The 57,671-nt window shown below is 39.7% G+C and carries 56 protein-coding genes, 1 tRNA gene, 2 pseudogenes and 1 riboswitch (2 of these 60 cut by a window edge); of the genes and pseudogenes, 11 read left to right on the top strand and 48 right to left on the bottom strand.

Going from position 1 to position 57,671, the window contains the following annotated elements; genetic code table 11:
- Positions 1-923: pseudogene (locus tag ACUW6H_RS02075) on the top strand (hypothetical protein) (it extends 96 nt beyond the left edge of the window).
- Between the two features lie 33 nt (positions 924-956).
- On the opposite strand, the gene ACUW6H_RS02070 reads toward ACUW6H_RS02075, so the two are convergent.
- The 20 genes and pseudogenes from ACUW6H_RS02070 to ACUW6H_RS01975 form a co-directional block, all read right to left on the bottom strand.
- Positions 957-1,763, bottom strand: a complete 807-nt coding sequence (locus ACUW6H_RS02070; protein ID WP_454360573.1) for a hypothetical protein — start codon at positions 1,761-1,763, stop codon at positions 957-959.
- 33 nt (positions 1,764-1,796) lie between these two features.
- On the bottom strand, positions 1,797-2,108 hold the full coding sequence (locus ACUW6H_RS02065) for a hypothetical protein (protein ID WP_454360571.1): 312 nt from the start codon (positions 2,106-2,108) through the stop codon (positions 1,797-1,799).
- A gap of 4 nt (positions 2,109-2,112) precedes the next feature.
- Positions 2,113-2,289 (bottom strand): hypothetical protein, encoded by a 177-nt coding sequence (locus tag ACUW6H_RS02060; protein WP_454360569.1) that lies wholly within the window; start codon positions 2,287-2,289, stop codon positions 2,113-2,115.
- A 19-nt stretch (positions 2,290-2,308) separates the two neighbouring features.
- Complete coding sequence (locus tag ACUW6H_RS02055; protein WP_454360567.1) at positions 2,309-3,184, bottom strand: DUF4300 family protein; 876 nt, start codon at positions 3,182-3,184, stop codon at positions 2,309-2,311.
- 156 nt (positions 3,185-3,340) lie between these two features.
- Complete coding sequence (locus ACUW6H_RS02050) at positions 3,341-5,080, bottom strand: glycoside hydrolase family 13 protein (protein ID WP_454360565.1); 1,740 nt, start codon at positions 5,078-5,080, stop codon at positions 3,341-3,343.
- A gap of 176 nt (positions 5,081-5,256) precedes the next feature.
- On the bottom strand, positions 5,257-5,748 hold the full coding sequence (locus tag ACUW6H_RS02045; RefSeq protein WP_454360563.1) for a phosphoribosylanthranilate isomerase: 492 nt from the start codon (positions 5,746-5,748) through the stop codon (positions 5,257-5,259).
- A gap of 63 nt (positions 5,749-5,811) precedes the next feature.
- Positions 5,812-6,693: a diacylglycerol/lipid kinase family protein gene (locus ACUW6H_RS02040; protein ID WP_268705273.1), complete on the bottom strand. Its 882-nt coding sequence runs from the start codon at positions 6,691-6,693 to the stop codon at positions 5,812-5,814.
- 113 nt (positions 6,694-6,806) lie between these two features.
- Positions 6,807-6,912, bottom strand: a pseudogene (locus ACUW6H_RS02035) (hydrolase); the annotation flags it as partial.
- Between the two features lie 17 nt (positions 6,913-6,929).
- The gene (locus ACUW6H_RS02030) at positions 6,930-7,547 is read right to left on the bottom strand and encodes an SAP domain-containing protein (RefSeq protein WP_454360561.1); all 618 of its coding nucleotides are present in this window, start codon (positions 7,545-7,547) and stop codon (positions 6,930-6,932) included.
- A 312-nt stretch (positions 7,548-7,859) separates the two neighbouring features.
- Positions 7,860-8,603 carry a CPBP family intramembrane glutamic endopeptidase gene (locus tag ACUW6H_RS02025; protein WP_454360559.1) on the bottom strand — a complete coding sequence of 248 codons (744 nt, stop codon included), beginning with the start codon at positions 8,601-8,603 and terminating at the stop codon, positions 7,860-7,862.
- A 348-nt stretch (positions 8,604-8,951) separates the two neighbouring features.
- The gene (rlmD, locus tag ACUW6H_RS02020; RefSeq protein WP_454360557.1) at positions 8,952-10,310 is read right to left on the bottom strand and encodes a 23S rRNA (uracil(1939)-C(5))-methyltransferase RlmD; all 1,359 of its coding nucleotides are present in this window, start codon (positions 10,308-10,310) and stop codon (positions 8,952-8,954) included.
- Positions 10,311-10,384: 74 nt separating this feature from the next.
- Entirely contained in the window at positions 10,385-11,359 is a 975-nt protein-coding gene (locus tag ACUW6H_RS02015; RefSeq protein WP_454360555.1) for a DUF1002 domain-containing protein, read from the bottom strand.
- An 86-nt stretch (positions 11,360-11,445) separates the two neighbouring features.
- Positions 11,446-12,048: a lysozyme family protein gene (locus tag ACUW6H_RS02010; protein WP_454360553.1), complete on the bottom strand. Its 603-nt coding sequence runs from the start codon at positions 12,046-12,048 to the stop codon at positions 11,446-11,448.
- Entirely contained in the window at positions 12,048-13,022 is a 975-nt protein-coding gene (locus ACUW6H_RS02005) for a nucleoid-associated protein (protein ID WP_454360551.1), read from the bottom strand. The genes ACUW6H_RS02010 and ACUW6H_RS02005 overlap by 1 nt, the downstream gene beginning before the upstream one ends.
- 7 nt (positions 13,023-13,029) lie before the next feature.
- Positions 13,030-14,286 (bottom strand): serine hydroxymethyltransferase, encoded by a 1,257-nt coding sequence (gene glyA, locus ACUW6H_RS02000; RefSeq protein ID WP_454360549.1) that lies wholly within the window; start codon positions 14,284-14,286, stop codon positions 13,030-13,032.
- A 61-nt stretch (positions 14,287-14,347) separates the two neighbouring features.
- Positions 14,348-14,779: a GNAT family N-acetyltransferase gene (locus ACUW6H_RS01995; protein WP_454360547.1), complete on the bottom strand. Its 432-nt coding sequence runs from the start codon at positions 14,777-14,779 to the stop codon at positions 14,348-14,350.
- A 1-nt stretch (position 14,780) separates the two neighbouring features.
- Positions 14,781-15,383: an L-threonylcarbamoyladenylate synthase gene (locus ACUW6H_RS01990; RefSeq protein WP_454360545.1), complete on the bottom strand. Its 603-nt coding sequence runs from the start codon at positions 15,381-15,383 to the stop codon at positions 14,781-14,783.
- Positions 15,367-16,203, bottom strand: coding sequence for a peptide chain release factor N(5)-glutamine methyltransferase (gene prmC, locus ACUW6H_RS01985; RefSeq protein WP_454360543.1), 837 nt, complete (start codon positions 16,201-16,203; stop codon positions 15,367-15,369). Before prmC ends, ACUW6H_RS01990 begins: the two co-directional genes overlap by 17 nt.
- Positions 16,203-17,282 carry a peptide chain release factor 1 gene (prfA, locus tag ACUW6H_RS01980; RefSeq protein WP_001028815.1) on the bottom strand — a complete coding sequence of 360 codons (1,080 nt, stop codon included), beginning with the start codon at positions 17,280-17,282 and terminating at the stop codon, positions 16,203-16,205. Before prfA ends, prmC begins: the two co-directional genes overlap by 1 nt.
- Positions 17,279-17,869, bottom strand: coding sequence for a thymidine kinase (locus ACUW6H_RS01975; protein WP_125391051.1), 591 nt, complete (start codon positions 17,867-17,869; stop codon positions 17,279-17,281). The genes prfA and ACUW6H_RS01975 overlap by 4 nt, the downstream gene beginning before the upstream one ends.
- Before the next feature lie 122 nt (positions 17,870-17,991).
- Here ACUW6H_RS01975 and ACUW6H_RS01970 point away from each other — a divergent pair, with 122 nt between their 5' ends.
- Together ACUW6H_RS01970 and mnmE are read left to right on the top strand one after the other, a co-directional pair.
- Entirely contained in the window at positions 17,992-18,174 is a 183-nt protein-coding gene (locus ACUW6H_RS01970; RefSeq protein ID WP_001117401.1) for a 4-oxalocrotonate tautomerase, read from the top strand.
- 131 nt (positions 18,175-18,305) lie between these two features.
- Positions 18,306-19,679, top strand: a complete 1,374-nt coding sequence (gene mnmE, locus ACUW6H_RS01965; protein WP_454360427.1) for a tRNA uridine-5-carboxymethylaminomethyl(34) synthesis GTPase MnmE — start codon at positions 18,306-18,308, stop codon at positions 19,677-19,679.
- Between the two features lie 46 nt (positions 19,680-19,725).
- Here mnmE and dapA read toward each other — a convergent pair whose 3' ends face one another.
- The 4 genes from dapA to ACUW6H_RS01945 form a co-directional block, all read right to left on the bottom strand.
- Entirely contained in the window at positions 19,726-20,661 is a 936-nt protein-coding gene (dapA, locus tag ACUW6H_RS01960; protein ID WP_454360425.1) for a 4-hydroxy-tetrahydrodipicolinate synthase, read from the bottom strand.
- A gap of 51 nt (positions 20,662-20,712) precedes the next feature.
- Positions 20,713-21,789 carry an aspartate-semialdehyde dehydrogenase gene (locus tag ACUW6H_RS01955; protein WP_454360423.1) on the bottom strand — a complete coding sequence of 359 codons (1,077 nt, stop codon included), beginning with the start codon at positions 21,787-21,789 and terminating at the stop codon, positions 20,713-20,715.
- Positions 21,790-22,128: 339 nt separating this feature from the next.
- Positions 22,129-22,201, bottom strand: a tRNA-Thr gene (locus ACUW6H_RS01950).
- A 105-nt stretch (positions 22,202-22,306) separates the two neighbouring features.
- Positions 22,307-22,816: a QueT transporter family protein gene (locus ACUW6H_RS01945; protein WP_268705287.1), complete on the bottom strand. Its 510-nt coding sequence runs from the start codon at positions 22,814-22,816 to the stop codon at positions 22,307-22,309.
- Positions 22,814-22,910: riboswitch (PreQ1 riboswitch) on the bottom strand. (Overlaps the previous gene by 3 nt.)
- A 28-nt stretch (positions 22,911-22,938) precedes the next feature.
- On the opposite strand from ACUW6H_RS01945, the gene ACUW6H_RS01940 reads away from it, so the two are divergent.
- Entirely contained in the window at positions 22,939-23,391 is a 453-nt protein-coding gene (locus tag ACUW6H_RS01940) for a GtrA family protein (RefSeq protein ID WP_454360420.1), read from the top strand.
- Between the two features lie 64 nt (positions 23,392-23,455).
- Positions 23,456-23,836 carry a large conductance mechanosensitive channel protein MscL gene (gene mscL / locus ACUW6H_RS01935; RefSeq protein ID WP_084911142.1) on the top strand — a complete coding sequence of 127 codons (381 nt, stop codon included), beginning with the start codon at positions 23,456-23,458 and terminating at the stop codon, positions 23,834-23,836.
- A 41-nt stretch (positions 23,837-23,877) separates the two neighbouring features.
- Here the strand turns inward: mscL and hemH are convergent, their stop codons facing one another.
- The 6 genes from hemH to pitA all read right to left on the bottom strand — a co-directional run bounded on the left by hemH (position 23,878) and on the right by pitA (position 31,423).
- Complete coding sequence (hemH, locus tag ACUW6H_RS01930) at positions 23,878-24,972, bottom strand: ferrochelatase (protein ID WP_454360418.1); 1,095 nt, start codon at positions 24,970-24,972, stop codon at positions 23,878-23,880.
- 77 nt (positions 24,973-25,049) lie between these two features.
- On the bottom strand, positions 25,050-25,916 hold the full coding sequence (gene srtB, locus ACUW6H_RS01925) for a class B sortase (RefSeq protein ID WP_454361267.1): 867 nt from the start codon (positions 25,914-25,916) through the stop codon (positions 25,050-25,052).
- An 81-nt stretch (positions 25,917-25,997) separates the two neighbouring features.
- Complete coding sequence (srtB, locus tag ACUW6H_RS01920; protein WP_454360416.1) at positions 25,998-26,996, bottom strand: class B sortase; 999 nt, start codon at positions 26,994-26,996, stop codon at positions 25,998-26,000.
- Positions 26,997-27,012: 16 nt separating this feature from the next.
- On the bottom strand, positions 27,013-28,278 hold the full coding sequence (locus tag ACUW6H_RS01915) for a DUF7601 domain-containing protein (protein ID WP_002882385.1): 1,266 nt from the start codon (positions 28,276-28,278) through the stop codon (positions 27,013-27,015).
- Positions 28,278-28,829 (bottom strand): PI-2 pilus system signal peptidase SipA, encoded by a 552-nt coding sequence (gene sipA / locus ACUW6H_RS01910; protein ID WP_033605637.1) that lies wholly within the window; start codon positions 28,827-28,829, stop codon positions 28,278-28,280. Before sipA ends, ACUW6H_RS01915 begins: the two co-directional genes overlap by 1 nt.
- Positions 28,829-31,423: a PI-2 pilus tip adhesin PitA gene (gene pitA / locus ACUW6H_RS01905; protein WP_454360413.1), complete on the bottom strand. Its 2,595-nt coding sequence runs from the start codon at positions 31,421-31,423 to the stop codon at positions 28,829-28,831. Before pitA ends, sipA begins: the two co-directional genes overlap by 1 nt.
- A 355-nt stretch (positions 31,424-31,778) precedes the next feature.
- On the opposite strand from pitA, the gene pepT reads away from it, so the two are divergent.
- A complete protein-coding gene (gene pepT, locus ACUW6H_RS01900) occupies positions 31,779-33,002 on the top strand; it encodes a peptidase T (RefSeq protein ID WP_454360411.1) in 1,224 nt (407 codons plus the stop codon).
- A gap of 36 nt (positions 33,003-33,038) precedes the next feature.
- Here pepT and ACUW6H_RS01895 read toward each other — a convergent pair whose 3' ends face one another.
- The 5 genes from ACUW6H_RS01895 to ACUW6H_RS01875 all read right to left on the bottom strand — a co-directional run bounded on the left by ACUW6H_RS01895 (position 33,039) and on the right by ACUW6H_RS01875 (position 41,997).
- Positions 33,039-36,086 carry a pneumococcal-type histidine triad protein gene (locus tag ACUW6H_RS01895; RefSeq protein ID WP_454360409.1) on the bottom strand — a complete coding sequence of 1,016 codons (3,048 nt, stop codon included), beginning with the start codon at positions 36,084-36,086 and terminating at the stop codon, positions 33,039-33,041.
- Positions 36,087-36,099: 13 nt separating this feature from the next.
- Positions 36,100-37,017, bottom strand: a complete 918-nt coding sequence (locus ACUW6H_RS01890; RefSeq protein ID WP_454360407.1) for a metal ABC transporter solute-binding protein, Zn/Mn family — start codon at positions 37,015-37,017, stop codon at positions 36,100-36,102.
- Positions 37,018-37,213: 196 nt separating this feature from the next.
- Positions 37,214-39,736: a pneumococcal-type histidine triad protein gene (locus ACUW6H_RS01885; protein WP_454360405.1), complete on the bottom strand. Its 2,523-nt coding sequence runs from the start codon at positions 39,734-39,736 to the stop codon at positions 37,214-37,216.
- 258 nt (positions 39,737-39,994) lie between these two features.
- Positions 39,995-41,728 carry a phosphoenolpyruvate--protein phosphotransferase gene (gene ptsP / locus ACUW6H_RS01880; protein WP_454360403.1) on the bottom strand — a complete coding sequence of 578 codons (1,734 nt, stop codon included), beginning with the start codon at positions 41,726-41,728 and terminating at the stop codon, positions 39,995-39,997.
- A gap of 5 nt (positions 41,729-41,733) precedes the next feature.
- Entirely contained in the window at positions 41,734-41,997 is a 264-nt protein-coding gene (locus tag ACUW6H_RS01875; protein WP_000146948.1) for a phosphocarrier protein HPr, read from the bottom strand.
- A 362-nt stretch (positions 41,998-42,359) separates the two neighbouring features.
- On the opposite strand from ACUW6H_RS01875, the gene nrdH reads away from it, so the two are divergent.
- From nrdH to ACUW6H_RS01850, 5 genes are all read left to right on the top strand, one after another.
- Positions 42,360-42,578 carry a glutaredoxin-like protein NrdH gene (nrdH, locus tag ACUW6H_RS01870; protein WP_000259240.1) on the top strand — a complete coding sequence of 73 codons (219 nt, stop codon included), beginning with the start codon at positions 42,360-42,362 and terminating at the stop codon, positions 42,576-42,578.
- A gap of 80 nt (positions 42,579-42,658) precedes the next feature.
- Positions 42,659-44,818, top strand: a complete 2,160-nt coding sequence (gene nrdE, locus ACUW6H_RS01865; protein ID WP_454360396.1) for a class 1b ribonucleoside-diphosphate reductase subunit alpha — start codon at positions 42,659-42,661, stop codon at positions 44,816-44,818.
- A gap of 24 nt (positions 44,819-44,842) precedes the next feature.
- Entirely contained in the window at positions 44,843-45,247 is a 405-nt protein-coding gene (locus ACUW6H_RS01860) for a hypothetical protein (RefSeq protein WP_125391039.1), read from the top strand.
- A gap of 26 nt (positions 45,248-45,273) precedes the next feature.
- Positions 45,274-46,236: a class 1b ribonucleoside-diphosphate reductase subunit beta gene (gene nrdF, locus ACUW6H_RS01855; protein ID WP_000451379.1), complete on the top strand. Its 963-nt coding sequence runs from the start codon at positions 45,274-45,276 to the stop codon at positions 46,234-46,236.
- 140 nt (positions 46,237-46,376) lie between these two features.
- Entirely contained in the window at positions 46,377-47,144 is a 768-nt protein-coding gene (locus ACUW6H_RS01850; RefSeq protein ID WP_454360393.1) for a DeoR/GlpR family DNA-binding transcription regulator, read from the top strand.
- A gap of 64 nt (positions 47,145-47,208) precedes the next feature.
- Here ACUW6H_RS01850 and lacD read toward each other — a convergent pair whose 3' ends face one another.
- The 13 genes from lacD to ACUW6H_RS01785 form a co-directional block, all read right to left on the bottom strand.
- Positions 47,209-48,189, bottom strand: coding sequence for a tagatose-bisphosphate aldolase (gene lacD, locus ACUW6H_RS01845; RefSeq protein WP_454360391.1), 981 nt, complete (start codon positions 48,187-48,189; stop codon positions 47,209-47,211).
- 1 nt (position 48,190) lies between these two features.
- Positions 48,191-49,120 carry a tagatose-6-phosphate kinase gene (locus tag ACUW6H_RS01840; protein ID WP_042768441.1) on the bottom strand — a complete coding sequence of 310 codons (930 nt, stop codon included), beginning with the start codon at positions 49,118-49,120 and terminating at the stop codon, positions 48,191-48,193.
- 10 nt (positions 49,121-49,130) lie between these two features.
- Positions 49,131-49,646 carry a galactose-6-phosphate isomerase subunit LacB gene (gene lacB, locus ACUW6H_RS01835; protein WP_045591451.1) on the bottom strand — a complete coding sequence of 172 codons (516 nt, stop codon included), beginning with the start codon at positions 49,644-49,646 and terminating at the stop codon, positions 49,131-49,133.
- A gap of 30 nt (positions 49,647-49,676) precedes the next feature.
- Positions 49,677-50,102 (bottom strand): galactose-6-phosphate isomerase subunit LacA, encoded by a 426-nt coding sequence (gene lacA, locus ACUW6H_RS01830; RefSeq protein ID WP_454360388.1) that lies wholly within the window; start codon positions 50,100-50,102, stop codon positions 49,677-49,679.
- Between the two features lie 292 nt (positions 50,103-50,394).
- Positions 50,395-51,291, bottom strand: a complete 897-nt coding sequence (locus tag ACUW6H_RS01825; protein WP_454361265.1) for an aldose 1-epimerase family protein — start codon at positions 51,289-51,291, stop codon at positions 50,395-50,397.
- A gap of 107 nt (positions 51,292-51,398) precedes the next feature.
- Entirely contained in the window at positions 51,399-52,874 is a 1,476-nt protein-coding gene (locus ACUW6H_RS01820; protein ID WP_000382522.1) for a PTS galactitol transporter subunit IIC, read from the bottom strand.
- Positions 52,875-52,929: 55 nt separating this feature from the next.
- Positions 52,930-53,235, bottom strand: a complete 306-nt coding sequence (locus ACUW6H_RS01815; protein WP_000590577.1) for a PTS sugar transporter subunit IIB — start codon at positions 53,233-53,235, stop codon at positions 52,930-52,932.
- A gap of 37 nt (positions 53,236-53,272) precedes the next feature.
- The gene (locus ACUW6H_RS01810; RefSeq protein WP_454360386.1) at positions 53,273-53,749 is read right to left on the bottom strand and encodes a PTS sugar transporter subunit IIA; all 477 of its coding nucleotides are present in this window, start codon (positions 53,747-53,749) and stop codon (positions 53,273-53,275) included.
- 192 nt (positions 53,750-53,941) lie between these two features.
- Positions 53,942-54,631 (bottom strand): sugar phosphate nucleotidyltransferase, encoded by a 690-nt coding sequence (locus tag ACUW6H_RS01805; protein ID WP_096407346.1) that lies wholly within the window; start codon positions 54,629-54,631, stop codon positions 53,942-53,944.
- Positions 54,632-54,642: 11 nt separating this feature from the next.
- Complete coding sequence (locus ACUW6H_RS01800) at positions 54,643-55,521, bottom strand: DMT family transporter (RefSeq protein WP_096407348.1); 879 nt, start codon at positions 55,519-55,521, stop codon at positions 54,643-54,645.
- A gap of 1 nt (position 55,522) precedes the next feature.
- Positions 55,523-56,380 (bottom strand): phosphotransferase family protein, encoded by an 858-nt coding sequence (locus ACUW6H_RS01795; RefSeq protein ID WP_096407351.1) that lies wholly within the window; start codon positions 56,378-56,380, stop codon positions 55,523-55,525.
- A 16-nt stretch (positions 56,381-56,396) separates the two neighbouring features.
- Entirely contained in the window at positions 56,397-57,419 is a 1,023-nt protein-coding gene (locus ACUW6H_RS01790; protein ID WP_096407353.1) for a ribitol-5-phosphate dehydrogenase, read from the bottom strand.
- Positions 57,420-57,423: 4 nt separating this feature from the next.
- Positions 57,424-57,671, bottom strand: the final stretch of a protein-coding gene (locus ACUW6H_RS01785) for an IspD/TarI family cytidylyltransferase (RefSeq protein WP_000638514.1). The gene runs 460 nt beyond the window's last position; the window shows 248 of its 708 coding nt (coding positions 461-708); the start codon falls outside the window, past its right edge — the gene reads right to left on this strand; its stop codon occupies positions 57,424-57,426.

Below are 57,671 nucleotides of genomic sequence, written 5' to 3'. Positions count from 1 at the left end.
AAAGGCAAAGACATTCCCAAATGGATTTATAAACTTGGCCATGCTGTTCAAGGAAGAATTCACGTTGACTATGAAGAAATAACTGATGCTAATGCCCTTAAAGAGATTCATTGGTTCTTGCTAATCTATTTAACCGTAAATCTACTCGTATTGGCTGTCTTCTACCATTGTGGTAATAGCTTTCCTCAAGCCATTTATGAATGTTTGAAAAACAATTTTTTATCGTACTTGTTAGTATGGTTTTAAAAAGTATTGGCAAATTTGTTGTACTGGCTATAAGAAAAAACTTTCATAACAGTCATGTCTATGCATCAACCAACGCTTTTATCGGGACAGCTTTTTTAACGAGTTATGTTTTTATGTTTTGCATGATGATGAGTGGCATTCCGGCTCAACCTGTTCCAGTAACCATTCAAGATACTACAGTAATTATCGGTGAGAGCAAGGCTTCCGAGCTTTTGGACCAAGGTTTTAACTTCGAAGATAAAAGTCCAGATAGTTCCATCACCAATCCCAAAAACGACCACTTCTACTACGGTCAGCTTCTCGAAGTCAAGCGAGATGAGCAGTCCTACGGCTTTATGATCCTTACTTCTACAGGAAGAGATACTGATCAGCTCAAAAACTGTGTCATCACCTATTACAGAACGCCTAAGGATAACAATCAACTAGAAAAAATTTCCATCAATCATGTCAAGCTAGCAAATCTCAAGCTCCAAGACTTTCAAACACGAAAATTAATCAATATCTTTGAAGTCAATCCAGCTGATTATAAAGTCTCTGATAAAGATACCAACTTTATCCTAACCATCCAAACAGCAGATTACGACCTCTGGAAAAGGTACCGGATTGAAGCAAAGTTCAATTCAGATGGTTCGATTAATAGCTATGGAGTCAGGGCCCAGCATAGCATGTGGGAATGACTCACCCCTTATTGTCCTCTTATCAGATAGACATTAGACTGAAAAAATATCATCGACAAGTTTATAGGTTTCGATGAACCGAAGGCCAGAAGAACCTTTATCTCTAGTGATTTCTTCATAAATATCTTCTAAATTTTGGGCAGGTGCCAGCATCCAAAGACTAAAAGGTTTAAGCTTCACCTGTCCAATTTTTTCAATATTATCTAATAATTGGCCTAAATCTTTGTGATTGAACCAGCAATCTGTATCCAGAGCAAACTTGGTATTGTCCATCTTACAGGAGATTTGACTGGTCAAAAAATCATCGATGGTGGGCTTTTTTGTTTGTAAGAGGCGCGTGCAAGCTAGATGGTACTCAAGCTTTCTAGGACTCTGCTCAACCATAGATACAAAGACAAGACCATACTCATCTTCGAACTTAACAGCAAGGATATCTCCTTCTTCAAAGTAAGGTTTGCGTTTGGTTTTGGCTTTAGGGACCTTTAGAGGCCTAGGATTTTCAGTTAGCAACTGAACTGCAAGTTTTTCCAAGACCTTTTGCCTTTGCTTCAAAGCCTTTGAGTCTATTTCCAACCAAAATGGATCGGGACCTTTTTTGATAAGCTCCAAGGTTTTATCTCTGATATCGTCTGTCAGGTGACCAATCTTCCACAGTGAGTAGGCAAGAGCAGTCCAATAAATTTCTGAAAAAAAGTCTATTTGACAGTAATCTTTCTCCGCATCGAGGATATCCTTTATAATGTTCACCACCTGTTCACCGTCTCTATAGCGACCGACTACTTCATTGTAAATATCATAACCTTGATCACTGTCAATGATTTTAACGCCATCAATAGCCATACTCAACTCCTATATCTTATTAAATCTCAAAGCTTATTTAATCTTATGCTTATTCATTTTCTCTTGGAAAATATTTGTAAGAATTTGTCGTAATTCTTGAGCTTCCTTTTCTGGAAGTTGCCCTTCTTGTTCAGCTATAGCGTATAACTCTGGATACTCGAACGAGATTCTCTTAATCGTACGTGTAATCGCATGTTTTCTAACAAAAAATGGAATACGCTTAATGTATTCTTGAGGGATCAGCGCGATAATCTTGTCAGCAGTTTCTTTATCACTCAGTTTAGAAAAAGTTAATCCCTTTTTAATCATTTCTTGTTCTTGTTTCGTAAAATCTTGTAATTCCATATGTCTACTCCTCATCTTCCGTCACTTCCCAGACTTCTGACTGGTAGCCCTCACCATCTATATCATAGCGCTGCATATAGCCTATAAATTTTTCCTTTTTATTTGCCTTACGAGGCTTGAGAATGTTTACAGCCCAGAATCCGATAAGAATGACAACTAAAAGCGCCATTACTGTTTCCATCTCATCACCTTTGCCTACCTTAATACCCTTCAACCCACTTTTCATTGTCCATGATGAAAGGCTTAGCTAGTCCGTCACCTGTGTAATCCGCATATTTGGTGGATAGATACTTGTAACAGTCTTCCTTGGTCGCAAATTTGATGGCTTGATAAGGCTCTTCAAAAGTCAGTTTTTCAACAAATAAGAAACCATCATCAGCTGGCACTAAAATACCAACATGCCCGACAAAAAGAAACTCTCCATCCAAATTATCATGCAAGACTACAGACAGCATTCGAGCCTTGTCATTAAATTGAAACTGGGAGAAGAATTTCTCCATCTTCTGCGCGTGAACTTTTACATCCGTTGTCGCTTCTGTCTCCACCCTAGAAAATAGAATATCAAACTCTTCCTTGTCTTTCGCATCAAACACCTTTCCCTTATCAATAGCGTCATTATCCACAAAAAGCAGCTGATCATTCTTTTCAAGTTTTGGAATTGTGACTGAATTTTTCAAGAGCGCATAGCTATTGATACGGCAGTTGGTCCCGACAAAGTCACCCTTTTTTTGATTCCAGAGATTGCTGATTTTCTCTACGTCGTATTCTGTTTTTGTAAAGGAGACAAAATCACCACTTAAGCCAGTAGAGCCGACAGTCGCATTATAGTCTGTGACAAGATTGAAAAATGCCTCAACACTATTTGGATCCAAGTGCGCTGATAAGAGAGATTTGACCTCTTCGGAACTTACCTGACTGTTTAGATTGGTATATGAAGCCGTCCAAGGAACTTTATCTGAACTGGTCTGTGCCTGATTTGCAGCTTCAGTGCTCGTATTATTTTGCTGACAAGCAGCAAATCCAAGTAATAAGGGTAAACACAGTCCCAAGGCTACTACTTTTCTCGTTCGTTTCATGCAATTCTCCTTCTAGACTACAAGTCTCTTTTTCATTTTAAATAGCATTCACTAATCGTTCATCTAGAAATCGTTGACTTAGCTATATTATACTACATAAGTCAAAAAAAGACTGCACGAATCACCCATTCATTACAGTCTTTTTAAACCTATTATTTATTGAATGACGAAACCTTTAGGCAAAATCACCAGTTGCTGGTCCAATTCTTGGCAATGACTGGCCAGCGCTATAGTATCACGACCTACAAGATAGTTTTCACTTGATTGGTTAAAAATAGCTTGGATTTTTTGCCCATCATAATCCCATGCCAGAGATACCACATCTGTCTTGATTTCTTGCAGACTATAGGTTCCATGTTGGATTATATCTGAGACACTCTTGCGAAGCTGAATCAATTTCTTCATGAAATGAAGCATCTCATTACTGTCGGATACACGTTCCCAAGGCATGACACGACGACAATCTGGATCTGGTCCTCCATCTAACTCCAACTCAGTTCCATAGTAGAAACACGGTGTTCCCCTTTGCAAAAAGAGGCAAGCAAGGGCAGACTTCACAAGTTGAACATCTCCCTTGGCAGTAGTCAAAATGCGCTCCGTATCATGCGAATCCAAAAGATTGAACATCACTTCCGAAATCTGCTGTCTATAGTACATGGACTGGCTATTGATTTCATTGATAAATTGATGAGGTTTCTTAGTCCCACGTAAGAAATAATCCTTGATGCTATCAGATAGTGGATAGTTCATGACTGCGTGAAATTCATCGCCATTTAGCCAAGGCTGTGAAGTATGCCAGACTTCTCCAAGAATATAAAGTTCAGGCTTTTTAGCCAAGACAGCCTTCCGGAAATCTCTCCAAAATTGGTGGACCACTTCATTAGCCACATCCAAACGCCAAGCATCGATATCAAACTCTTCAATCCAGTAGGTCGCAACGCTCAACAAATAGTCCTTCACTTGAGGATTGGCCGTATTGAGCTTGGGCATATAGCTGGCAAAGGCAAAGGTATGATAAGGGAGCTTTCTTGGATTCCCCAGCTTATCCTTGGTCACTGGGAACTCTTGAACATGGAACCAATCTTTGTAAACGGAATCTTCACCATGTTTGAGAACATCCTGCCATTGTGGAGATTTGTCCCCAATATGGTTGAAAACAGCGTCCAGCATGATCTTCATGCCTCTCTGATGAGCTTCTTTCACCAGTTGACGGAAGGTCTCCTTGTCTCCAAAATGACGGTCGATTTCGAAATAATCTGTCGTATTGTACTTGTGATTGCTTGGGGATTCAAAAATCGGACAGAGATAAAGTCCTGTAATCCCCAAATCTTGCAAGTAATCCAGATGGTCAATAACACCTTGTAAATCACCTCCAAAGAAATCGCTCGTCTTTGGTTTGATAGAGGAATCCCAAGCTAGTGAACCTTCAGGTGAAATCTCAGGGTTCCCATTAGCAAAACGTTCTGGAAAAATCTGATACCAAACTGTATCGGCCACCCAGTCAGGAACATGGCAAGCATCAATCTCATGAATATAAGGAATTTTAAATCCATTTCCTTCATAATGAAGATTTTCTAGTGTGTTTTCAACACAGCCCTTATCGCCATACAAAATACTCTGACCTTGCTTATCTTTAAGTTCAAAAAGATACTGGAGTCGGGCATAGCCAACCGTAACTTCCGCTTGCCAGTAATCAAACAAAGCATCAGAAGTTACTTTACTCATCTCCTTACTATCTTCATAACGGTCCTCTATAAAAATAAAAGGATCTCCATAATGTAAGTTGATGCTTTCAATATCATCTTTCTTGATCCGGATGCGAATGTGCATTGTCTTGTCTTTATAAAGATAAGCATACTCCGACTCTGGTCTGTGGTGAATGGCTGTTAATTCCATTGTTCTGTCTCCTAGTTTACTTTTATTCATCTTGTTGCGCAAACGTTTTCATAATTGTGATTCTAGTATACTACTTTCGTATTTTATTTGCAAGGTTTGTCCGTAGTTTGAAGTGGTTTGTTGCTAGAAATAAAAAAGCAGCCAGTCTTACAACTAGCTACTTTTCAAATGATGATTTACAACTGTCTTTCCAGCCATTCTATCTTTTTAAAATCCTTATTGTTATTGTGGTCATTTCTATAAGAATCTTGGGAAGAAGTCTTGTAAATACTTAAAAACTGTTCCAAACTTGGAACGCGAAACGTGATGTCCTCGAGATGAATCAACTCTATATCTGATTCCGAAACCCCTGCAAAATCTGGTAAAGAATCAATACTTCCAAACTCAACACTCAGACCATCTTTTTGGAATTCATGCTCATGAATATCTATTAAGACATAGCCTAAGCCTTTCATCACTTTCATTATCTTGTCCCAGTCATAAATTCTGAGATGATCAGGTGCTTCCCATCCTCTAGGATCTCCAGGAACATGAATGTCAATGTCGGACGGCTGCCATTCTTCATTTGAACGGTATTCAAAACCCAAAGACCCCATGAGCGTAGGAGTGATTCCGACTTGGTTTAAATGAGAACAAATTGTTCGAAATTCATCAAATAGAGAATTCATTCCTCCTCCAATCGTTGATATGAAACTTTATTTCTCTGTGAGAGATAAACTAATTTTTACCTTCTACTCTTTCGGTTTTGAAAATACTTCTACTCGCTGAGCTAGGACTTTGATTTCAACAGGTAGGTTATCCGATTTATCGCCGTCAACATCTGACTCCAATTCACTATCTGAAGAGATCTTAATATTACGCGCTCTGATATACTCAATATTATCATTGCCGACAACATCTCCTTTTAGTAAATCAGGAATGACGGATAATTTAGAGAATATAGAAGCATCTTTTAGAATCAAAATATTGGCATAGCCATCTTTGTCTTCTTCAAAGATTTTCTTATCAGCGAAGTAATTTGTCAAGAGAACCAAAACATGACTAGCTTCACCAACATAATTTCCATTTTCTGTCTCAATCTTAATGTTAAAGACCTGATCCGTCATGACAGACTTCATTGTATTTACAGCATAGGCAAGGATACCAAATTTTGTCTTGTCCTCGATTTCAACATTGTGAATCGCCTCAGGCAGAGAACCGATACTAAAGATATAACCAAAATAGTTATCATTCGCTTTACCAATATCAATCTTGTTGGTTAAGTTAAAATCGAGTTCATCTATCGCGCCATCGATGTCTTGATTGATTTCCAAAAGTTTCGTAATGAGGTTACCAGTACCGCCAGGGATAATCCCTAACTTAGGAATGTAGTCTCTCTCAGCAATACCTGAAATAACTTCATTGACAGTCCCGTCTCCACCAAAAACAACCACTGCATCGTACTCCTCACGAGACGCTTCCTCAGCAAAGTGTGTTGCGTCTAAGGCTTTTTCGGTAATTTTGGTTTCCACCTGCTCAAAATAATCTTTGGCTTTACTCTCCAGCTTTTCTTTATAATCCAAAGCCTTCTCCCCACCAGAGGTAGGGTTGATAATTAACATTGCTTTTTTCATTGATAATACTCCTTAATTTTTAAATAGAAATGTTAGTGTAACTACATCAGCCATTACATATAATGCTATTATATAATGAAACCTCAAAAAATAGAAATCAGACGTACCGGAGATTAATATAATTTTATTCTATTTTCCCATCACCTTTAAGGATTCATCCAAATCAGAATAAGTTTTATCCTTTATCCAATAAGGAATACCATAAGCTGCCTCTGCCACCAAGTGAGATGGCGTTTCTACTTACAATAGTCTTTTATTTTATCAGCATATTCAGTCAAAAGATTCTTTGAATAAATTTTTTCATTACTTGAATTTCTAACTTCTTTCCAAAGAATAGAAGCTACTTTTAACTTGTTTGAGTAGTTACGACTATTTTCGTCTGCACTGAAATCCTTTAGAAATTGATTCCATTGACACACCGAATGGTCATACTTTGCATAATCTGAATCTCCATAATAAACTTTTAGCATATCTTGGATTGTAAAACTCAAATCATTGTCGCTTTTTACTTTTCTCCAAGCAGTTGCCATATCAGCAGTAAATTTAAAGGGCGAAACACCTGTTAAAGTTGAGAAATATTCTCTAAAGTGTACATTAAAGGAGAATCCACATTCAAGTAAGGGCGTATTTAAGTTAACAACTTCTACTCGTTTCTTATTTCTTTTTGTTGATGATTTTTTAATCAAATTACCCTTAAAGTACTGCTCAATAATATCATTAAGTTCCTGTTTGGTCCCTCTATATTCAAGCCCTAATGACTTGCATATCTGTGAAAGTTCATCACGATACCAGTAGTATTTATTAAACTCATCAAAGGATGTGATTTTATCAAACTCAGGTCTGCTTTCTATCAATATAACACCTCCTTAAAAACAGTTTAGGTTTTCATCTTAAAATAATGGAGTTTAGTTTCTTTATTCTGAGGATTAGCTACGTTTCTCTAATAAATTTACACACTCCACGTGTGGTAATATTCTTCTTTTATACTAATAAACGAAAGGCAGTAAAAATCATTTTAGAATGATACGGTGGAACGGAAAGATTTTCGCCACTTCAAAAGAAACGACATTCATCACTCCACTTTAAATTATAATAGATAATTCTCTAACATAGATCATCTAATTAGCAAATCGTTACTTTCAATAATGGATATCCTGATCTAAATTTTAAAATGTTGTTCCCTTACTAATTCTATTACTCGCCAATATAGTATAAATCAAATAACCAATAAAAATGATAATAAAAATAAGATTAATTTTTAACACAAAATAGAGATTTAAAAAATTTGCGAACGCATGAAATAATATACAGTATCCCACAGATTTCGTTTGACGGTAAAGAAGCCCTAAAACAAAACTTAAAAATAATGTATATATAAAAAATAAAATAAAAGGAAATCCTTGATGATTTTCTCCAACTATAAACCATAAAGGCAGATGCCAAATCCCCCAAATTGATCCTACAATCAAATTAGATCGCCAATAAGTATATTTTTTATCAAGTAAGGGTTGTAGTATGCCTCTCCATCCTAATTCTTCGTGACCGCCACCAAAAAAAATTAATTGAATAAAGAATAGTGGCATCAGATAAATGGATACTCCGTTTAATTCTAAGGAAGATACAGAAAATAGTATCAAAATTGCTAACAAATGAATAATGAAATAAATACTACTACTTTTTCTTTTAGTAAATACAAAATGTTTAAATTTTATATTATTCCTTTTCAAATAAAAGCCACTTGCAATAGCTGGTCCAAGTGCACCAACTATATGTAATATTCTTCCTATAAATGTCTCTAATCCCAAAATATAAGATTGTGTAAATATGGCAAGAAGCCCCCAAGATATATAAGTAATTCCAAATGTAAAACAAAGATAATTTTTTAAATTCTTTTTGTCAATTTCTGTCATTTTATCGCCCTTATCTTAATTATTTTATGAATAATATTATTACTACTTCTTAGTTGCTCTCGATTATAACTACCTATATTCTATCATAAAAACACAAAAAAGCCTTACAATCAAGGCTTTTCATAATTGATTCATACCAAGATTTCTAGGCTTTTACGAGAAAAGCTACACAATCATCGGTTCGCAGTTACCGTATCATTTAGTCGTAAACTCCTTACTCTACGACGTCTATCCCATGGGCAGAACATCTGCTTCTACTTCGCTGATGCCTCAGCTCGTACAAGCAGTGATACCGCCTCAACATGATGCGTTTGTGGAACTCAAAAGGTTTGGGGAACCTTTTGAGGATTAACTACGTTTCTCTAAATAACTCACACACTCAACATGATGCGTCTGCGGAAATAAATCCACCGGCTGGACTTTCCTCAACTCATATCCCAATTCTTGATAGAGTTTGATATCACGCGCCATGGTTGCGACATTACATGAAATATAAGCGATGCGGTCTGCTCCTGTTTGGGCGCTTGCTTTGATAAAGCTCTCGGTCAAGCCCTTGCGTGGTGGGTCCACTAGGATAACACTTGGTTGAATACCTTCCTTGAGCCAATTCTTCATGGCATTTTCAGCTGTGTCACAGACATAGTGAGCATTTGTAATATTGTTTAATGCAGCATTCTTCTTGCTATTCTCGACTGCTTCTGGAATCACTTCAACACCGTAGACTTCTTTGACATGCTTGGCGACTGATAAACCAATGGTTCCAATACCCGAATAGGCATCGATCACCACATCATCTGCTTTTAACTCCGCAAAGTCAATGGCCGTTTGATAAAGTTTCTCAGCCATTTGAGTATTGACCTGGTAAAAGGCTGGGCCAGCGATTTGGAAGTCATTGCCCAACATCTGATCGGTAATATAGTCTTGACCATAAAGAGTGCGCCATTCTTTCCCAAAAATCGCATTGGTATTCTGGTCGTTGATATTTTGCATGACAGACACAATCTCTGGGAACTGCTTGATAACTTGTTCAATCAATTGCTCCACTCGGAAAATTTTAGGACGTGTAGTCACTAAGATAACCATGATTTGTCCTGAATGATGCCCACGACGCACAACGAGGTTCCGAATCAAGCCAGACTGTTCCTTTTCGTCATAAGGTTTTAAATCATACCGACGAAGTAAGTCACGTAGGACTACTACAACTTGATCGATCACTGGATCTTGGATAAAGAAATCTTCGAGTGGCATAAGGTCATGCGAATTCTTACGGAAAAAGCCAGTTTCCAAGACACCATTCACTCGACGAACGGGCACCTGCGCCTTATTGCGATATTTGACTGGATGTTCCATACCTAGTGTCTCAGCGACCTCTACATTTCTAATGCCAGCAATTTTGTAGAGACTATCCTTGACTTGCTTGGTTTTAAACTTGAGCTGCTCTGGATAGGCAAGATGCCCCAAATCAGCGATACCTGAACGCAGATAAGCCAGGTCAAGGTCTAGATTACGATGAGGTGACTGAACAAGGTATTCTTCAACCTTCCCAAAGCCAATCTTTTTATTGACTTTAAGGACACGCATGAGGATTTTCTCAGTTGGTAGAGCATTCTCTACAAAGAAAACCAAACCTTCTACCTTGGCCACCCCAGCACCTTCATGGGTCAAATCGACAATTTCAACTTCTACAGTATCATTTTTCTTTAACATATTTTTCACTTTCTATCAGCCGACAAAAAAAGACGGCAACATTTCTGTTACCATCTATTATATCATGAAATGACCTAAGCACCAAAACTCTTGAAGAAGTTGACAATGGCTTGCCAAAGGGAGCTAAAGAAGTTGCCCCCGTCTTCTAGCGCTTTATTGGCATCAAAGTTGAGGTTGATATTTTTAAAACTATCTCCAGCTTGAGATACAATACTTTCCTTGAGGTCATTTAGGGTTTTAGTGAAATCAGCATTGTTTAAAATGTCACTCTTTGAGAGATTAAGCGCAAAATTGATGATGATATTGACCTGGTTTCCTGTTATAACCTGATCGAGTTTGTAGTTTTTTAGCGTGTCTTCAACGATTTTGCGGACATCTTCTTCTGTCAGATTGCCTTTGGCTTCTTTTGCCTTTGCGATTCCAGCCTTGATATCTGCCAAAGCGACATTGAGTTTATTGGCATCGTAGCCTGATTTGTCCTTGTTTTCAGCATTGATATCTGATAAGGCTTTTAGCTCCTCTTGAGCCAAGTCTTTATTGGCTTGCGGTACTTTAGCACCATTGGCCTCTAACGAGTAGTAAATCCCTGCTAGGGCGCTCTCTCCTGTAACTGGAATGGGTGCTGCAACTGTGATTTTGGCATGCTCCACTCCCAGCGTCACTGCTGCGTTACGGTACATATCCTGCGTCACCTTGGTGATATTTTCAGGCGTTTCAATCTTGACTTCTAGAGGTGATTTGTCACCCAGCTTTTGAATTTTAGCCGACGAATAGAGCTGTAGACTAGCATCATTAGCCACATTCATAATTTTCGAATAGATATCAGGTGTCATGGTTTTTATATCTTTGGTATCTTTCGATACGTCATAGCCAAGTTTGCTAAGAGTTTGATTCTTCTGGTCTTCAGTTAGCGAAGAGCCAAGAACATATTCAGGTTGTACATAGGTTTCATCGATTACTTTTTGAACATCGGTTGCTGCGTGGACACTCGTCATAGCTGTTGCAGCCCACAATACTGCAGCACTTGTTAGAAAGAATTTCTTTCTCATGGGATATTCCCTCCTTTACCTTTCTAGGGTAATAAAACAATCTTAAAGAAAGCTTATAGCGAAAAACATCTGGTCAAACCAGATGCTTAAAAGAAATTAAAGAATTTCGTGATATACAGGTTAAAGCGTACCTGTCTCGAGTAGTAATAATTTCCACCATTTTCATAGAGTTCTGCACCATGAAAGATAGAAATTGGGTTGATGTAGGTGTAGGTCTTCCCAGTGGTATTTCCAAGGATAGGAGCGACCGTTTCTCGGGAATAGCGTTTGGCTAATGCTAGTGTATTTTCCTTGCCATTCTGAGCGATAAAGTCTATATAGGCAGGTCCAAAATTATAGGCTTGAACGGCTGTCCAGACATCTACTCCTTTGTTTTGTGCAAGATAAAGGTTATCTGTTAGAGTTTGAATTCCTTGTCGAATACTAGCGGCATCATCATTAATGGTATTGGTTGTACCACTAGCGGACTCACTAGACTGCATAACGTCCCGCTCTTTTCCTTTCGTTTCGGTATAAATCATGGCGAGCACCAACTCTTCATTGGCTGGAGTATCTCTTTCACTAAGGATTTCCCGAACCATAGGTTGGTAGGTCATGACTTGCTTTACATCCTGACGAATGTGATAGGCTTTGTATCCAGCAAAAAGAAGGACTGCTAGCATTAGCATTCTTCTTATAAATTTAAACATTATTTACTTTGAATATCCTCGATATTTTTGATTAAGATAGAATAGGTTCCATTGTCATTTTGGATAAACTCAACAGACTCTGCGTCTTGGTAAACATTATTGGGAACGATGAGTTCGATTCCGTTTGACAAGGAAAGTTTTTGGTTTTCAAATTTCTTGAGCTGACGACTGGCATCAATTTCATCAAATTGAACTGGTTCGGGCACAGCTTCCTTGACTTGGTCGATAAAGCTTAGACGAGCTGTCAGGTTGTTATCAAAAAGGTCATTAGCCAATTTTTCAGGTGACAATTCATTGCTTTCTTCAAGATTGTTGAAAATAGCTGATTTGACCTTGGATTGAAACTGAAAATCATCTGTGTTAAAGGACTCTGCAATTCTCTGGGCTGTTTTTTCCAGTTCCTTGATAGATTTCTTTGGTGAAATCTTAGGAGCGACAGCTAGGAGATTTTCTGAAAAGTAGTTCAAAAAAGTCCCATTGTACTTGATGCGTTTCTCGATCAGGTGATACTTGCGACTTTGAAGATTGACGACCAAGGCCTCATCAGCCCCCGTTCCAAATCCCGGCAGGTTATTCTGAGTCAGCTTGATTGGATTATCAACTTCTCCTCCAAGGTGGGTCAAGGTTTCCCGTAGAGCAATTCGCAAGAAAGCGAAATGCTCTACACCTTCTTTAGAAAACTGAACAAAAACCAAGTCATTGGTCTTGAGATTTTCTGAAATGCTGAACTCCTCTTTCCAGAGATTAGCCAGGGTTACTGATGTCTCCAACAAATCGTCTGCGATGTGATTGAAGAAGGGATTTTCTTCCTCGAAAATCCCAGTCTTGGCTTCATCCGAATACACGCGTTCAATTTTTTTGCGCAAGTATTCCTCGATTTTTGGAGTAATATTGAGAAACTTATCCGCTAGGAACAACTCCGTATCATCTGGGCTGAACTGATGGATAATAGCTTTCTTAATATAAATGTCCATAAAAGTATTAGTCCTCGTATAATGGGAAGGCATCTGTCAACGCTTTGACTTCACTTCTCACTTCTTCTAATACAGCTTCATTTTCTGCTTTCTTAAGAGTTTTAATGATGAGTTCAGCCACTTTACGGCATTCTTCTTCACCAAATCCACGTGCAGTAATGGCTGCTGCTCCGATACGAATCCCACTTGTCTTGAATGGTGACAAAGTTTCGTAAGGGATTGAGTTTTTATTTAGGGTAATATTAACCTCATCCAGCAAGTTTTGAGCCACTTTTCCGTTTTCAACAACCTTAGTAACATCGACTAGGAAGAGGTGGTTTTCAGTCCCGCCAGAAATGATACGGAAGTCAGGGTCTTGCAAGAAGACAGCTGCCATAGCCTTGCTGTTTTTGATGACATTAGCAGCATATTCCTTGAAGGCTGGATCTAAAACTTCTTTGAATGACACAGCCTTGGCAGCAATAACATGCTCCAAAGGTCCACCTTGGATGCCAGGGAAAATAGCTGAATTGATTTTCTTCGCTAGGTCCTCATCATTGGTCAAAATCAAACCACCACGAGGCCCACGAAGGGTTTTGTGGGTCGTTGTCGTTGTGATATGAGCGTATGGAACTGGGCTTGGGTGAAGACCAGCTGCAACCAAACCAGCGATATGAGCCATATCGACCATAAGCTTAGCCCCGACAGCGTCTGCGATTTCACGGAATTTTGAGAAGTCGATAATTTGAGAATAGGCTGAAGCACCCGCTACGATTAGTTTTGGTTTTACTTCTTGGGCTTGTTTCAAGATAGCATCAAAGTCCAAGAGTTCTGTTTCAGGATCCACGCTATAAGAAACAAAGTTGTAGGTTTGACCAGAGAAGCTAACAGGAGCTCCGTGGGTCAAGTGCCCGCCAGCAGCCAAATCCATTCCCATAACCGTATCACCAGGCTCAATCAAGGCCATGTAAGCCGCACAGTTGGCTTGGCTTCCTGAGTGAGGTTGGACATTGGCGAATTTAGCACCGAAAATTTCTTTTGCACGTTCAATAGCTAGAGTTTCTACCACGTCTACTACATCCGTTCCACCATAATAACGGCGTCCTGGGTAACCTTCAGCGTATTTATTCGTCAAGATAGACCCTTGAGCTGCCATAACAGCCTTGGAAACCACGTTTTCCGAAGCAATCAACTCAATGTTGTTTTGTTGGCGTTCTTCTTCTTTGGCAATAGCATTCCAGAGATCAGCATCGTATGCTTTAAAATCGTCTTTATCAAAAATCATAGGTCTTCTCCTTTTTAGTGTGACTGGTCCTTTAGTTTGTTTTTACAAGAAAGAAAATAAACTAAAGAATGCGAATAAACCGTTTCTGCACTTTATCACAAGTATAACCAACTTTTTCATAAAATGCATGAGCACCCTGACGGTGATCGGCAGAATTTAAGCGGATAAACTCATAACCCCGTCTTTTTGCTTCTTGATCCAACCCTTGCAACAAGGATTTACCGATACCTAGCCCTTGTGCTTGAGGTGAAACCGCTAAGCCTAAGATATTAAATCCTGCTTTGGAATAAAGGGATTCATAAGCTTCAGCATGGACATATCCAAGTAGGACATGGCTGGCTGCATCCTCATAGCCAAGTAGGAAATGATGGGAATCCTGAGATAGTCTAGCTAGTTGACTAGCTGTGTCCTCCGGACTAAAAGAATAGCCCAAAGCCTCTTGGTTAATCTCACATATAGCATTCACATCTGTTTCTTGCAAATCTCTTAGCATCTCATTCCTCCTCAAAAGAAATCTCTGGCAACTGAGCAAGAATATCTTCTCGTTTAATGGTCCCCTGGCGTAAGATTTTCACCTTGTCTCCAGACAAATCCAAAATCGTCGAATCCTGTCCAGTTAGAAAAGCGTCGTCCTCCAGACCCAGAACCTCTTGGTCAAAATCCTCTAGAATTTGAGTAAAGGTCACTCCACTTGCCTGACCTGAAATATTGGCAGACGGCCCAATCAAAGGACCTGTCTCTCGAATCAAATCAAGTGTAATAGGGTGACTCGGCATCCGAAATCCAACAGTTGCAAGACCAGAATTGACCCAAAAGGGAACTCGGTCATTGGCTTCGAGGATAATGGTCAAGGGACCTGGTAAAAAGGTTTCTACAAGTTTTTGTAGATAAGTTGGCTGATTCTTAGAAAAGTGCAGGATATCCTCTAGAGAGGCGATATTGAGGTTAAGTGCCTTGTCTCTGGGACGACGTTTGAGTTCGTAAACATGGTCGACAGCTTTTTCATCTAAGGCCTTAGCAAATAGGCCGTAAACCGTCTCTGTAGGCAAAACAACAGCTCCGCCCTTTTCCAACTCTTGTCTAATCCTGTCCATCATCAACTACAACCATCCTATCTTGACCAAATTGGTCCTTGAGTGTTCGTACTCGTTTTTTAGGAAGATGTTTCCTAAAAAGCGCAGGAACACCTTGACCTTGCTTGTATCCAATTTCAAGGTAAATCTTACCACCATCTGTGAGATAGTCTTTTGCATCTTCCGCAATTCTACGGTAAATAGCTAGGCCATCCTCATCTGCAAAGAGAGCTAGATGAGGTTCCGAATGCAAAACATTCAAACCGACCTCTGACTCATCTTCACGAGAGATATAGGGTGGATTGGATACAATTATATCATATTTTTCAGAAATTTCTGCAAAACAATCAGATTTTTTAAAAAATATATTAAGATTTTGATTTTTAGCATTGTCCATTGCTAATTCTAGTGCATCTTGTGAAATATCTGCTGCAGTCACTGACCAATCTGGTCTGTTTTTAACTAATGCAAGAGCTATGGCGCCACTTCCAGTCCCAATATCTAGGACATTAAGATTTTCCTCAGGATTTTCTGTGAGGATGAGTTCCACCAACTCTTCTGTTTCTGGACGAGGAATCAAAACCCGCTCATCCACTTTTAACTGCATTCCAAAGAAATCTGCCTGTCCGATGATATACTGAGCTGGTTTATGGGACGCTAACTGCTGGTAAACTTCTTCTACAAATTGTTTTTCTTCCTCTGTTGCTTCTTGCTGGAGGGCAAAGACGAAATCTGTAAAAGAGAGTTTTTTCAGGCTACGATAGACAAAAGAGAGGCTTTCAGCTTCCTCTCCTTGTCTTATCAATTCTTCTTCAAAATCTGAAAATAATTGAGCTAATTTCATTATTTGTTTAATTCTTCTAATTTCTGTGTTTGATCGTAAAGGACCAAAGCGTCCACAACTTCATCTAATTTACCAGACAAAATCGTATCTAGTTTTTGGAGGGTCAAGCCAATACGGTGGTCTGTGACACGGTTTTGTGGAAAATTATAAGTACGGATGCGCTCTGAACGGTCACCAGTACCGATAGTAGACTTACGCTCTGCGTCTTGCTCATCTTGGGCAATCTGTGCAAAATGGTCAGCAACACGCGCACGAATAATCTTCATAGCCTTCTCACGGTTCTTCTGCTGGGTACGTTCTTCCTGCATCTCAACCTTGATATTAGTTGGCAAGTGAACGATACGAACGGCAGTCGCAACCTTGTTGACGTTCTGACCACCAGCACCAGATGCGTGGTAAATATCAACTCGAAGGTCTTTTGGATCAATATCGTACTCTACTTCTTCGACCTCTGGCATGACAAGGACAGTCGCTGTAGAGGTGTGAACACGACCCTGACTTTCTGTCACTGGGACACGTTGTACACGGTGGGCACCAGACTCATACTTAAGTTTAGAGTAAACGGATTGACCAGAAACCATAGCAACCACTTCTTTGAATCCACCGACACCGTTCATAGAGGCTTCCATGACTTCAAAGCGCCAACCTTGGGCTTCCGCATACTTTTGGTACATAGTTAGAAGATCTCCAGCGAAAAGTGCTGCTTCATCACCGCCAGCCGCTCCACGAATTTCAAGGATGATGTTCTTGTCATCGTTTGGATCCTTTGGAAGGAGCAAGATTTTCAGTTTTTCTTCGTACTCTTCTTTTTCAGCCTTAGCATCTTTGAGTTCTTGCTTGGCCATTTCCTCCAAGTCCGCATCTCCACCTGATTCCTTAATCATCTCTTCGGCGTCAACGATGTTTTGAAGGACTTGTTTGTACTCACGGTAGGCCGTTACTGTATCACGAGTTGAAGCCTCTTCTTTGGACAATTCCATGAAACGTTTGGTATCAGATACCACATCAGGGTCGCTGAGCAATTCTCCTAATTCTTCATAACGGTCTTCTACAGCTTGTAGTTGATCATAGATGTTCATTTTTCTTTATTCTCCTTATTGATTTCAGGGGCAAAATAATGTTTACGGCAAACCGAGATATAGGTTTCATTGCCACCGATCTGGATTTGTTCGCCATCATAGACTGGCACACCATCTTGAGTTCGTAGAACCATGGTCGCCTTTTTCTTACAATACTGGCAAATGGTCTTAATCTCGTCAATCTTATCTGCTAAGAGTAAGAGATGTTTGGAACCTTCGAAGAGTTCATTGCGAAAGTCATTCTTCAAACCAAATGCCATGACAGGGATGTCTAACTCATCGACAACACGAGCTAGGTCGTAAACATGGTGACGCTTGAGAAACTGGGCCTCATCGACCAAGACACAGTAGGGTTTTACTTCCAAATCTCGGATTAAGCCATAGATATCTGTATCATCTTCAATCGCAAGAGCTGGTCGTTTCATACCAATCCGACTAGATACATAACCAACACCATCACGTGTATCAAGAGCAGAAGTCATGATGACAACACCTTTTCCTTGCTCCTCATAGTTATAGGCTACCTTAAGAATCTCAATCGTTTTACCTGAGTTCATAGTCCCATAACGATAATACAACTGTGCCATGCTTCTATTTCACGTCCATTTCTAAATTTTTGCTACATTCTAGTATATCATAATTTTCTGAAGCTTTAAACGGCAAAATGTGGTAAAATAGAAGAAATCAAAAACTAGTGGAGGAAGCTATTATGCCATTTGTTCGCATCGATTTGTTTGAAGGACGTACGCTCGAGCAAAAGAAAGCTCTTGCTAAGGAGGTTACTGAAGCAGTTGTCCGCAACACAGGAGCACCTCAGTCTGCTGTTCATGTCATTATCAACGACATGCCTGAAGGAACATATTTTCCTCAAGGTGAAATGCGTACCAAATAAGCAAGCTTAAGCAAATTTGCTTAGGCTTTTTCAATCTCTAAGTACATCCATTGAAGAAATGGTTTAAATTTGTTACAATTTGAAAAGAGGCTTGGAGATATTTCCAAGAAAAGTGTTTTAAAGGAAGAAATATGATTACACGTGAATTTGATACCATTGCTGCTATCTCTACTCCTCTTGGAGAAGGAGCCATTGGTATTGTCCGCTTGAGCGGAACAGATAGTTTTGCTATTGCCCAAAAGATTTTTAGAGGAAAAGACCTGAATAAGGTTGCTAGCCACACGCTTAATTACGGGCATATCGTTGACCCTCAAACTGGCAAAGTTATGGACGAGGTTATGGTTGGAGCCATGAAGTCTCCAAGAACCTTCACTCGTGAAGATATTATCGAAATTAACACCCATGGTGGGATTGCAGTGACCAATGAAATTCTCCAGCTAGCTATCCGTGAAGGAGCTCGGTTAGCAGAGCCTGGTGAATTTACCAAGCGCGCCTTCCTCAATGGTCGTGTGGACCTGACTCAGGCTGAGGCGGTGATGGACATCATCCGTGCCAAGACAGACAAGGCTATGAACATTGCTGTCAAACAACTAGATGGTTCCCTTTCTGATCTCATAAACAATACTCGCCAAGAAATCCTCAATACGCTTGCCCAAGTTGAGGTCAATATTGACTATCCTGAGTACGACGATGTTGAGGAAGCTACTACTGCAGTTGTCCGTGAGAAAACTATGGAGTTTGAACAACTCTTGACCAATCTCCTTAAAACAGCTCGTCGTGGTAAAATCCTTCGTGAGGGAATTTCAACAGCTATCATCGGCCGTCCCAATGTTGGGAAATCCAGTCTTCTCAACAATCTCCTTCGTGAAGACAAGGCTATCGTGACTGATATCGCTGGTACAACGCGTGATGTCATTGAAGAATACATCAATATCAATGGTGTTCCTCTCAAATTGATTGATACAGCTGGTATCCGTGAAACAGATGACATCGTCGAACAAATCGGTGTTGAGCGTTCCAAAAAAGCCCTCAAGGAAGCTGACTTGGTTCTACTAGTGCTCAATGCCAGTGAACCGCTAACCGCCCAAGATTGCCAACTTCTAGAAATCAGTCAAGACACTAATCGCATTATTCTTCTTAACAAGACTGATCTGCCTGAAGCGATTGAAACTTCTGAGCTTCCTGAAGATGTTATTCGTATTTCAGTTCTTAAAAATCAAAATATCGATAAGATTGAAGATAGAATCAACAACCTTTTCTTTGAGAATGCTGGTTTGGTTGAGCAAGACGCCACTTACTTGTCAAATGCCCGCCACATTTCCTTGATTGAAAAAGCTGTTGAAAGCTTGCAAGCAGTTAATGAAGGACTAGAACTTGGGATGCCAGTCGACCTTCTCCAAGTTGACTTGACCCGTACTTGGGAAATTCTCGGAGAAATCACTGGAGATGCTGCACCTGATGAACTCATTACCCAACTCTTTAGCCAATTCTGTTTAGGAAAATAAGAAAAATCCATGATCGCTCTTGCGTTCATGGATTTTATTGTCTTTATTAGTAATCTGGTCTAAGGACACCTGTTACAGTTGCCTTAGTTGCTTCGTAGTCGCCATCTACGACAACTTTGATAATGCGTTTAGCATCTTCTTCTGGTGCTGGAACTAGAGGTAATCGAGTTGGTCCAGCTTCAAATCCCATATAGTTCAAAACAGCCTTAACTGGAGCAGGACTTGGATAAGAGAAGAGGGCGTTGACCTTAGGGATGAATTTGCGTTGAATAGCTGCTGCTTTTTTCATATCGCTTTCTGCAATGGCAGTGAGCATCTCGTGCATCTCATCTCCATTTGTATGAGAGGCAACAGAAATAACCCCGTCCGCACCAAGATTCATAGCATGAAAAGCATCACCATCTTCACCAGTATAAATCAAAAATTCCTCTGGCTTGTGCTCAATCAAGTAAGCCATATTAGCCAAGCTAGTACATTCTTTAACACCGATGATATTTGGGTGGTCAGCCAAACGAAGCATAGTCTCAGGAGTCAATTCGACAACCACACGCCCTGGAATGTTATAAATGATAATCGGCAAATCTGAGGCATCAGCAATCGCCTTGAAATGCTGATACATCCCTTCTTGAGAAGGTTTGTTATAGTAAGGTACGATTGCAAGCCCAGCTGCAAAACCACCAAATTCTGCAACTTCTTTGACAAACTCGATAGAGTCACGTGTGTCATTGGTACCTATACCCGCAATCAAAGGAACACGTCCGTTGACAACCTTTTGTACAGCAGCAAAGAGTTCCAACTCTTCATCGTGGGTCAAGGTTGGACTTTCAGCAGTCGTTCCAGCCAGCAAAATCCCATCTGTATGGTGATCCAACAAATGCTCTATAAGGGCTGGAATGGCATCAAAGTTGATGGAGCCATCTTCATGGAAAGGAGTGATGAAGGCAGTAATGATTTTACATTCTTTTAGATCTTGGTAAGACATGAGAAACACCTCTCTATTTCAAAGAAGGAGTTCATTCGAACTCCTAAACCATTATTTCAATTCAAATTTCAGCTCAGCTGTTGGACGGACCAAACCACGCTCATGAAGCGTTTCTGCGATCTGTACAGAGTTCCAAGCAGCACCTTTGAGGAGGTTATCTGAAACAACCCACATGTGAATTCCTTTTTCAGCATCCAAGTCCTTACGGATACGACCGACAAAGGTATCTCTTGAGCCAACAGCATTGATGGCTTGTGGGTAAACTTGGTTAGCCACATCATCCTCCAAAACTGCACCTGGGAAGGATGAGATAGCTGCTTTCACTTCTTCGATTGGCGCAACTTCTTTTGTTTCGATGTAAACAGACTCAGAGTGAGCTGACAAAACCGGAATACGCACACATGTAGCAGACACAGCAATGCTATCATCTTCCATAATTTTCTTAGTTTCTTTAGTCATCTTCATCTCTTCGTAAGTGTAATCATTGTCTGTGAACAAGTCGATCTGAGGAAGAGCATTGAAGGCGATTGGATAGTGTTTCTTATCACCACCTGAAGGCAAGATTTCCGCTTGCAAATCACGTGGATTCACACCGTCATTCAAGACTTCACGAAGTTCACGTTGTGTTTCAAGAATCGCTCCCATACCAGCACCTGAAACCGCTTGGTAAGTTGAAACGATGATACGGTCCAAGCCCCATTTTTGACGAACAGGCTCAAGAGCCACCATCATTTGGATTGTTGAACAGTTCGGGCAGGCAATGATTCCATTGTGGGCATCCAAGGCATGAGCATTTACTTCTGGGACAACCAATGGTACATCTGGGTTTTGACGGAAGTAAGATGTGTTATCAACCACTACAGCACCAGCCTTAACTGCGTAGGGAGCATACTTAGCAGATGTCGAACCACCAGCTGAGAAGAGAGCAATATCAACACCCTCAAAGGCTGTTTCAGTTGTTTCCTCAATCGTAATCTCCTGATCTTTAAATTTCAAAGTCTTACCAGCTGAACGTGCAGAAGCAAGGTAACGAATTTTATCAATAGGAAGTGATGATTCTTCCAACATTTTTATCATCTGAGCTCCGACAGCACCTGTCGCGCCGACTACAGCAACTGTATATCCCATAAATAACCTCTTTCGGAATTTTCTAAAAATTTCTATAATAGATGTATTATACTACTTTTTCTAAAAATTGAAAAGCATTTTTGGGTTATATTTTCTGAAAATAAAAAATCCCTAGCCATTGACTAGGGACTAAGAGGCATCTTCATGTGATGAGCAGGTTCACACAACTCATCAAGGTCCGCTCCTGCGTTATGACCTCCTTATGCTCAATAGCAGTCCGAAGACTACCTATCGACTCATCGCAGGTTTTATTCTACTATGCTTTGCTGACTTTGTCAAGGCTAATGCGGGGGAAATATAAAAAACTCTCGAATATCAAGAGTTTTCTTGTCTATCTAATGCTAATTGCCGGGATTGAACCGGCGACCTCATCCTTACCATGGATGTGCTCTGCCAACTGAGCTAAATCAGCTTACCTAAAAAGTATACTATAGTTCTATGCTCTTGTCAAGCGCTCTCTTTTAATTTTCTGGAATGAAAAAAGCTAGATCTAGCAAGAATCTAGCTTATAAACTTCTTATTTTGTAAGGTCGATTCGCTGTCCTAGTTTTCCGATTAGGATTGCACCAACGATAAGGGATGCAAACTCTCCAATCCCTGTAGAAAACCAAGTGAAAAAGAATGGAGCTTCAGCAACGATATGAAGTTCTGCTGCAATGGTAATCATTGAAATAGAGAATAGGATTGAAAATAAGAAATGATCTTTTCGAATCAAACCATTGAACAAATAGTCTTTCTTATACTTGCTAAAGAGCCAAACACCTAGACTAAGGAAAACTAGAGTAGATCCCCCGCCGACAAAGACATCAATTAGGCCAAAGCTAAAGAAATTAGCAATCATACAACCAATCGTCACACCGATGATATATTTAGGGTTGTAAAAAGCCAAAAAATTCATCATCTCAGAAATACGGAACTGGTAAGCACCGAAGCTAATAGCATTTAGTGGTGGGGTAATGGTCAAAACCACATAGATAGCAGCAACAATAGCAATATCTGCCATGTCACGAACAGTTAATTTTTTCATGTTTTCTCCTTTGGCGGTTTCCCGCGTAAAATATGCTTGGTGAAAGAAGCTAAGCACCAAGGGTTGAGTGAATCAACCTTACCAGTATAGCACAATATATGACTTTATGCTATACTAAAATCATGAAAAAACTAATAAAAACTTTTTTTGATAGCGAAATCCTCTCTTATCTATTTTTTGGTGGTGCTACTACTTTAGTATCTATTTTATCACGTTTAGCTATCTATCATATCAGCCATCAGGAAATTCTAGCAACTGCACTGGCAAATATTATCGGTATTCTTTTTGCCTTTATCACAAATGATACATTTGTTTTTAAACAAGAGAGGAAGAATTGGACAATTCGACTAGTTAAATTTTTCTTAGCCCGTCTCTCTACTCTTGGCCTGGATCTTCTTTTAACTTATATCTTTGTTACAACCTTTCCTGATGTTATTGGCCAGTTTGTTAAATATAATATAGATAAAGTTAATACTATCGAGACCATATTAGCACAGATATTGATCATTATTTTAAACTATATTCTCAGTAAAATCTATATTTTTAAAAAGGGCAATTCATCTCAAAAACATTAAACTTGCATTTCGTTCGGTTTTAAGTTATAATAAGAATGAAATTTTTGGAAAGGAATTTATGAAAATGTTAAAGGATCTTAAAGCATTTTTGCTTCGTGGTAATGTCGTTGACCTCGCTGTCGGTGTGATCATTGCCTCTGCATTTGGTGCTATCGTTACTTCATTTGTTAATGATATCATCACTCCACTTCTCTTGAACCCAGCTTTGAAAGCTGCGAACGTTGAACGTATCGCTGAACTTTCATGGAATGGTGTTGGTTATGGTAGCTTCTTGAGCGCTGTTATCAACTTCCTCGTTGTGGGTACAGTTCTCTTCTTTGTTATCAAAGGTATTGAAAAAGCTCAAAATCTTCGTAAGAAAGAGGAAGTGGTTGAGGAAGCTCCTGCTGCTCCAACTGAACTCGAAGTTCTTCAAGAAATCAAAGCTCTTCTTGAGAAAAAATAAGACAAATAAAGGATCTAGATTAAAGCTAAATCCTTTTTTCTTTACTCTTTTGGTAACTTCCCAGCCTTTTCGAGCATTTTCTTAATCAAGTAAGGCATCTTCACATTTTCACGGCCTTTTTTCTCAATGAGCTTTTTCACAAATTCTGGCATCTGAAGGTCGTTTGTCTCCTCCATGATGTCCTTGGTAGTTGCTGAAGGAGCTAACTCATCAAAGGTTTCTTCTTCTGGGAGAAAAGCTTTGAATTCTTTGTGTTCATTGGCTCTTACAGTAGCAACTAAAGCGTCAATTAAACGGCTATCCGTATTGGGCATAGGTGGGCGATGGTAGGTGACACCTAATTCTTGACACAACTCATAACATTCAACATCGTTGTCAAACAAGACTTCGATGTGCTCACTGATAAAACTAATCGGGACAAAAATATAATGCTCGGGATGTTGCTTTTGTTCTCGTAAATATTCTAAGACATCTGGCTTGATCCAAGGGATTCCAATATCGCTTTCGCTCTGCCAAGTATTGGTATACTGGTCGGCTGTTAGGTCGAGTTGTTCAGCGATTAGCTTGCTATTATCGAAAATCTGATCGATATATGGATCTCCATAGTCTAAAGCAAAAATGGGAACACTGTGGGCTGAAAAGATTACCTTGAAGGACTCTTCTCCCACCTCATTTCGTAAAATTTTTCTAATCTCATCTGTCCAGAAGTCCAGCAAAGGCTGTTGTTGATACCAGTCCTTAATTACTAAAAATCGGATCTGCTGGCTTTCCAGAAACTTTTCATACCCCATGACTGAGTAAAAAGAATAATGAGGTTCCAAAATCAAGCAGATACATTCTTCAACACCATCAGCCTCCATCTGTTGGATCACGTCTGGAATAAAGGGACGAGAAAATTTGTTGGCAAAGTAGATACCGTACTCCTCAACTAAACGTTCCTTGACTAAATCAACCTCCTCACGTGTAATCCGCTGCAAGGGTGTCCCACCGATAAGGACATAGTTGTCATAGAGAGTCTGAATCTCGTGATCCTGGGGTCTAACTCCACGACGAATGTTTGTAAAGAATTCTGCCACTCCTTCAAAACTAATCTCCTCTGGAGATCCAAAGGTCATCATCAATATTGCTTTTTTCATGTTATCATCCTTATGTTATTATTTTCACTATCTATTTTATCATGAAAGAAAAAAATAGTAAACGCTTCCGACGTCTACTATTTCTTTTTGTCTTTTGTCTTTTTATCTCGTCTCATGATTAGGATGATGAGGAAAAGAAGTAAGAGGACGATAATAAGGAGTAGAAAGGCTAGGATGTAGATCCAATGGCTGGGAATTCCATGATCGAAATACCGCGTTCCTACTGCTTCTCTACTCTTATCCTGTGCTACTTTTACCGGCGCATCCGTTATTTTAGCTAAAAGGATATGTCGTCCATTAGTTATGTTAAGGAAACAGGTGCTTAATAAAACAATCTTATCTGTTGAAGTCAGCGAAACATCTCGCTTGTACTTGGCTTTGCTTAACAGATACTGATAGTATGCCTGATGTTCCTCGTCATTGGAACTCAGGGTTCGATAAATCTCCGTGTCATAGGCATCCACTTCTAAAATTCCAAATATCTCAAGACCACGTTCACGACCATTGTAGTAGATAGAGCCATAACGGTGATTTTCGAAAAACTCTTGATTCGCAAACTTTTGTATCTCACCAAACATGGCACCAGAGGCCATGGAGTGACCATAGATAATGGTGTTAAAGTCGGTAAAGTTTGGGTTAAAACGATAGTCTAGAAAAATAGAGCCTGACACAGTATAATCGCCAAAGGCATTGCGGTCAAGGTATTTAACATTATCCTGACTCTGCAAGAGAGGATAGTCTACCTTGGTTCCATCAAGGCTAATCCAACCACAAACATCCTTATTCAAGTGCTGCAGGGTTTCAAAACCAGTACTGCTCGCATCTTTTTCAATGGGATTATAGTGATCGTAGTCGCTCGCAAGGACCCTATCACCGGTAAAAAGACAGAAAAAAGCTAAAAAGAGGGATAGAATGACCTTTATGGCTTTGCGACTCGTAGACATTTTAATATTCACTTCTTTCTCCTTTCTAGCCTTGAAAATAAAAGAGCAAGAGAGACTGTCCCTTTCTCTTTTATCAGTAGTTTAGTCAGAAATACTATCTGCCTCTTCTTTTGCTTCTCTTCTTCGTCGCAAGATCAAGTAGAGGATGATGAGCAAGAAGATCAATAACAAGAGCAAGATAAATAAGATGATGTACCATATCCACAAAGGAATCGATGAGAGAAATCGTCCGAGCGACGAATCATCAAAGACACTGTAAGGGAATGGTTTTGATTTTTTCGTATGGAAGGTGTTCTTTGGAACCGTATCCGTAATCTTGGCAACTACGATATGTCTTCCATTTGTAACGTCTAGGAAACAGGTACTGAGGAGGATGATATGGTCATTCGGCCCCAGTGTAATATCCCGCTTGTGGATGGCAACCGAGAGTAAGTGATCGATATATTCTTGGCGCCGATCATCTCCATTAATACCTGGATCGTAGATGTTAAAGTCATAGGCGTCCACCTCGAGCATCTCAAAGATCTCAAGACCTTTTTCAACGCCATTATAGTAAATACTACCGTAGCGATGCTGGTCAAAAAACTCCTTATCAGAAAACTTTGCTACATCTCCAAACATAACCCCATTTTCTACATGGTGTCCGTAGATGATAGTATTAAAGTCTTCAAACTTGGATTCATTTCGAGCCTCAAGGAAAATAGCTCCTGTTGCGGCAAATTCTCCCTTTGAATCCTTGTTCAGGTACTTTTCATTGTCCTTGGCTTGGACTAAGGGATAGTCAATATTGGTGCCATAGACATTGATCCAACCGAGTACTTCTGGGTTGACTTGCTGTAGCTTGTGAAAGCCAGAAAAACTAGCAAGCTCATCTTTCTCACTGGTACTCACTGGTCTATAGGCTTCATACTCACTAGACGAAGCCTGAGAATAAACCTGATTGGTATCCCAGAGGGCGTAGAAACCAAAGAGAAAGACTAAGGCTGCCAAGAGGAGCAAGATATGATTCATCAATGCATCTACAGCAAGGACCAGACGCCTAGACAAACTCCTTTTTGGTTTCTCACGCTTGATTTTCATAAGTTAAACCACTTATTTAAGCTTGTCTGCGTTTTTTAGACAAAACAACAAATCCAGCCAAACCAAGACCAATCATCAAGATGAAAGGAAGATTGTCAATCAAGAGACCAGTAGGGGTAACGTCTTGAACGCTATTGGTGATTGTGTTTTCATTTCGTTTTTCGCCAACTAAAATACTATCTTGAGTCAAATCAGCTGAAATTCTGCCTGCTTGAGTTTTAGATACTCCATTTTCCCAATAAGCAGCTGAAGCTGTATAGCCCTGAGATCCCGTTTCAACCAATTTATAACGAGTACCTGCTGGGATTGTATCAAATACTAAGGATTGATCATGGTGTAGTGTAATTATTGTTTCTTTTCCGTATTCAAAAGTTTTAGAAACATTCCCGATTTTTCCTACAATAGATGTTCTATCTTCAGTAGATGCTTTTTTGAAAGTAAGCTTGAAAGTGAAATCTTTCGATTTATCTGCAGTTCCTCCTGAAACAACTTTTTTAATTACTAATGAGTCAACTTTAGGATTAAACTTCGCAAGGTGCGGATTATTAGGATGGGGGTGATTTGGATCTGTTATCTTACCAGCATTTTTACGATAGATATTTGTGAACAAATCGTATTTGTAAGTAGGCCCTTTTTCAGATGGTTTCACTTTAGCTGTGGCCCCTGTTGTTTCTTGTTTAAAGTACACAGATGAGATATACACACCACTCGTTGATTTATTTTTTACAATAACATGCATTTCATAGCTACGATTATCATATGTCATTGAGTCAATTGCATCATCACCTCTTTGAATTGCTCTCCAACCGTCATTTTGTTTTTCAGCTACAGTATAGACATATTCTCCAGCGTGTGTGTAAGTCACGTTTGCAAAAATATTTCCAGTTTCTTTCTTAATACTAGTTTGATTTGGTTGCAAAACATCTCTTTCAGAATAATTAATTGTTTTATCTGCTATTTGACCGTTTGAAGCATTGATTGTTTCATATGGTACTCCGTTATTCGAGTTACCGTTTTTCGGAGTGAAAGTAAAGGTAAAGTTAGCTAGTGGTGTAGTGATTCCTTCTGCAATATTCAACACCTTGTTAATGGATACTTGTGCATTTGTTTCTCCATTAGACATTGCGGTTGCATCAGAGTTTTCATCCGCAAATGTTGGCACTCCTCTAAAGACCGACAAGGCGGTTACAGCTGCAATACTTGCAGTAACTAATTTTTTCAAAAATGTTTTTTTCATGATTATTCCTTTTATTTTTAAATTTCTTTTTTCATAAATTGTCATCAAAAGCCCCGTCGTCTTAGAACTGTTACCACCTTGCCATGGGTATCCTGTATCGGAATGGTTCCAAAAGCACGACTGTCTACAGCCGTTGTTCGATTGTCTCCGAGGACAAAGAGTTGTCCTGCTGGGACTTTCATTGGGAAGGTAGCCCCTTCCTTATAGAGCAGCGTTTCTTTGTAGATATCCTGCTCTTGTTGAGGAGAACCGTTGATGATGAGACCATTTTCGTTTATATCGATCGTACTTCCTTCGGTTGCAATGACACGGGCCACTCTTTCCTTGCCTTTATAACTATAGACGAGCAGATCACCAATAGAATAACGTTTATCTAGCCTATAGTAGACAACCAAGTCGCCATCTTTTAAGGCTGGTTTCATGCCATCGTCATTGTATCTCAATAGTCCAAAGACAAAAAAGTAAAGGGTGGCCAGTACAAACCCAACCATCAGAAGCTTACTGACTAAGTAGAGGATATCCCCCCATACACTCGGTGGGGACTTATCCCGATTGACTTGTGTTACTGGTTTCTTATGTTTCTTTTTTAGTAGCATTACTTCCTCCTATTCACCACAAGGTGTCCAAGTAAAATTGTAAAGAAGATTCCTCCTAGAGGAAGGATTATTCCTAACACGAGTGTACTGCTAAGGAAGTCAATTCCGGTTTCAGGTACGCTATTTTTATTGTTAGTGACTATTGCAGCCTTATCTGAATCAAGAGTTCCCTCTTTGTTTTCATAGGAAACCTGATAACCTCGAGAAGAGCTAGCTTCTTCTTCAATAGTGAAATGGCTACCGAGTGGAAGTCCATCAATTTTTATGGTGTGGTCTTTCTTAAGATCAACAGACGATTTACCATTAGTAAATTGTAGGGTTGTTCTTTGATTATCTACTGTTGCGCTATAGGACCCATTCAATGGTTTATTTTGAGCATCCTTTAAGTTAATGGTGATTTGAAAGGATTTTAATAGATTGGCAAAGGCTCCCGTTACTTTCTTAGTGACTGATAAACTCGGAAGCTTGTGATTCGTTACTGTACTGGTTTCATCTATATTCAAATCTCCTTCTTGATTCTCATATGTAACGTGGTAACCATTCGTTGATGCCGCTTCTTCTTCAACCTTGTAATGTGTTCCTCGAGGAAGATAACTTAGAACACCTTTCCAACGTTTCCGTTTTTCGACACGGATCTCCGCTTCTCCATTCACAACAGTTATCTCGCCGAAAGTTCCATTCAATGGTTTAGAATCAGGTGAGGTTAGTTTTACCTTAATCCTAAACTCCTTGTTCAAGTTATTTTCAGATTTCAACACTTTTTTGATGGTCAGACTTGGTAATTGCTTATAGACGACCTTAAAGGATGGTCTAGATTCTGTACCAACATTTTTAATTTCTTTAGTAAATGCGGGAACATCAGGTGCTATTAAATCGTATTGATATCCTTTAGCAACTTTTTCAAAGTTCCTCGTTTCATTAAAGATATTTGTTCTAACATTTACATTAGTCTTTCGATAGTCTTGATTATCAGAACCTCCGTTCTTGTTCTTTTGAACCAGTTTCAGTTCAACATTACTTGGTTGATTAGCTGTTATAACTGTTCTCGCACCCGTCACACCCTGCCATTCAACTTCCACTGGAACCGTTAATGGATCCGAAGGCTTGAAGGTTGGTTTGTCAGAGTAATCTTTGGTCTTGGTTTGAGAGGTGCCTATTCCATAAGAATATGTGACACTGGCTCCTTTATTGGAGTAGAGTTTATTGACATCAGATCCCTCAGCATCACCAGCCTCTATCTTCTTATCACCAGCGATAGCATCTAGAGCTTCTTGACTAGATGTAACAGTGAATTTTAGAACATATCTAGCTCCATCTTCTAAGGAATAATTCGGCGAAAATTTAGCCGCAACTTCCACTAATCCTTCTGAAGTTGTTTTGGTATCAAAAGTTACTTGATTCTCAGTTAATGTTTCACTACTTCCATCCTTTTCTTTCACTACACGAAACTCTGAGGATCCGTTCGGTAATAGCTGGACATACTTAGAAAGAACATCTTTGATGGTCACGTGGTGGATCCCCAGTGGCAGAATCTTATCAGTGATATCTTTGAAATTGTCTCGTAACTGGTCTTCATTGTTTGCGGATAGGATTTCATTAGGAATGGAAGAATTGTGGTACCTGATATAATACTGCAGACTAGTAATACTGTCGACATTGTTTGAATAACGAAATTTAATGGAATAAAAACCATCAAGTTTTGGAGCAAGACTATAGGCTAGATTATTGATAGATACATCTAAATTATTCCAGAACCATTCAGGCGCCGTTTCTGATCCATCTTGATTATTATAGTTATAAACTGTATAACCACTGTCGTTGTAATACATATTGGCAAAACCATCTGATAGAACAATAACAACCTTCTTTGCATTTGGTCTTGCACTATCAATCAATTGATTAGCAATACGAATACCCGCGCTAATATTGGTTCCTGTACCGATTCCTGATTCAGTCCCTATTGATTGACCACCAGCAATTCTCATATTACTGACTGCAGTCTTTGAACCACTAGCATCGTTATTCCAATTTAAAATTGTTTCCGCATCATCCCATGGGGATACACCATCATAAAATGCTGTTCTCTCTTCATACGGCCAATACCGATACCCCCACTCCCATTTTCTGTAGTTGGCATTCCATGCTTGTTCCGCAAACTTATTATCGATTTTTCCACCAAAACCTACCATGGACAATCGATTATTTGAATTGGATAAAATGGTATCAATTAAGCCCTGACGATCTCGAGTTCCTTTAAGGGTATTTTTTAAAGCATCCAATCTTGTAATTGTTCGGCCAGTAGAAGAAGGAACATCTCTTTTATTCATACTTCCAGAGAGGTCTGCTACTAAAACAACATCCAAGGGATCCGTTTGGGTCTCCGTTCCCAGTTTGGAAGTGATATCCAATGACAACTCATACTTGTCATCCTGTCCTGATATCGGAGTAATCGTTTTATGAAGACTTGTCTGAGGTTCTGTAGTAGAATCTGCATTTAACAGACTTATCGGAGCACACAAAAAGAGAATAGCTAACAGTGTAACTAAACGGCGCGCAATAATTTGAACTTTCTTAAACTCGAAGTGAATGTTCATTTTATTCTCCTTAAACAAGATACTTTGAATCTGTTGTTATATCAATCTAGACATTCGCAAGCTTATTGTACAATAAACTTCACGCAGTGTCAACTAATATGATTATTTTTATATTATGTTAATTAATAAAAAAGTATGATTCTTCTTTGTCTTTCAAACTATTCTATGGTAAAATGAAAAAAGAATAAAAAAATTTCATAAAATACAAATGCATATATTTTATTCTAAAAAATCCAATAATATCTATGAAAATGTTTTGAATTTAAATTATTATATTTTTTCAAAATTCACGAAATTTCATAATCGTTTTTTCCTGAATAGTATGCTTTATTTTATGAAAAATAAAGGAGTTTTTATGACTTATCCGAACCTTTTAGATCGTTTCTTGACCTACGTTAAGGTCAATACGCGATCTGACGAACACTCTACTACTACTCCAAGTACGCAAAGTCAGGTAGATTTTGCAACCAACGTTCTTATTCCTGAAATGAAACGTGTTGGTTTGCAAAAAGTCTACTACTTACCAAATGGTTTTGCTATTGGAACCTTACCAGCTAATGATCCAAAGCTCACTCGCAAAATTGGCTTCATCTCCCATATGGATACTGCTGATTTTAATGCTGAGGGAGTTAATCCGCAAGTCATCGAAAATTACGATGGGGGAGCTATCGACTTGGGTGATTCTGGATTTAAACTAGATCCCTCTGACTTCAAGAGTCTTGAAAAATATCATGGCCAAACGCTTATCACAACTGATGGCAGGACCTTGTTGGGTGCTGATGACAAGTCAGGGATTGCTGAGATTATGACTGCTATTGAATATCTGACTGCTCATCCCGAAATCAAACACTGTGAGATTCGTGTTGGTTTTGGACCAGATGAAGAAATCGGTATTGGTGCTAACAAGTTTGATGCAGAAGATTTTGACGTTGACTTTGCCTATACCGTTGATGGTGGCCCACTAGGTGAACTTCAGTACGAGACTTTCTCAGCAGCAGCTGCTGAACTCCATTTCCAAGGGCGCAATGTTCACCCTGGTACTGCTAAAGGTCAGATGGTCAATGCCCTTCAGCTAGCGATTGATTTTCATAATCAACTTCCTGGGAATGATCGTCCTGAACTGACAGATGGTTACCAAGGTTTCTATCATCTTATGGATGTATCAGGTAGTGTAGAGGAGGCGCGTGCAAGCTATATCATTCGAGACTTTGAAAAAGATGCCTTTGAAGCTCGTAAGGAAGCCATGCAGGACATTGCTGACAAGATGAATCAAGAACTTGGGAATGATCGCGTAACCTTGACTCTGACAGACCAGTACTACAATATGAAAGAAGTCATCGAGAAAGATATGACTCCTGTTACCATTGCTAAAGCTGTTATGGAAGATTTAGGTATCACGCCAATTATCGAACCAATCCGTGGTGGAACAGATGGTTCTAAGATTTCCTTTATGGGAATCCCAACTCCGAATATCTTTGCTGGTGGTGAAAACATGCATGGACGTTTTGAATACGTGAGTCTTCAGACTATGGAACGTGCGGTGGATACCATCATTGGCATTGTATCTTATAAAGACTAAAAAAGACGAGGTAGCTCAGCTACTTCGCCTTTCTTTTTATTCATTTGGTTGAGCACTTGGCTCAGACTCACTTTGCGCTTGCTTTTCTGTTGGTTTAGAAGCAGCTGTTTCACTGTCTTTCTCAGACTTAGATTGGCTATCAGTTTCACTTGCTTTTGAACGGAGTTCCTGGTTTAAGCTAATGATTTCTTTAGCTAGAGTGAGGAGACCTTCTTTATCACTGCTTTTGGCTGCAAGTTGATCAAATAGGCCATCAACACGTTCAAAGTCAGCATCGGATCCTTTGTTATCCTCTAAGTACTTGTGAAGAGAGAGCAAGATATTATAGAGTTTTTGGTAGATGATCACTGTTTGTGGATCTTGTTCTGCTTCTTTTTTCTCTCGTTGGATAGTCGCCGCAATACGATTTAATAGATCCTCAAGTTGTGTTTTAGCTTCGTCAAGGTCTGCATTTTCTTTTTCTGCGGCTGCTTTGATATTGGCTGCTTCTTCAGCTAGGGATTGTTTGACACCGTCTTCTTTGACACGCGCTAGAAGTTGAACAACTTTGGATAGGAGAGCATCCACTTCTTCCTTCTTGACCTGGCTAACCCGCTCTTCTGGCATAAAATCACCGTAGAGTTCTTTTAGGAATTCATAGATGGCAGTCTTAGCAGTTTGACTATCTACTTTTTCCGTATCTAGAATAGTCTTACCAGCTTTTGTAGAAACGGGTTCTTCTTTGAGAGCTTCTTCTACTTCTAGCTTAGTTTGGTAAATAGTTGGGAATAACTTGTTCAAGTCGGTTGCTTTGAGGAAAGATTGTGACTGGTAAAGTTCCCATGTCAACTTGGCAACACGGTTCCGAAGTTCTTCTCTCAAACGACCATCAGACACATGTTCGTAGAAGTACTTGATGTACTCTACTGTTGTGACTCCTGTCCGATCTCGGAAATCTTGCAAGGCCTGAAGTTTCGCTTCAATGGCAGCCAACTCTGTCTCATCCTGTGCTAGTTTTGCTTCCTGCAAATGTACCAAAAGATCTTTCTTAGGCAAGCCATAAGTATCCGTATCCAGTGTATTGATCTTATCTACTAGGGCTTGGTACTTCTTATCTAAAGGTGAAGTTTCAACCGGTGCCACACTTTGATCCACATGGATGTATTGTTTATCGAAGAGATCCAAGGTTGCTAGGTATCCAGCAGTTGAGTTTGTTGCCAATTTTTTCATATTTTCGGTGAATTGCCCCAAAGCAAGTTCAACCCGTCTCTGCATGATAGGCTGGTCTTTGTAGAGACTTCTGCTATCTGCTAAAAGTTGATCCACCTTAGATAGAACTGTTTGTTCATCAAATGCCCCAGGTTGATAGGTCGATTGTAGGGCCGGAATCTTGTTTTTCAAAGCCACTTCATAGCCCTTAGTTTGGACCTTGATATAGTGATTGTGGTCTCCGTGAGGAATGACAAAACTACCATTTTCTACTTGCAAACTATAAGGAGATACCCCATCACGTAGGGCAGTCGTATACAGTTCATTTAGGAAATCCAGTTCTGGGTTCCCAGTTTGGAGAGGAATACGAACATGTTCTTTTCGAACAGCATAGGGATGGATATGGGTTGGATCATAGGCTTGATCCGGATTTCCAAAGACAAAGAATCCATTTGAAATACGAATCGCTTCGAGCGGAACCCCGTATGTCTTAGAAATGTAAGCAATCTTTTCTTCATCGCTAGCATCTCTTGAGAAACTTTCCACAGTCTTGGCAAGTGGTTGAACAGGCTCAGACTGATGATTTTCTTTCAAGTGATCTTGGGCAGCTTTGATTTGGGCTGCAGTCAAGTCCTTCTTAAAGAAATAATGAGCGTGATCTCCATGAGAAACTACAAACCCTTGCTCATCTTCACTAATAACATGGTCAGCTGCAAAACCATGATCATGTTCTTCACCGTGGTGATGGTTTTGCTCCTCTCCATCATGGTCATGATCTTCGTGGTTGGTATCCAGACTTCCATGGTTACCGTCTTGGTCATGATGATGGTCTTGCTGCCCAGGATGTTCTACGGGTTTGCTTGGTTTTTCCAAAGGTGCTGGTTTTCCACTGTCGCTAGCAAGAGGAATCATACGCGCAATCTTTTCTTCCAAAGCAGAAAGCTTTGTATATGGAATAAAATGATAGTGATTTCCGTGAGGAATCGCTACGCCACTTGGTGTTCTGCTTGAAATCTTAGCAGGGTCAAAAATCAAGCCATCTGATTCTGCATAACGTTGATTACTTGGAAGAGCATAGAGTTGCTGCAATAGACTCTGAAGGCTCTCTTCTGGTTTGCTTGGTGTTTCGGTTTGTTGACTAGGATTAGTGGTTTGACTGGTTCCATTTTGACTTGGACGATAGTTAGTCACACTCGGTTGTTTTCTAGTTCCAGAGAGATAGGCTTGGGCAGCTGCCAATTCGCTAGCAGACAAAGAACTCTTAGGAATGTAGTGGTAATGTCCACCGTGAGGAACGATGTAAGCATCACCAGTATCTTCTATAATATCAGATGGATTAAAGATGTACCCATCATCGGTAGTATAGCGTCCTTGTGATCGTGCAAGTGTCACAGCACTGTTAGAAGTTGGCGCATCGTGAGTATGACCTTGTTTTTGGCGTTCAATTTCGTCCTTCGTACGAACGTTATCTGCATGCGCCGCATCCTTAAGGTAAACATAATACTTGCCATCAACCTTGATAATGTAGCCACCTTTGATTTCGTTGACAATGTCAGCATCTTTCAGTTGATAATTGGCATCTTTCATCAAAAGTTCTTCACTGAAAATCGCATCAAAAGGAACTTTTCCATTGTAATAATGGAAATGATCACCGTGTGAAGTCACATAACCTTGATCGGTAATTTTCACGACAATTTGTTCTGCCTGAATATCTTCCTTTTTGCTAACTTGATCTGGTGTCTGAGTCTCTGTTTTTTGAGAGTCTTGTTTCCCATCAACATAAGACACACGGTTATTATCTTTGTTTCCTTCTACCTGGTGTTGGTTCAGTGCATAGATGCAAAGACTTAGGGAAAGGACTAAAGCCGATCCCGCCACAAGATACTTTTTCTTCATTTTCATCATCTCCTCATTTTAATTCTTCTGCAAGAACTTTCATATTTTCTTCTAGATTTTCTAAGTAAGTTTTGTCATTTTCGGGGTCTGCTTCCAAAGGATTCAGTGTTTTCAGACTAACCCCTGTTGATTTGATCAAGGTTTCAGCAACTTTAGAAGAGGCATTGCTCTCAGTAAAGATGGTTTTAACCTTATAGGTTTTGACAAATTCTTGGATTTCTGTCAACTGTCTCGGACTCGGCTCTTGTTCAGGGGAAATTCCTGCTATACCAAGTTGTTTCAAACCAAAGCGTTTAGCCAGGTAAGAAAAGGCTGTGTGTTGCGTAACAAAAGTCTTTTGACTTGCTTTTTCAAAAATAGGCTGGTACTTCTTAGTCAATTCTTGGGCTTTAGTAATAAAGTTTTTAGCATTCTTTTGATACGTTTCCTTATTAGCACTGTCAATCTCCGAAAGTTTGTCAGCGATAATCTGAGCTTCTTCGCCTGCTTTTTCAGGATCTAACCAAGTGTGCGGGTCGTAAAGTGTTTTTTCATCAATCCCATCACCAGCTTCTACATCTTCCAAACCTGGTACACGCTCCAAGGTCATCCCTTCAGACGCTTCTAAAACTTTAACTTTTGATTTTTTCAAATTTGGATCCAGACTTCCCGCCCAAGACTCCAGTGTATGCGAGTGGTAGACAAAGACATCCGCGTCATAAATAGCAGCAATGTCATTCGCTGAAGGTTCATATGAGTGAATTCCACTACTTGACTGAATCATTCGAACATCATTCAGGTTACCTGATACCTCTTTGACCATGGCATAGACTGGGTAAAAACTTGTGACAATCTTCATCCCTTTTGCTTCTTGTTTTTCTTTTTGACTACATGCTCCTAAGACAAGAGCCAACAAACTGGCCATCAATAATAGGATCGTTCTTTTTTTCATCATTACTCCTTAACTAGTATTTAACCATTTAATTAACTAGTAAATAGTTTATCTTTATTTACATTATATGTCAAGTTATTTTGCACATTTTCATGAAAAAAATGAGAACTAGAACTCACATTCTGCTCTCATTTTTCGATTTTATCTTTTCTAGCTCTCCTATCCTGTTTTTAGGAGTTAGAAAATGTTGCTACGACTACTTACTCTCCCTTAACAAAGCCAATAATTTTTCAGCTTCTGCCAAAATAGTATTGTTGTCTTGGGCACCAAATAGCAGGTTATTTTTTAATCCTGTGAGAGTTTCTTTGGCATTAGACTTGATAATTGGATCCTGGATTTTTGCAAGTAAATCTTCAGCCTCTCTCAGTTTTTCTTCAACCTTTTCAGTTTCAACCTGAGGTTCTTCTGATTCCTCTGGCGATTCTTCTTCTGGCTCCTCAGTTGGTTTTGGAGACTCTGGTTTCTCACTCTTCGGCTTCTCTTCGCGCTGTTTTTCTTCCTCAGGTTTTTCTATCTGAGGTTTCTCTACTGATGGTTTTTCCGTATGATTGTTATCAGCTTGACCATTTTGGTTTCTTTGAACATGGTCACTTGCATTTCCCCAACCACTATCTGAATGCGGACGTTCGTTTGGATGTTCGACATAGTACTTCACAGTCGCAAAGAGATCCTCTAAAGAATACCCCTTAGGAACCTCATAAAGACCTTCGTCAAACCACTCAAATTTGATGTTATGGTAATGGTCATAATGAGGTATAATCAAGCTTCCGTTTTTGACTTCCACAGTATGTTGGAGATTGTAAGGCATACGATCAAGCGGTACCTTCTTAGCTGCTTTCACGCGCTTGTAGATAGCTTCTGCTCCCTTAGCCTCAGTATTTCCTGAATTCTGATGGTCTGTCGAAGGGGGCGTTAAACCTTTCTCTTTAGCATAAGCCTGGGCTGCCGCTCTTTCAGCTTCAGACAAACTATCTTTCTTTATCCAATGACTATGGGTCATATGTGGAGTTACATAGGCATCCCCCTCATCACTTGTGATATCACGTGGATCAAAGATATAACCGTCTTCTGTTGTATACTTACCTGCCAACTTGGCTACTTGAATCTCATCATCAGTATAAGCAATTTGCGCATTTGGTTTCCCTAAACGTTCTGGATGACGAATCGGTGCTAGAAAGGCGAGGATATCATCCACCAACTTGATTTTATCACTTGAGGCATCATCGAGACGTTCCAAGAGTTTATCCAAAGCGTCAAAATCAGCTTGGCGCCCTTTATTATCAAGTAAGTCTTGATGAACTCTTGCTAGTAAATCATAAACCTTATTGTAAAATCCTCGATTAGCAGATGGGAGGTTGTTTTTCTTAGCTCCTAGCTTATGAGCTAAACTTTCTTGCTTGCCTAGTTTACTATCAATGGCTGCTGCTGTTTCTGCCGAAAGTTCCTTGGCAGGAATATAACGTGAGATTCCATTCTCCTCAAAGACATAGCCATCAGCTACTTTTCGAACCGCCTGTTTAACCAATTTTCCGTCAATTGGATTGCTTGGAGCTGGTTGAGGATTTGGTGCAGGTTGCGGGCTTGGACTAGGTTCCGGAGTCGGTTGTGGACTTGGTTGTTCTGGTCTTGAATCCGGCACCCAGTGGTTCGAACGATAGCGAAGCGGGATGATGCGAGCGATTCGTTCTTCCAATTCAGACATTTGTTCATAAGGGATAAAGTGGTAATGGTTACCATGAGGGACAGCTACACCTCTGGCAGTTCGACTTGTGATTTGCGCCGGGTCGAAAACAAGGCCATCAGATTCTACGTGTCGTTGGCTCAAAGGCAGTTTGTAGAGCTGTTTCAAAAGACTATCAATGTCATCACTTTGACTTGCTTGACTGTTAGTATTGCTGTTGTTACTTGTGTTAGTATTTGTAGTTCCTGGATTGCTTACAGAAGGTACCCAGTTTGTTCTTGGAGTGTTATCGCTATTTTGTCGGCGATAGGTTCTTGAACTTGACAGATTGCCCCGACCAGATAGGAAGGCTTCTGCAGCAGCCAACTCACTGGCTGATAACTCACTCTTAGGAATGTAATGGTAATGATCGCCATGAGGAACGATATAAGCATCACCAGTATCCTCTATGATATCAGAAGCATTAAAGATATAACCATCATCTGTGGTGTAGCGGCCTTGTGAACGTGCCAAGGCTACCGCACCATCGTTTGCTGAAGTTCCTCCTTCACGATGCTGACTATGCTCTTGTTTTTGTCGATTGATTTCTTCTTTTGTACGGACATTATCCGCGTGGGCAGCATCCTTAAGGTAAACATAGTATTTTCCATCTACCTTGATAACATATCCACCCTTAACCTCATTGACAATATCCTCATCTTTTAGCTTATAGTTTGAATCTTTCATGAGTAATTCTTCACTAAAAATCGCATCATAAGGAACCTTACCATTGTAATAATGATAGTGGTCGCCATGTGAAGTGACATAGCCTTGGTCTGTTATCTTGACGACGATTTGCTCCGCATTGATTCCTTCACGCTTGCTAACTTCATCAGGAGTCAAATTCTCCGTTTTTTGCGTCGCTTGTTTTCCATCTATATAGGAAACACGATTATTTTCCTTAACCGTTCTGGCTTGATAAAGTCCCAACTCGTAAGAACAAACACTTAAAATCAAAGCTGCCGCAGAACCAGCAAGGTATTTCTTATTAATTTTCATCGAAACTCTCTTTCTATTTGATATTTCTAGTTGCAATTCATTTCTAAATTGCAAAAACTCCTCTCTATTACTTAACTGGTTAATAGTTTACTCCTAAATTTCCACCTTGTCAAGGATTTTATGAACCAGTTAAGTAATTTTTACTATTTTTTTACTTTTTGATAATTGTTTCAGATACGAACCATGAACTCTAACTCTCATTTCCCCAACTTTAAAAATCAAAAAAATCCCTGCAACTGCGTTGCAAGGACTTTTCGATTAATCAAAATTAACGTATTCTTTTTGAAGTTCAAGAACTTCTTCCATTGTTGAGCATTCTGTAAGGGCACGGTTTGCGTACTCTTCCATCTTAGCTGTATCGAGTTTCTTCATCAAGCTACGTGTACGAAGTACGGATGTTGCTGACATAGAGAATTCATCCAAGCCCATTCCGACAAGAAGTGGAACAGCCTGTTGGTCACCAGCCATCTCACCACACATACCTGCCCATTTACCTTCAGCATGAGCTGCTTTGATAACGTTGTTAATCAAACGTAGGATTGATGGGTTGTATGGTTGGTAAAGGTATGAAACTTGTTCGTTCATACGGTCTGCTGCCATTGTGTATTGGATCAAGTCGTTTGTACCAATTGAGAAGAAGTCAACTTCTTTAGCAAATTGGTCTGCAAGCATAGCCGCTGCAGGAATCTCGATCATGATACCAACTTGGATATTATCTGCAACTGCAACACCTTCAGCAAGAAGGTTTGCCTTTTCTTCGTCAAAGACTGCTTTCGCTGCACGGAATTCTTTCAAGAGCGCAACCATTGGGAACATGATACGCAATTGACCGTGAACAGACGCACGAAGAAGGGCACGGATTTGTGTGCGGAACATAGCATCTCCAGTCTCAGAGATAGAGATACGAAGAGCACGGAATCCAAGGAATGGGTTCATTTCGTGAGGCATATCGAAGTAAGGAAGTTCCTTATCTCCACCGATATCCATTGTACGAACGACAACAGGTTTACCGTTCATTCCTTCAAGTACAGCCTTGTAAGCTTCATACTGCTCGTCTTCTGTTGGGAAGTCTTGAGAATCCATGTACAAGAACTCTGTGCGGTAAAGACCAACAGCTTCAGCACCGTTGTCATTGACACCTTCAACGTCTTTTGGAGTACCGATGTTGGCAGCCAATTCGAAGTGTTTGCCATCAGCAGTTACTGTTTTAGCGTCTTTCAAGAGTGCCCATTCAGCTTTCTGTTGAGCATAAGCTTCACCAGCTGCTTTAAATTCTGTTGCTTGTTCATCAGTTGGGTTGATAATAACTTCACCTGTGATACCATTAACGGCAAGGATGTCACCGTCTTTTACGATTTCAGTGATGTTGTTTGTTCCCAATACTGCTGCAATTTCAAGCGTACGCGCCATGATAGCTGAGTGGCTTGTACGTCCACCAATGTTGGTTACAAAAGCTTTTACAAAGTTTTTGTCCAATTGAGCTGTATCAGAAGGAGTCAAGTCATGCGCAATCACAATCACTTCTTCATTGATAGAAGCTGGGTTAGGCAATTTTTTACCAAGAAGGTTAGCCAATACACGTTTTGTCACCTCGCGGATATCCGCTGCGCGTTCTTGCATGTATGGGTTGTCTTCCATACCTTCAAAGATAGTGATAAACATGTCTGTTACTTCTTTCAGACCTGCTTCTGCATTCACTTTCTTCGCACGGATAGTTTCTTTAATCTGGCTGATCATTTCTGGGTCAGCAAGCACCATTAAGTGAGCGTCAAATACTTGAGCAGCTTCTTCACCGAGCGTACCTACTGCTTTCTCACGAATAACAGAAAGCTCGTCTTGTGATGCTTTTAGAGCGGCATCAAGGCGAGCTTCTTCTGCGTTTGTATCTTCGACTGTAATAGTCTCAAATGACAAATCCGGTTGAACGAGTAGATATGCTTTTGCAACTGCAACACCATCAGATGCTGCGATTCCTTTAAGCATTTCTGTCATTTTCCTTATGCCAATCCTTCTTTTTCCATAGTTTCAGTGATAGCAGCGATTGCGTCGTCAGCATCTGCACCTTCAGCTGAAATTGTAACGTCAGCACCTTGGCCAACACCAAGACTCATAACACCCATGATAGATTTAAGGTTTACTGATTTACCTTTGTATTCAAGAGTGATATCTGAAGCAAATTTGCTAGCTGTTTGAACCAACAATGTTGCTGGACGTGCGTGAATACCTGTTTCTGCCACTACGTGGAAATCTTTAGAAGCCATAGTTTGACTCTCCTTTAGTTATTTCTTTTTTGGATTATATGTGATAACCCTTACAAGACTGTATTATATCACCTTCTAGATTATTTTTCAAGTGTTTTATGGACTTTCTTCTATTTCCTTTCTGATAACTTGCTGAAAATCTTCTATTTATCTTACCAATATACAGTATATAGTTTTTTTGTTTTGATAAACTTTGATAGTTCAATGAAAACCCAATTTTACACTCTGACAAAACACTATATCTTGTGCTTTGTTTTTGAAACTGTAACTTTTTAGCACAAGATTTAGTTTAAAAAGTTTGACAAAGTTTTTTTTTCTGATATACTAAGAAAGTAATCTATTTTGAAAGAGGAGTTACGAAAATGGTAACCGTTTATTCTAAAAACAACTGTGTCCAATGTAAGATGACCAAGCGTTTCTTGGACAGCAACAATGTCGCTTATCGTGAGATCAATCTCGACGAGCAACCAGAGTACATCGATCAAGTTAAAGAGCTCGGTTTCAGCGCAGCTCCTGTTATCCAAACACCAACTGAAGTCTTTTCAGGCTTCCAACCAGGAAAACTGAAACAATTAGCATAATCTTAGTACATCATCCAGAAGAGATTGCTTCTAGGGCTAACTTAGAGGCCTTTCTTTTGTAATTAGATAAAGGAAATTTTATGGGATTAAAACATCTTGAGGACGTAACTTACTTCCGTCTCAATAACGAAATCAACCGTCCTGTCAATGGACAAATCATGCTTCATAAAGATAAGGAAGCCTTGGATGCCTTCTTTAAAGAAAATGTAGTTCCAAATACCATGGTTTTTGATTCAATTACTGATAAAATCAACTACCTTATTGAACATAACTACATCGAAACTGCATTTCTCAAGAAATACCGTCCAGAGTTTTTGGAAGAATTGCATCAATTTATCAAGGACCAAAACTTCCAATTCAAATCATTCATGGCTGCCTATAAGTTTTACAACCAGTATGCCTTGAAGACTAATGACGGTGAATATTACCTTGAAAGTATGGAAGACCGTGTCTTCTTTAACGCGCTTTATTTTGCTGACGGGGATGAAGCGATTGCGACTGATATTGCCAATGAAATCATCCACCAACGCTATCAACCAGCTACTCCTTCCTTCTTGAATGCTGGTCGTGCTCGTCGTGGGGAGTTGGTATCTTGTTTCTTGATTCAAGTAACTGATGACATGAACTCTATCGGACGTTCTATCAACTCAGCTCTTCAACTTTCACGTATCGGTGGTGGTGTAGGTATTACTCTAAGCAACCTTCGTGAAGCTGGCGCACCTATCAAAGGTTATGAAGGAGCAGCTTCTGGTGTCGTTCCAGTTATGAAACTCTTCGAAGACAGTTTCTCCTACTCTAACCAATTGGGTCAGCGTCAAGGTGCTGGGGTTGTCTACCTCAATGTCTTTCACCCAGATATCATCGCCTTCCTTTCAACTAAGAAAGAAAATGCCGATGAAAAGGTTCGTGTTAAGACCCTCTCACTTGGAGTTGTGGTGCCCGATAAATTCTACGAATTAGCTCGTAAAAATGAAGAAATGTATCTCTTTAGCCCTTACTCTGTAGAGCTTGAGTACGGTGTGCCATTCAACTATATCGACATCACTGAAAAATATGATGAATTAGTAGCAAATCCAAAAATCCGCAAGACAAAAATCAAGGCGCGTGATTTGGAAACGGAAATCTCTAAATTGCAACAAGAATCTGGCTATCCATATGTAGTCAACATCGATACGGCTAACCGTGCGAATCCTGTTGATGGAAAGATTATCATGAGTAACTTGTGTTCTGAGATTCTCCAAGTTCAAGAACCAAGCTTGATCAACGATGCTCAAGAATTCCTTCAAATGGGAACAGATGTCTCATGTAACCTTGGATCAACTAACGTGGTCAACATGATGACCTCACCTGACTTTGGTCGTTCTATCCGTGCGATGGTTCGTGCCCTTACTTTCGTTACAGATAGTTCACACATCGTAGCTGTACCTACTATCGACCACGGAAACAGTTTGGCTCACACCTTTGGTCTTGGTGCCATGGGGCTTCATAGCTACCTTGCCCAACAACTCATCGAATACGGATCTCCTGAGTCAGTTGAATTTACAAGCATCTACTTTATGCTTATGAACTACTGGACCTTGGTGGAATCAAATAATATCGCCCGCGAACGTGGTATCACCTTCCACAACTTTGAAAAATCAGATTATGCTAACGGAAGCTACTTCGACAAGTATGTAACTGGTGAATTTGTTCCAAAATCAGACCGTGTTAAAGAACTCTTCAAAGATGTCTTTATTCCAAGTGCTGCTGATTGGGCTGAACTTCGCGAAAAGGTTCAAGCAGATGGTCTTTATCACCAAAACCGCCTTGCTGTAGCGCCAAATGGTTCTATCAGCTACATCAACGATGTTTCTGCTTCTATCCACCCGATTACGCAACGCATTGAAGAACGTCAAGAAAAGAAAATCGGTAAGATCTACTACCCAGCTGCAGGTTTGTCAACAGATACTATCCCTTACTACACTTCTGCTTACGACATGGATATGCGTAAGGTGATTGATGTTTACGCTGCTGCAACAGAGCACGTGGACCAAGGACTTTCACTCACTCTCTTCATGCGTAGCGACATTCCAAAAGGTCTTTACGAATGGAAGAAAGAGAACAAACAAACGACACGTGACCTGTCAATCCTTCGTAACTATGCCTTTAACAAGGGTATCAAGTCAATTTACTACGTCCGTACCTTTACAGACGACGGTGGAGAGGTTGGCGCTAACCAATGTGAAAGCTGTGTGATTTAAGCATAATTTGAAAGGACTGGATTAATGTGGGTTAGAAATAGATACACTGGACCAGGTGGTGGTCTTTACACCGGACCAGGTGGTGGTCTTTACACTGGGCCAGGTGGTGGTGCTTACACTGGACCAGGTGGTGGTCTTTACACTGGGCCAGGTGGTGGTCTTTATACTGGACCAGGCGGCGGTCTTTACACTGGGCCAGGTGGTGGTCTTTATACTGGACCAGGCGGCGGTCTTTACACTGGACCAGGTGGCGGTCTTTACACCGGACCAGGTGGTGGTCTTTATACTGGACCAGGTGGTGGTCTTTACACTGGGCCAGATAGTTCTCCATATATGAGTAATATTCCACCATTAGAAGTTTTTCTAAAAGAACTCGAAAAGAGAAATTTACATCATTACGCAAATATCATTAAAAAGCATTTGCATTAACAAAATATATAGGAGAATTTTTCAAAATGGAAACTTACTACAAAGCCATTAACTGGAATGCCATCGAAGATGTCATCGACAAATCAACTTGGGAAAAGTTGACGGAGCAATTCTGGCTCGACACTCGTATCCCCTTGTCAAATGACCTTGACGACTGGAGAAAACTATCAAACAAGGAAAAAGACTTGGTAGGAAAAGTCTTTGGTGGTTTAACGCTTCTTGATACCATGCAATCTGAGACAGGGGTTCAAGCTCTTCGTTCAGATATCCGTACACCGCATGAGGAAGCTGTTTTTAACAACATCCAATTTATGGAATCTGTCCACGCAAAATCTTATTCATCTATCTTTTCTACCTTGAACACAAAGGCTGAAATTGAAGAAATCTTTGAATGGACTAACACCAACCCTTACCTACAAAGAAAAGCAGAAATTATCAACGAAATATACCTCAATGGTACGCCTCTTGAAAAGAAGGTTGCCAGCGTCTTCCTTGAAACCTTCCTCTTCTACTCTGGTTTCTTTACACCGCTCTATTATCTCGGTAACAACAAACTAGCCAACGTTGCGGAAATTATCAAGTTGATTATCCGTGATGAGTCTGTTCACGGAACCTACATCGGTTACAAATTTCAACTTGGTTTTAATGAATTACCTGAAGAAGAGCAAGAAAAACTCAAAGAATGGATGTACGACCTGCTCTATACCCTCTATGAGAACGAAGAAGGTTATACAGAAAGTCTCTATGACGGTGTTGGTTGGACTGAGGAAGTCAAAACCTTCCTTCGTTACAATGCTAATAAGGCCCTTATGAACCTAGGACAAGATCCACTCTTTCCAGATTCAGCTGATGATGTCAATCCTATCGTCATGAACGGAATTTCAACAGGAACTTCCAACCACGACTTCTTCTCTCAAGTTGGAAATGGTTACCTCCTTGGTGAAGTTGAAGCCATGCAAGACGAGGATTACAACTACGGTTTAGACTAATTTGGCCAATCATTCAAAATATCATGGTTTGTTTAAAACAACCATGATATTTTTGTTTTTTGTTTTATTTTGTTTTTTTCTATTTGATATATTGAGCGTTTTATGGTAAGATAATGATAGTAGAAATTGAGGTGATAAGGATGCTGAAGCAAGAAAAGCTAGATAGTATTTTAGAAACAGTGAATACTAAAGGAACCATTACCGTAAAAGAAATCATGACGCGTCTGGATGTATCAGATATGACAGCTCGTCGCTACTTACAAGAATTGGCAGATAAAGATTTACTGGTCCGTGTGCATGGTGGTGCTGAAAAACTTCGTACAGGTTCTCTCTTAAACAACGAACGGTCAAACGTTGAAAAACAAGGATTACAGATTGCTGAAAAACAAGAAATTAGTCGTTTTGCAGGTCGTTTGATTGACGAAGGAGAAACCATTTTTATCGGTCCAGGAACAACCTTGGAGTGTTTTGCTCGTGAGCTCCCTATCGATAATATTCGTGTTGTAACAAACAGTCTTCCAGTTTTTCTCATCCTAAACGAACGAAAACTAACAGATTTGATTTTGATTGGTGGAAATTATCGCGCTATCACTGGTGCTTTTGTGGGGACACTCACCTTGCAGGATTTGACAAACCTTCAGTTTTCTAAGGCATTTGTTAGCTGTAATGGTATTAAGGATAAGGCAATTGCTACTTTCAGTGAAGAAGAGGGCGAGGTACAACGAATCGCCTTGAATAATGCCAATAAAAAATATCTACTGGCAGACCACAGTAAGTTTAATAAGTTTGATTTTTACACCTTCTACAATATCTCAGAGATTGATACCATCGTTTCAGATTCCAAACTGAACAAAGAAACCTTCGACCAACTTTCGAAACAAACCAAAATCATTCTTTCTAAACCATAAAACTATCCCCACCGATTGGTGGGGATTTTTGTAAGTATTAAAATTTCAGTCTTTAATGGTTTTATTACACGCGTTCCTTCCATGAAGTTGCTGTTGTTTTAAGAACTTTGTTGAGTTCATCGATGTTCTCAAAACCAGTTGTACGAAGCCATTCGCGAGCTGCTGCTTCACCATCTTTGATGTAAGCTTCAACTGATCCAGCCCATGTTGCACGTCCACAAAGAACGCCGTTGAAGTTTGCGCCTGATTCGTGGGCAAAGACAAGGGTTTCTTGGAAGAGTTTGGCTGATACACCTGCACTCAAGTAGATGTATGGCAAGTTAGTTGCTTCATCTTGCGCTTTGAAGAAAGCTGCTGCTTCTTCGCGTGTATGAACGATTTCACCATCGCCAAAGCCTTCAACGTATTTGACGTTGACTGGAACTTCCACTTTCAAGACATCGATGTTAAAGCGTGGGTCTGAGAAGACCTTCATAGCACCGATAACCTTGTGTGGTTTTACTTTAGCGTATTCTGCAGAGCCAGCATCAGCGATTTTTTCATCGTAAGCCAAGATTTCAAGGAAGAATGGAATGTCTTCTGCCACACACTCTGAACCGATGCGTTCGATGTAGGCTTGTTTTTCTTGGTTGAGTTCGTCAGAGCTGTCTACGTCATAGTAAAGCAAGAACTTGACAGCATCTGCACCTTGTTCCTTGATGCGTTTGGCAGACCAAACATCCAAGCAGTCAGGCAAGCGTTTGGTGCTAGTTGTGTCATAACCCGTTTTCTCATAAGCAAGAAGAAGACCAGCATTTGGAGCAAGCGCTTTTGTAGCTGGAAGACCATACTCTGGGTCAAGAAGCATAGAGGAAGCATATTTTGTTAATTCATCTGCAACCAAGACTTTAAGTTCTTCCATTTGAGCCACTGTTGGCTCTTCTGTTTGGAATTGAGCCATGAGGCGTTTTAAAGCACCACGTTGGTCAAAGGCAAGAGCTGAGATAATGCCATTTTCATCTGAAAGTTTTTCTAAGCGTGCACGTTTTTGTTCTGTTAAAGCCATTTTATACCTCTTTTACTATTAATTGATCATATAAAGCTTGATAGTTGGCCATATTGACATGACCTGTCATCTTTTCTTGAGCGTTAAGCATACCAAGGACATTTGCCTTGATGAGGAGTTCTGCATCCGATTCCTTATGAAGAAGACCTGATGAAATACCTGCAACAGTAGAATCTCCAGATCCAACAGGGTTAACTACCTGAATTCTTGGAATATCTACCTTGTAGAAAGTATCACCGTGTTTTGCAAAAGCACCATTTGCACCAAGTGAAACAATTATCCACTCAATCCCTGCAAATAAAGGCTCCTGAAGAACTTCTTTTAATTCATCCAGATCCTCAGAAACTTCTTTCCCAAGAAGCTGAGACAATTCTTCGTTATTTGGTTTGATTACTGTTGGTTTATGTGGTGATTCAAGAACTGCCTGAAGTGCTGCGCCTGAGCAGTCTAGAACAACTGGTTTTCCTGTGCGATTAGCAAGTTCTACTAAGCTTGCATAGTAGTCAACTGGAAGACCTGCTGGCAGACTACCAGAGATAGCAACTACTTCCACAGTATCAAGGAGATTTTCGAAATGAGCCAAGAAATCTTGCCCTTCTTGTTCAAGAACTTCGGGACCTTTTTCAAGGATTTCTGTTTGGTTATCTCCGTGCAGAATAGCGATACAGTTACGAGTCTCTCCTTGAATGGAGAAGAAACGTTTCGTTACTTTATCGTCTATATGCTCTACTAAAAACTCTCCAAGTTTACCACCGACCAAACCAGTAGCAACAACAGAATCACCAAATTCTGAAAGCACTCGTGTAACATTGAGGCCTTTACCACCAGCTGTCTTGGTCACGTCCACCACGCGGTTGACAGTGTCAATTTTCAATTCATCCAAAGGATAAGAAATATCAATGGATGGATTCATTGTGACTGTTAAAATCATGCGTCACCTCTTAGTCGTGATATTCACCGCGATCCCATTTTTCAAGGAATTCTGTAAAGAAGTTTGCATCTGCTTGATGAGCATTGTGAGTTTCAACGTGCTCAATTTTCGCAATCAATTTTTTGTTTTCTTCTGATGGTTTGTATTCAGCATTGATGAAAGCTTCAATGATATCACACATAAGCAGTTCACCAGTGATTTTACCACCAAAACCAATAACATTGGCGTTCAATTGTTCTTTTGCATAAAGTGCTGTTGTCATATCACGAACCAAGGCAGAGCGTACACCTGGAACTTTATTAACAGCATTATTGATACCAACACCTGTACCACAGATACATACCCCAAGGTCAGCTTGTCCGCTAACAACTGCTTCCCCTACTTTTTTACCAAAAATTGGGTAGTGTGTTCGCGCATGATCGTAAGTACCAAAGTCAATGACTTCATGTCCTTTTGATTTCAAGAATTCAGAAACCGCCATTTTTTCATTTGTTACGATGTGGTCACATCCGATTGCAATTCTCATTTTTAACTTACCTTTCTTACTGTAATCTAATTAGCACATTTTGTTCAACATATCGACACGAATCTGGTGACGACCACCGTCGTATTTACCGTTAACAAAACCTTTAGTAATATTTTTAGCCAATTCATCACCAACAAGTTGTGCACCCATAGTGATCATACGTGAGTTGTTGTGGCCACGAGTCATATAAGCTGAACGTTCGTCAGATACTTCTGCGGCAACCATTCCTTTGATTTTAGTTGCGACCATGAAAGGACCAGCACCATAAGCGTCAATCACGATACCAAGGTTTTGTTCTTCTTTGTTTACTTCTGCAGCAACAGCAAGAGTCACATCAACAAAGTCTTGACCTTCAGCTGTAACATCCACAACGTGGAAGTTTTCTTTTTCCAAGAAGTCTTTCACAACTTCTTTCAATCTCAAACCTGCAGCATCTGCACCAATAACAATAGACATATTGTTTACTCCTTTTTATTTTTCTAGGCTAGTAAAGACTTTTATAGTTAGCAGTTTACTTACAAAAGGCATTCTAGCAATTTATTGACAAATTTGATTGAATGAGATGAATAACACCTTATCCAAGTCCAGGAAATCAATTTCCTGGAAACAAACTTTCTCCTCGAAAGAGAATATAACAAGCGATTATTTGTTTGTTACAAACATCATTTGTTGCTTACAAACATAATATACTCCTATTTTCATAAAAAGTCAACAGAAAATGTTTGTTTTTGTGTTATGTTTTTTAAAATTATAAGATTTCGATCTCAAAACCAATCTGATCAACTTGACCCGGTTCTAGGAGTCGAACATTCTTCTTCTCTTCTAAATGATTTCCTTCTTCAAGTGAAGTTGATAAGCCTGACCAGGGTTCAAAAGCGATGAAAGGACCTTTATTCAGGGTAGACCAAATGATGAGATTTGAGAACTCTTGGAAGTGTACTTTTAATCCCTTCTCATGCTTACGAGAACGAAGGGCAATTGTTCTGGATTGCAACTCATCCAAAGTCACTGCATCAACACTAAACAGATCGTAACTGAGATTCACTTCCTTTTGTGAATCCAACCATGGACTTCTATCTCGGAAATCCAACATTCCTGTTTCTGGGAAAGGACGTGGAACAGAGCAAGTCTCTTCCTTCTCAAACTCTAAATAGTAATCTTCATAAGTTTCGCCATCTAGCAGAGGACAGTTAAATCCTGGATGACCACCAATAAAGTAAGGCATGACCTTGCTAGTTTCTTTATTGAAAACTTTGTATTGAGTACGAACAGTCTTGCCAGTCACTAGATAAGTGATTTCAAGGCGGAAATGATAAGGATAGTTTTGATAAGTATTCTCATCATCTTCGATAGCAAAGGTTACACTGTTTTCTGTTTGATCAACTAATTCAAATTCTTTTTTACGGACCAAACCGTGACGAGGAATGTTTCCTTTCGTCTCCGTTCCATCTGCATGACTGTAGAAGGCTGTATCTTCTCTTAAAGAGCCGCAGATTGGAAAAAGTACCGGAGCTTGTCCACTCCAGTAAGTGGCATCTCCTTGCCATAAGTACTCAATGCCATCTCGGTCCTTAATTGACGACAAGGCGCCACCTAAGGTTTTAAACTGGACCGTTAACTGGTCTGATTTGATTTCAATTACCATCATATTCTCCAACTATTTTTAGATTTTTATATAAAAAACTAGGTTGCCACTCCCAATGTCGGAAATTAACAACCTAGTTTTCACAATTTACATTTTATAGGAGCGAATTATTTAGCATTTGCTGCGTATTCTTCGTTACGTTTGATCATTTGTTTTCTATACCAAGCAAAGATACCTACATAGAATACAAGGAAGGCTGCTGCACCAAGGATTGCTTTAATATCACCTGTTGTAGCATTACCGATTGCCCAACCAAATAGTTTTTCGATTGGTCCTTCAAGAGTTGAGTGAGTGATCAATTGAGTTTGGCTCACACCTTCTGGGAAGGCACCTACACCTTTAGCAAGTTCAGTTGCAAATGGAGCGATAAGAGTACCTGAAAGAAGGAAGAGTGGCAACAAGAGTGTTCCGAAGATGATCATACGGAGCAATTTACCACGAGTAACAACCAAGAGAGCTGGAGTTACACCCATGGCGATGATACCTGCAAGAGGCAAGATACCATTTCCTACGTTTGAAAGAAGCACTGCTTCAATCAACATGATTGGTGCAAGTACGTTGGCACAAGCCCAGATTTCAGCACGACCAGCGATGAAAGGCCAGTCAAGACCGATGTTGAATTTACGTCCTTGAAGGCGTTTAGTAGCAACGTTTGTGATACCTTGTGAAAGTGGTTCTACGGCTGCGATGAACCAAGATCCGATAAGTGAGAAGAGCTCCAAGCAGACACCGGCAGTCAAACCAAGGCTCAACCAACCTTTAATAACAAGTTCCCATGAAGATGCATCTTCTACTCCAGCAACTGGATGTGGAGTTCCCATCAAACCAATAACGATACCAAGAATGAAACCGATGAAGAATTTAGATCCCCAGAAACCGATTTTCTTGTTCAATTTTGCAGCGTCAAAGTCATATTTATCAAGACCTGGCAAAACTTTATCAAAGATCTTATCCAAGACCATGATAACTGGGTTCATCATGTAGTTCATGTGTGTTGAAGTCATTGGTGATGAACTTGGTGCGTTAAGAAGGTCGTCGAAAGTTGGTTTCATCAAGTCAGAGTTGATGATCTTCAAAATACCTACAAGTACTACTGCTGCTGTCGCGATGAAGAGTGAAACCCCTTGGCTTACACCGTTGTTATCAGCATACCATTTGATCAAAAGACCAGTGATTGACAAGTGCCAGATATCGAAGATATCGACGTCAAGTGTGTCCGTTTTCTTCATAGCAAGCATCACAACGTTGACAATCAACATTACAAGCAAGAAGTAAAGTGTCCAAGCAGATCCCCAAGTGATTGTAGCAAGTGGTGCCCAACCAACGTCGGTGATGTTCAATTGAATACCAGTATTTTCAACGAATTTCGCAAGTGAAGCTGAGAAAGCTCCGTTGAGCATACCGATGATGGCACCGATACCTGTAAGGGCGATAGCAAGCTTGATACCACCTTCAAGCGCTTTGGAGAATTTCACTCCAAAAAGTAGAGCCAATACTGTCAAAATGATCAGCATGATGATAGGGCCACCCATAGCCAAGATAGGTTTAAAGATATCGTTGGCCAGATTGATAATGACATCCATAATAGTTCCTCCCGTTTTTCTAAGTTATATGAATGTTAACAAGATAAAGAATAAATTAGCTTAATCCGTGTTCTTTAATAGCTGCTTCAATATTGTCAAATACTGGAGCGCTCATTGCAGGAATACGGAACAAGATTGGTCCAGCTTCGATTACTGGAATACCTGGTTCAAAACCAAGATCTGTTGCAGCGATTGGAGTAAAGATATCGTAACCTTTCATAAGGTCTTCGTTCACATCTTTAACCATGACTGCATCACAGTGAACGTCATACCCACGGCTTGAAAGTTCTTCTTCTAGAGCACTTTTAATTTGGTGACTTGAGTTAACACCTGCACCGCAGGCAGCAAGAATTTTAATCATTAGGATTTCCTCCGATTTAATAATTTTAATATACGATTTAAGCAGTTGCTTCAGAAATGTAAGTGTAGAGAGCTTCTGGTTCAGAAATTTTTGCCAGATCTTCTAAGTGACCATTTCCAGTAAAGAAGTCCATCAACTGAGCAAGAATATTGGTTTGACTCGAACTTGAATTGTTAATGATAAAGAAGAGTAGGGATACTGCTACTTCCTTATCAGGAGCAATCATATTGTGAAAAGTTACCGGTTTTTCTAGTCGAACAACCACCACTTTCTCAGCTAGATTATGAACAATATCTGTATGAGGAATCGCTACATTTGGCAAATCCTTTCCTAGAAATTCCATATCTAAACCAGTTGGAAATGACTTTTCACGCGTGATCAAGGCTTCACGATAAGTTGGAGTGACAATTTCTCGTTCTTCCAACAAGCTTGCTACCTGATCAAAGAGTTGTTCTTGATTATCCGCTTCTAAGCAAAACACGAGGTCTTTGTCAAAGAAATGATCTAATCCCATAACATTTTCCCTTCTTTCAATTAACTTTTATGCTATAAGTATAACACTATATGAAATCGTTGTCAATAATTTTTGTTTTATTTTGTTCATTTTTTTATAAATTGTGTTTTGTTTGATAAATACAATCAATATCAAACACTCCTTCGTTTCAACTACAAAAAAAGAAGGCTGAGCCTTCTAATTTTGGATTGGTTATTTAATAGAAGATAAAATCTCTTCTAGTTTTTGATAGTCTTTGACACTATCGATTTCATAGATGCTATTACCTTCTAATTCTTCTACATATACATCTAGTTCTTTAATGTTATCTTTAACCATATTGTCCCAGTAGAGATCAACAAATTCTCCACTTTCATAAGCTTTGTCAATAAAGTCAACAATCTTCTCAGCAGTTGGTGCATCCCAGAATGATACACCACTCAAAATACGGCCTGCCTTACTGTCAACAATGATATCTTGAACCTTATAGTCATCACCATAAACTAGGAACCATTCGTTTGTACAGTCTTCACGATAAACACTGAAATAGGTAGAACGTTTAAGATCGTTTCTAAACATATTTTTGAAAAGATAGTTATCTGCATCAATGACATAGCTGTTAGCTAAGTCTTCTTTAACGAGATAAAGTGAGTAAAAATTGTTGTAATCTGCGTACTTGTCATTAAAGACTAAACGAACACCATATTTTTCTTTTAAGTAGTCAAATTGTTCTTTGAGATAGCCGACAACAATGATAATCTCATCAATTCCTCGCTCTTTCAAAAATTCAATTTGGTATTCTACCAAAGGTTTTTGGTTGACCTTAACCAAGGCTTTAGGGGTATTTTCAGTCATAGGGCGCAGACGAGTTCCCAACCCCGCTGCCAAGATAATTGCTTTCACGCTATTCTCCTTTATTCTTTAATAATAATATAAACACCAGCCATGACAACAAGCGATGTAATAATGGTCACCATATCGAGTGGTGTACCTAAAAGCATTGCTGAGAACAATACTGTCCATACGACATAGCTTACGTTCAATCCAGTTGCTTTTGCAGGTTGTAAACGGTTGATAGCAATATAGTAGGCTAAGTATGAAATCATATTACATGCTGCAAAGACTAACATCAAACCGAGCAATTGCCCATCTGCTACTTCTGCAAATGAATGATGAGAAAAGAGGACAATGACAAGGTATGACAAGAATGAGGTTACTTGGCGGATTAATAGTGCTTCGATTTCACTCAAGTCACTTTCCATGGCGTAGGAACTAAGAACACTTTCACTTCCCCAGGCGATGGCACAAACTAATGCACAGAGAATTCCGATATAAAAAGAATTGACCTGCTCAACTTTGTAAGTCTGGGCAATAATACCAGCGATAATCAATAAAATACCAAAAACAGTATTCTTAGATACCTTGTGTTTCAAAATGAAAAATGCTAGTAAAACAGAAACTGCTGGATAGATAGCTGATACTGAAGACGCAAGTGAACTACCGATATACTTAACCGCGTAAAGATTGGCCTGCATTCCTATAGGTCCAGCTAGCAAGGCTCCGATAATAACACTGACATTTCGAATATTTAGAAAGATTGACAAGCGAACTTTCCCTTCTCTAATTAAGAGAAAAGCTAATAAAATAAAGATACTCAAAAAGTCATGTGCCGCTGCCACCACAAAGGGTGATAGATTTGTAAAAATTGAAAAGATATAAGCACTAATCGTTAGACCTAATCCCCAGAATATACCAGAGAGCAGACCAAAAGAAACACCATTTTTATTCTTCATCCTAACCTCCATAATAAGTTAAACCTTCGACAGCTCTTTGGTAACGGTTGATACCATAATCTCCAAAGTCAGCTCCTTGAGCTTCTTTGTACACTGTCCACAAACTCCAGATAGTATCTTGCAAGATTTTATAGATACGAATCTTCTCACGTGACACAGGCGTTTTGTCACTTTCATAGTAGGAAAGGAAAGCATCTTCCTCTTGCTTTGTAAATTCAGACTCTAAAAAAAGTGCTGCCAAGTCCCACATTGGATCATTCATGGAAGAGTATTCCCAGTCAATCAAATACAAGCGGCCTTGAGGTGACTCGATAAAGTTTTCTGGAACCAAATCGATATGACAAGACTTTCTGTCAACACCCAAATCAGCCAATCTTTTCTCTAGCAAGAATACTTCTTTTCTCACAGCTTCATAATTGGCGTAAGGGATATTTCCCTCAATCAAGGATTCATATTTGCTGATTTCCTCAAAAGGAGCAAATTCTCCTCTTAGTTCTTTGCCTGATGCATGAATAGTCTGTAAAATTGGGGCAATCTTTTCAAATTTGGTCTTAATTGAAGTGGAATCAAGCGTTGTGGCAGAATCAATGTACTCATTTACCTTGATTCCTGACTCAATATCAAAAAGATAATTCTTGACATCAAGATCCAAATCTTTCAACAATTCAAGATTGTATTTTTCATCTTGACGATTGATGAGCTTTTCGGTTCCTTTTCCGAAAAATTTAACGATATACTGCTTATTGGTTGTCTTGGCCAAATAGTTTTGGTTGGTCATGCCTCCCAGTTGTTCAACGCTGAGGACTTCCTCTTCTTCAGATAGTAAAGAAGAAATTTTTTCTTTGATAATTTTCTCCACAATTAGCCTCCTTCTCTTACACTTCCCACTTAAACACTGTTTTGAAAGCAGTATTTAGGTCTGTAGCAAAGACACGATGAATGTCCTTGATTTCTCTCACGGGTTCTTCAACATAAAGGATATTTCTCAGACGATTTGCAAACTTTTTAACTTCCATCATCTGTATTGCATTTTCAAAATCAATCCGTCCAGATCGAGATGAACCGACCAATAATAAACCTTTTTCTAAAGAGTCTCGCGTATTGATATTAACCTTGTACTCGCTCACTCCCATCATGAGAATTGTTCCCTGAGGTCGAATGTAACGAATCAAATCATTGATAGCTGGGCCTGTACCATCACCACCACAACACTCAAATCCATGATCAAAGGTCAAATCTTCTGGAATATTATCAGTAATGTAGCACTCTTTTGCAAAAGAGAAGAGCTCTAGTTTTTCCCAATGGCGGCCAATTACGATAATCTCTGCTTCTGGTAGAGTGTAATTGATAATATTGGCAACCACAAAAGCCAAACTACCATCTCCAATAACAGCGATTCGCTCTCGTTTGCTGTGGGCAAGATTTAAGAAACGATCCATGGCATGCATACCCACACTCACAAACTCGGTAATGGCAGCGACTGTGTCCTCAATGTCATTATAAGACACAACACGATCTTTTGGTAGAGAGACAAATTCTCTCATAAAGCCATCATAACCACTAGATAGGAAGTAGGTTCCAGTCATGTAGTTTTCGTAGAATTCCTTGTCACTCTGCATAGGCGGTTGATTTGGAATCATAACTACCTTTTGACCGACTTCATAAGTCCCAGTCGGATCTGAAATAACAGTTCCACAAGACTCGTGAATCATAGCCATAGGAAGTTTTTTAGCCAATATCTTTGGATCACGCTTCCCTTGATAGTAACGTTGATCCGCATGACAAACCGCCATATAATTTGGACGAATCAGGATATGATTTTCCTGATCAATGTCCTCTTCTTGGTATTTTACATTGATAAATTTTGGTTTGGTCAGTTGATAAATTTGATTAATCATAGCCTTAGTCTTTCTCAATCATGCTTTTCGCGATTTTCAAGTCCGTCACAGTTGTGATTTTAAGGTTTGAATATTCCCCTTTAGCTAGGGCAACGTCTTTCCCTTTTATAACAAAAATCTTACATGCATCCGTCAGGATTTCCTTTTCTTGATCAGATAGGGAACCATACAAATCCATGAAATCCTTGCAGCGGAAGGTTTGAGGTGTTTGACCTTGATAAAGGTGAGCACGATTTGGAATATCCGTGATAA

Source organism: Streptococcus sp. 151470009-6 (assembly GCF_053628175.1).
Note: the sequence above shows the minus strand (reverse complement) of the source record. Positions and strands in the feature narration are given on the sequence as shown.

Excerpts from the sequence above, each read along its gene's own strand:
- ACUW6H_RS02070 (WP_454360573.1), bottom strand. The coding sequence starts at position 1,763 with ATGGCTATTGATGGCGTTAAAATCATTGACAGTGATCAAGGTTATGAT.
- ACUW6H_RS02065 (WP_454360571.1), bottom strand. The coding sequence starts at position 2,108 with ATGGAATTACAAGATTTTACGAAACAAGAACAAGAAATGATTAAAAAG.
- ACUW6H_RS02060 (WP_454360569.1), bottom strand. The coding sequence starts at position 2,289 with ATGGAAACAGTAATGGCGCTTTTAGTTGTCATTCTTATCGGATTCTGG.
- ACUW6H_RS02055 (WP_454360567.1), bottom strand. The coding sequence starts at position 3,184 with ATGAAACGAACGAGAAAAGTAGTAGCCTTGGGACTGTGTTTACCCTTA.
- ACUW6H_RS02050 (WP_454360565.1), bottom strand. The coding sequence starts at position 5,080 with ATGGAATTAACAGCCATTCACCACAGACCAGAGTCGGAGTATGCTTAT.
- ACUW6H_RS02045 (WP_454360563.1), bottom strand. The coding sequence starts at position 5,748 with ATGAATTCTCTATTTGATGAATTTCGAACAATTTGTTCTCATTTAAAC.
- ACUW6H_RS02040 (WP_268705273.1), bottom strand. The coding sequence starts at position 6,693 with ATGAAAAAAGCAATGTTAATTATCAACCCTACCTCTGGTGGGGAGAAG.
- ACUW6H_RS02025 (WP_454360559.1), bottom strand. The coding sequence starts at position 8,603 with ATGACAGAAATTGACAAAAAGAATTTAAAAAATTATCTTTGTTTTACA.
- rlmD (WP_454360557.1), bottom strand. The coding sequence starts at position 10,310 with ATGTTAAAGAAAAATGATACTGTAGAAGTTGAAATTGTCGATTTGACC.
- ACUW6H_RS02015 (WP_454360555.1), bottom strand. The coding sequence starts at position 11,359 with ATGAGAAAGAAATTCTTTCTAACAAGTGCTGCAGTATTGTGGGCTGCA.
- ACUW6H_RS02010 (WP_454360553.1), bottom strand. The coding sequence starts at position 12,048 with ATGTTTAAATTTATAAGAAGAATGCTAATGCTAGCAGTCCTTCTTTTT.
- ACUW6H_RS02005 (WP_454360551.1), bottom strand. The coding sequence starts at position 13,022 with ATGGACATTTATATTAAGAAAGCTATTATCCATCAGTTCAGCCCAGAT.
- glyA (WP_454360549.1), bottom strand. The coding sequence starts at position 14,286 with ATGATTTTTGATAAAGACGATTTTAAAGCATACGATGCTGATCTCTGG.
- ACUW6H_RS01995 (WP_454360547.1), bottom strand. The coding sequence starts at position 14,779 with ATGCTAAGAGATTTGCAAGAAACAGATGTGAATGCTATATGTGAGATT.
- ACUW6H_RS01990 (WP_454360545.1), bottom strand. The coding sequence starts at position 15,383 with ATGATGGACAGGATTAGACAAGAGTTGGAAAAGGGCGGAGCTGTTGTT.
- prmC (WP_454360543.1), bottom strand. The coding sequence starts at position 16,203 with ATGAAATTAGCTCAATTATTTTCAGATTTTGAAGAAGAATTGATAAGA.
- prfA (WP_001028815.1), bottom strand. The coding sequence starts at position 17,282 with ATGAACATCTATGATCAACTACAAGCTGTAGAAGACCGTTATGAAGAA.
- ACUW6H_RS01975 (WP_125391051.1), bottom strand. The coding sequence starts at position 17,869 with ATGGCACAGTTGTATTATCGTTATGGGACTATGAACTCAGGTAAAACG.
- ACUW6H_RS01970 (WP_001117401.1), top strand. The coding sequence starts at position 17,992 with ATGCCATTTGTTCGCATCGATTTGTTTGAAGGACGTACGCTCGAGCAA.
- mnmE (WP_454360427.1), top strand. The coding sequence starts at position 18,306 with ATGATTACACGTGAATTTGATACCATTGCTGCTATCTCTACTCCTCTT.
- dapA (WP_454360425.1), bottom strand. The coding sequence starts at position 20,661 with ATGTCTTACCAAGATCTAAAAGAATGTAAAATCATTACTGCCTTCATC.
- ACUW6H_RS01955 (WP_454360423.1), bottom strand. The coding sequence starts at position 21,789 with ATGGGATATACAGTTGCTGTAGTCGGCGCGACAGGTGCTGTCGGAGCT.
- ACUW6H_RS01945 (WP_268705287.1), bottom strand. The coding sequence starts at position 22,816 with ATGAAAAAATTAACTGTTCGTGACATGGCAGATATTGCTATTGTTGCT.
- ACUW6H_RS01940 (WP_454360420.1), top strand. The coding sequence starts at position 22,939 with ATGAAAAAACTAATAAAAACTTTTTTTGATAGCGAAATCCTCTCTTAT.
- mscL (WP_084911142.1), top strand. The coding sequence starts at position 23,456 with ATGTTAAAGGATCTTAAAGCATTTTTGCTTCGTGGTAATGTCGTTGAC.
- hemH (WP_454360418.1), bottom strand. The coding sequence starts at position 24,972 with ATGAAAAAAGCAATATTGATGATGACCTTTGGATCTCCAGAGGAGATT.
- srtB (WP_454361267.1), bottom strand. The coding sequence starts at position 25,916 with ATGTCTACGAGTCGCAAAGCCATAAAGGTCATTCTATCCCTCTTTTTA.
- srtB (WP_454360416.1), bottom strand. The coding sequence starts at position 26,996 with ATGAAAATCAAGCGTGAGAAACCAAAAAGGAGTTTGTCTAGGCGTCTG.
- ACUW6H_RS01915 (WP_002882385.1), bottom strand. The coding sequence starts at position 28,278 with ATGACAATTTATGAAAAAAGAAATTTAAAAATAAAAGGAATAATCATG.
- sipA (WP_033605637.1), bottom strand. The coding sequence starts at position 28,829 with ATGCTACTAAAAAAGAAACATAAGAAACCAGTAACACAAGTCAATCGG.
- pitA (WP_454360413.1), bottom strand. The coding sequence starts at position 31,423 with ATGAACATTCACTTCGAGTTTAAGAAAGTTCAAATTATTGCGCGCCGT.
- pepT (WP_454360411.1), top strand. The coding sequence starts at position 31,779 with ATGACTTATCCGAACCTTTTAGATCGTTTCTTGACCTACGTTAAGGTC.
- ACUW6H_RS01895 (WP_454360409.1), bottom strand. The coding sequence starts at position 36,086 with ATGAAGAAAAAGTATCTTGTGGCGGGATCGGCTTTAGTCCTTTCCCTA.
- ACUW6H_RS01890 (WP_454360407.1), bottom strand. The coding sequence starts at position 37,017 with ATGAAAAAAAGAACGATCCTATTATTGATGGCCAGTTTGTTGGCTCTT.
- ACUW6H_RS01885 (WP_454360405.1), bottom strand. The coding sequence starts at position 39,736 with ATGAAAATTAATAAGAAATACCTTGCTGGTTCTGCGGCAGCTTTGATT.
- ptsP (WP_454360403.1), bottom strand. The coding sequence starts at position 41,728 with ATGACAGAAATGCTTAAAGGAATCGCAGCATCTGATGGTGTTGCAGTT.
- ACUW6H_RS01875 (WP_000146948.1), bottom strand. The coding sequence starts at position 41,997 with ATGGCTTCTAAAGATTTCCACGTAGTGGCAGAAACAGGTATTCACGCA.
- nrdH (WP_000259240.1), top strand. The coding sequence starts at position 42,360 with ATGGTAACCGTTTATTCTAAAAACAACTGTGTCCAATGTAAGATGACC.
- nrdE (WP_454360396.1), top strand. The coding sequence starts at position 42,659 with ATGGGATTAAAACATCTTGAGGACGTAACTTACTTCCGTCTCAATAAC.
- ACUW6H_RS01860 (WP_125391039.1), top strand. The coding sequence starts at position 44,843 with ATGTGGGTTAGAAATAGATACACTGGACCAGGTGGTGGTCTTTACACC.
- nrdF (WP_000451379.1), top strand. The coding sequence starts at position 45,274 with ATGGAAACTTACTACAAAGCCATTAACTGGAATGCCATCGAAGATGTC.
- ACUW6H_RS01850 (WP_454360393.1), top strand. The coding sequence starts at position 46,377 with ATGCTGAAGCAAGAAAAGCTAGATAGTATTTTAGAAACAGTGAATACT.
- lacD (WP_454360391.1), bottom strand. The coding sequence starts at position 48,189 with ATGGCTTTAACAGAACAAAAACGTGCACGCTTAGAAAAACTTTCAGAT.
- ACUW6H_RS01840 (WP_042768441.1), bottom strand. The coding sequence starts at position 49,120 with ATGATTTTAACAGTCACAATGAATCCATCCATTGATATTTCTTATCCT.
- lacB (WP_045591451.1), bottom strand. The coding sequence starts at position 49,646 with ATGAGAATTGCAATCGGATGTGACCACATCGTAACAAATGAAAAAATG.
- lacA (WP_454360388.1), bottom strand. The coding sequence starts at position 50,102 with ATGTCTATTGTTATTGGTGCAGATGCTGCAGGTTTGAGATTGAAAGAA.
- ACUW6H_RS01825 (WP_454361265.1), bottom strand. The coding sequence starts at position 51,291 with ATGGTAATTGAAATCAAATCAGACCAGTTAACGGTCCAGTTTAAAACC.
- ACUW6H_RS01820 (WP_000382522.1), bottom strand. The coding sequence starts at position 52,874 with ATGGATGTCATTATCAATCTGGCCAACGATATCTTTAAACCTATCTTG.
- ACUW6H_RS01815 (WP_000590577.1), bottom strand. The coding sequence starts at position 53,235 with ATGATTAAAATTCTTGCTGCCTGCGGTGCAGGTGTTAACTCAAGTCAC.
- ACUW6H_RS01810 (WP_454360386.1), bottom strand. The coding sequence starts at position 53,749 with ATGGGATTAGATCATTTCTTTGACAAAGACCTCGTGTTTTGCTTAGAA.
- ACUW6H_RS01800 (WP_096407348.1), bottom strand. The coding sequence starts at position 55,521 with ATGAAGAATAAAAATGGTGTTTCTTTTGGTCTGCTCTCTGGTATATTC.
- ACUW6H_RS01790 (WP_096407353.1), bottom strand. The coding sequence starts at position 57,419 with ATGATTAATCAAATTTATCAACTGACCAAACCAAAATTTATCAATGTA.